This window comes from Acidovorax sp. SUPP3434, from assembly GCF_030159015.1.
GTDB lineage: Bacteria > Pseudomonadota > Gammaproteobacteria > Burkholderiales > Burkholderiaceae_C > Paracidovorax.
The window spans coordinates 393,374-448,413 of the sequence record NZ_BQXL01000003.1; the positions used below are offsets into that span (position 1 = coordinate 393,374).

54 protein-coding genes and 2 tRNA genes (2 of these 56 running past the window's edge) are annotated in these 55,040 nt (G+C 67.5%); 36 read left to right on the forward strand and 20 right to left on the reverse strand.

Going from position 1 to position 55,040, the window contains the following annotated elements; translation table 11 throughout:
• The 4 genes from AVKW3434_RS08190 to AVKW3434_RS08205 all read left to right on the forward strand — a co-directional run.
• Window positions 1-1,067: the 3' portion of an MFS transporter gene (locus AVKW3434_RS08190; RefSeq protein ID WP_284405442.1), read on the forward strand. Its footprint begins 469 nt before the window's first position; only the last 1,067 of its 1,536 coding nucleotides appear in the window; its start codon lies off the left edge, out of view; it ends in the stop codon at window positions 1,065-1,067.
• 23 nt (window positions 1,068-1,090) lie between these two features.
• Window positions 1,091-1,507, forward strand: a complete 417-nt coding sequence (locus AVKW3434_RS08195; RefSeq protein WP_284405443.1) for a group II truncated hemoglobin — start codon at window positions 1,091-1,093, stop codon at window positions 1,505-1,507.
• Between the two features lie 119 nt (window positions 1,508-1,626).
• Window positions 1,627-2,100 carry a RidA family protein gene (locus tag AVKW3434_RS08200; RefSeq protein ID WP_284393513.1) on the forward strand — a complete coding sequence of 158 codons (474 nt, stop codon included), beginning with the start codon at window positions 1,627-1,629 and terminating at the stop codon, window positions 2,098-2,100.
• Between the two features lie 131 nt (window positions 2,101-2,231).
• Window positions 2,232-4,298, forward strand: coding sequence for a bifunctional 2',3'-cyclic-nucleotide 2'-phosphodiesterase/3'-nucleotidase (locus tag AVKW3434_RS08205; protein ID WP_284405444.1), 2,067 nt, complete (start codon window positions 2,232-2,234; stop codon window positions 4,296-4,298).
• 101 nt (window positions 4,299-4,399) lie between these two features.
• Here the strand turns inward: AVKW3434_RS08205 and AVKW3434_RS08210 are convergent, their stop codons facing one another.
• The 3 genes from AVKW3434_RS08210 to AVKW3434_RS08220 all read right to left on the reverse strand — a co-directional run bounded on the left by AVKW3434_RS08210 (window position 4,400) and on the right by AVKW3434_RS08220 (window position 6,176).
• Entirely contained in the window at window positions 4,400-4,873 is a 474-nt protein-coding gene (locus AVKW3434_RS08210) for a YopT-type cysteine protease domain-containing protein (protein ID WP_284405545.1), read from the reverse strand.
• Window positions 4,874-5,296, reverse strand: coding sequence for a hypothetical protein (locus AVKW3434_RS08215; RefSeq protein ID WP_284405445.1), 423 nt, complete (start codon window positions 5,294-5,296; stop codon window positions 4,874-4,876).
• Window positions 5,297-5,525: 229 nt separating this feature from the next.
• Entirely contained in the window at window positions 5,526-6,176 is a 651-nt protein-coding gene (locus tag AVKW3434_RS08220; RefSeq protein ID WP_284405446.1) for a PepSY domain-containing protein, read from the reverse strand.
• A 123-nt stretch (window positions 6,177-6,299) separates the two neighbouring features.
• Here AVKW3434_RS08220 and AVKW3434_RS08225 point away from each other — a divergent pair, with 123 nt between their 5' ends.
• From AVKW3434_RS08225 to AVKW3434_RS08235, 3 genes are read left to right on the forward strand one after another with little or no spacing between them, the layout of a single operon-like run.
• Complete coding sequence (locus AVKW3434_RS08225) at window positions 6,300-7,031, forward strand: PepSY domain-containing protein (RefSeq protein ID WP_284405447.1); 732 nt, start codon at window positions 6,300-6,302, stop codon at window positions 7,029-7,031.
• On the forward strand, window positions 7,031-7,705 hold the full coding sequence (locus AVKW3434_RS08230; protein ID WP_284405448.1) for a response regulator transcription factor: 675 nt from the start codon (window positions 7,031-7,033) through the stop codon (window positions 7,703-7,705). Before AVKW3434_RS08225 ends, AVKW3434_RS08230 begins: the two co-directional genes overlap by 1 nt.
• A gap of 20 nt (window positions 7,706-7,725) precedes the next feature.
• Complete coding sequence (locus AVKW3434_RS08235; RefSeq protein ID WP_284405449.1) at window positions 7,726-9,234, forward strand: sensor histidine kinase; 1,509 nt, start codon at window positions 7,726-7,728, stop codon at window positions 9,232-9,234.
• Window positions 9,235-9,286: 52 nt separating this feature from the next.
• Here the strand turns inward: AVKW3434_RS08235 and AVKW3434_RS08240 are convergent, their stop codons facing one another.
• Both AVKW3434_RS08240 and AVKW3434_RS08245 read right to left on the reverse strand, forming a co-directional pair.
• Window positions 9,287-9,934: a Smr/MutS family protein gene (locus AVKW3434_RS08240; protein ID WP_284393529.1), complete on the reverse strand. Its 648-nt coding sequence runs from the start codon at window positions 9,932-9,934 to the stop codon at window positions 9,287-9,289.
• Between the two features lie 183 nt (window positions 9,935-10,117).
• Complete coding sequence (locus tag AVKW3434_RS08245; RefSeq protein ID WP_284405450.1) at window positions 10,118-11,329, reverse strand: esterase-like activity of phytase family protein; 1,212 nt, start codon at window positions 11,327-11,329, stop codon at window positions 10,118-10,120.
• Between the two features lie 190 nt (window positions 11,330-11,519).
• On the opposite strand from AVKW3434_RS08245, the gene AVKW3434_RS08250 reads away from it, so the two are divergent.
• The gene (locus tag AVKW3434_RS08250) at window positions 11,520-12,026 is read left to right on the forward strand and encodes a hypothetical protein (RefSeq protein WP_284405451.1); all 507 of its coding nucleotides are present in this window, start codon (window positions 11,520-11,522) and stop codon (window positions 12,024-12,026) included.
• Here the strand turns inward: AVKW3434_RS08250 and AVKW3434_RS08255 are convergent.
• The 4 genes from AVKW3434_RS08255 to radC form a co-directional block, all read right to left on the reverse strand.
• A complete protein-coding gene (locus AVKW3434_RS08255) occupies window positions 11,992-12,627 on the reverse strand; it encodes a hypothetical protein (protein WP_284405452.1) in 636 nt (211 codons plus the stop codon). The two genes, AVKW3434_RS08250 and AVKW3434_RS08255, sit on opposite strands and share 35 nt — an antisense overlap.
• Window positions 12,628-12,710: 83 nt before the next feature.
• Window positions 12,711-13,265, reverse strand: a complete 555-nt coding sequence (locus AVKW3434_RS08260) for a hypothetical protein (protein ID WP_349816833.1) — start codon at window positions 13,263-13,265, stop codon at window positions 12,711-12,713.
• Window positions 13,238-14,173 carry a hypothetical protein gene (locus AVKW3434_RS08265; RefSeq protein WP_284405453.1) on the reverse strand — a complete coding sequence of 312 codons (936 nt, stop codon included), beginning with the start codon at window positions 14,171-14,173 and terminating at the stop codon, window positions 13,238-13,240. Before AVKW3434_RS08265 ends, AVKW3434_RS08260 begins: the two co-directional genes overlap by 28 nt.
• Window positions 14,174-14,354: 181 nt before the next feature.
• Window positions 14,355-15,068: a RadC family protein gene (gene radC / locus AVKW3434_RS08270; protein WP_284405454.1), complete on the reverse strand. Its 714-nt coding sequence runs from the start codon at window positions 15,066-15,068 to the stop codon at window positions 14,355-14,357.
• 94 nt (window positions 15,069-15,162) lie between these two features.
• On the opposite strand from radC, the gene AVKW3434_RS08275 reads away from it, so the two are divergent.
• The 3 genes from AVKW3434_RS08275 to AVKW3434_RS08285 all read left to right on the forward strand — a co-directional run bounded on the left by AVKW3434_RS08275 (window position 15,163) and on the right by AVKW3434_RS08285 (window position 18,221).
• Window positions 15,163-15,651, forward strand: a complete 489-nt coding sequence (locus AVKW3434_RS08275) for an FKBP-type peptidyl-prolyl cis-trans isomerase (RefSeq protein ID WP_284405455.1) — start codon at window positions 15,163-15,165, stop codon at window positions 15,649-15,651.
• A gap of 4 nt (window positions 15,652-15,655) precedes the next feature.
• A complete protein-coding gene (gene ispH, locus AVKW3434_RS08280; protein ID WP_284405456.1) occupies window positions 15,656-16,651 on the forward strand; it encodes a 4-hydroxy-3-methylbut-2-enyl diphosphate reductase in 996 nt (331 codons plus the stop codon).
• Window positions 16,652-16,898: 247 nt separating this feature from the next.
• Entirely contained in the window at window positions 16,899-18,221 is a 1,323-nt protein-coding gene (locus AVKW3434_RS08285) for a hemolysin family protein (protein ID WP_272567714.1), read from the forward strand.
• A 156-nt stretch (window positions 18,222-18,377) separates the two neighbouring features.
• Here the strand turns inward: AVKW3434_RS08285 and AVKW3434_RS08290 are convergent, their stop codons facing one another.
• The gene (locus AVKW3434_RS08290) at window positions 18,378-19,052 is read right to left on the reverse strand and encodes a CBS domain-containing protein (RefSeq protein ID WP_284405547.1); all 675 of its coding nucleotides are present in this window, start codon (window positions 19,050-19,052) and stop codon (window positions 18,378-18,380) included.
• 287 nt (window positions 19,053-19,339) lie between these two features.
• Here AVKW3434_RS08290 and AVKW3434_RS08295 point away from each other — a divergent pair, with 287 nt between their 5' ends.
• Complete coding sequence (locus tag AVKW3434_RS08295; RefSeq protein ID WP_284393553.1) at window positions 19,340-20,284, forward strand: threonine/serine dehydratase; 945 nt, start codon at window positions 19,340-19,342, stop codon at window positions 20,282-20,284.
• A 30-nt stretch (window positions 20,285-20,314) separates the two neighbouring features.
• Here AVKW3434_RS08295 and AVKW3434_RS08300 read toward each other — a convergent pair whose 3' ends face one another.
• Window positions 20,315-20,743, reverse strand: coding sequence for a VOC family protein (locus tag AVKW3434_RS08300; RefSeq protein WP_284405457.1), 429 nt, complete (start codon window positions 20,741-20,743; stop codon window positions 20,315-20,317).
• A gap of 88 nt (window positions 20,744-20,831) precedes the next feature.
• On the opposite strand from AVKW3434_RS08300, the gene serS reads away from it, so the two are divergent.
• The 6 genes from serS (at window position 20,832) to AVKW3434_RS08330 (ending at window position 26,282) form a co-directional block, all read left to right on the forward strand.
• Complete coding sequence (serS, locus tag AVKW3434_RS08305) at window positions 20,832-22,142, forward strand: serine--tRNA ligase (RefSeq protein WP_284405458.1); 1,311 nt, start codon at window positions 20,832-20,834, stop codon at window positions 22,140-22,142.
• A gap of 57 nt (window positions 22,143-22,199) precedes the next feature.
• A complete protein-coding gene (locus AVKW3434_RS08310; protein ID WP_284405459.1) occupies window positions 22,200-22,760 on the forward strand; it encodes a class I SAM-dependent methyltransferase in 561 nt (186 codons plus the stop codon).
• A 122-nt stretch (window positions 22,761-22,882) separates the two neighbouring features.
• A complete protein-coding gene (locus AVKW3434_RS08315; RefSeq protein ID WP_284405548.1) occupies window positions 22,883-23,395 on the forward strand; it encodes a DUF1993 domain-containing protein in 513 nt (170 codons plus the stop codon).
• A 50-nt stretch (window positions 23,396-23,445) separates the two neighbouring features.
• Window positions 23,446-23,535, forward strand: a tRNA-Ser gene (locus AVKW3434_RS08320).
• Window positions 23,536-23,974: 439 nt separating this feature from the next.
• The gene (locus AVKW3434_RS08325; RefSeq protein ID WP_284405460.1) at window positions 23,975-25,405 is read left to right on the forward strand and encodes a flavin-containing monooxygenase; all 1,431 of its coding nucleotides are present in this window, start codon (window positions 23,975-23,977) and stop codon (window positions 25,403-25,405) included.
• Window positions 25,398-26,282 carry an SDR family NAD(P)-dependent oxidoreductase gene (locus tag AVKW3434_RS08330; RefSeq protein ID WP_284405461.1) on the forward strand — a complete coding sequence of 295 codons (885 nt, stop codon included), beginning with the start codon at window positions 25,398-25,400 and terminating at the stop codon, window positions 26,280-26,282. The genes AVKW3434_RS08325 and AVKW3434_RS08330 overlap by 8 nt, the downstream gene beginning before the upstream one ends.
• Here the strand turns inward: AVKW3434_RS08330 and AVKW3434_RS08335 are convergent, their stop codons facing one another.
• The 3 genes from AVKW3434_RS08335 to AVKW3434_RS08345 form a co-directional block, all read right to left on the reverse strand.
• Window positions 26,283-26,852: an RNA 2'-phosphotransferase gene (locus AVKW3434_RS08335; RefSeq protein ID WP_284405462.1), complete on the reverse strand. Its 570-nt coding sequence runs from the start codon at window positions 26,850-26,852 to the stop codon at window positions 26,283-26,285.
• Between the two features lie 38 nt (window positions 26,853-26,890).
• On the reverse strand, window positions 26,891-28,195 hold the full coding sequence (locus tag AVKW3434_RS08340; protein WP_284405463.1) for a tryptophan--tRNA ligase: 1,305 nt from the start codon (window positions 28,193-28,195) through the stop codon (window positions 26,891-26,893).
• Between the two features lie 86 nt (window positions 28,196-28,281).
• Complete coding sequence (locus tag AVKW3434_RS08345) at window positions 28,282-28,950, reverse strand: site-2 protease family protein (RefSeq protein WP_272565547.1); 669 nt, start codon at window positions 28,948-28,950, stop codon at window positions 28,282-28,284.
• A gap of 184 nt (window positions 28,951-29,134) precedes the next feature.
• Between AVKW3434_RS08345 and AVKW3434_RS08350 the strand changes: the two genes are divergently transcribed.
• Window positions 29,135-30,400, forward strand: coding sequence for a methyl-accepting chemotaxis protein (locus AVKW3434_RS08350; RefSeq protein WP_284405464.1), 1,266 nt, complete (start codon window positions 29,135-29,137; stop codon window positions 30,398-30,400).
• Window positions 30,401-30,452: 52 nt separating this feature from the next.
• On the opposite strand, the gene AVKW3434_RS08355 is transcribed toward AVKW3434_RS08350, so the two are convergent.
• Window positions 30,453-31,088, reverse strand: coding sequence for an L-threonylcarbamoyladenylate synthase (locus tag AVKW3434_RS08355; protein ID WP_272565544.1), 636 nt, complete (start codon window positions 31,086-31,088; stop codon window positions 30,453-30,455).
• 10 nt (window positions 31,089-31,098) lie between these two features.
• Window positions 31,099-31,962, reverse strand: coding sequence for a 3',5'-nucleoside bisphosphate phosphatase (locus AVKW3434_RS08360; RefSeq protein ID WP_284405465.1), 864 nt, complete (start codon window positions 31,960-31,962; stop codon window positions 31,099-31,101).
• Between the two features lie 184 nt (window positions 31,963-32,146).
• Here AVKW3434_RS08360 and AVKW3434_RS08365 point away from each other — a divergent pair, with 184 nt between their 5' ends.
• Entirely contained in the window at window positions 32,147-34,021 is a 1,875-nt protein-coding gene (locus AVKW3434_RS08365) for a methyl-accepting chemotaxis protein (protein ID WP_284405466.1), read from the forward strand.
• Window positions 34,022-34,224: 203 nt separating this feature from the next.
• Here the strand turns inward: AVKW3434_RS08365 and recJ are convergent, their stop codons facing one another.
• Entirely contained in the window at window positions 34,225-35,940 is a 1,716-nt protein-coding gene (recJ, locus tag AVKW3434_RS08370) for a single-stranded-DNA-specific exonuclease RecJ (RefSeq protein ID WP_284405467.1), read from the reverse strand.
• Window positions 35,937-36,908: a phosphoglycerate mutase gene (locus AVKW3434_RS08375; protein ID WP_284405468.1), complete on the reverse strand. Its 972-nt coding sequence runs from the start codon at window positions 36,906-36,908 to the stop codon at window positions 35,937-35,939. The genes recJ and AVKW3434_RS08375 overlap by 4 nt, the downstream gene beginning before the upstream one ends.
• 82 nt (window positions 36,909-36,990) lie before the next feature.
• Between AVKW3434_RS08375 and AVKW3434_RS08380 the strand changes: the two genes are divergently transcribed.
• From AVKW3434_RS08380 to pdxA, 3 genes are all read left to right on the forward strand, one after another.
• A complete protein-coding gene (locus AVKW3434_RS08380; RefSeq protein WP_284393696.1) occupies window positions 36,991-38,244 on the forward strand; it encodes a lipoprotein-releasing ABC transporter permease subunit in 1,254 nt (417 codons plus the stop codon).
• Complete coding sequence (lolD, locus tag AVKW3434_RS08385) at window positions 38,237-38,965, forward strand: lipoprotein-releasing ABC transporter ATP-binding protein LolD (RefSeq protein WP_284405469.1); 729 nt, start codon at window positions 38,237-38,239, stop codon at window positions 38,963-38,965. The genes AVKW3434_RS08380 and lolD overlap by 8 nt, the downstream gene beginning before the upstream one ends.
• Window positions 38,966-39,046: 81 nt before the next feature.
• Complete coding sequence (gene pdxA / locus AVKW3434_RS08390; RefSeq protein WP_284405470.1) at window positions 39,047-40,108, forward strand: 4-hydroxythreonine-4-phosphate dehydrogenase PdxA; 1,062 nt, start codon at window positions 39,047-39,049, stop codon at window positions 40,106-40,108.
• Between the two features lie 55 nt (window positions 40,109-40,163).
• Here pdxA and mscL read toward each other — a convergent pair whose 3' ends face one another.
• Window positions 40,164-40,592 carry a large conductance mechanosensitive channel protein MscL gene (gene mscL / locus AVKW3434_RS08395; protein ID WP_284393702.1) on the reverse strand — a complete coding sequence of 143 codons (429 nt, stop codon included), beginning with the start codon at window positions 40,590-40,592 and terminating at the stop codon, window positions 40,164-40,166.
• Window positions 40,593-40,728: 136 nt separating this feature from the next.
• Between mscL and petA the strand changes: the two genes are divergently transcribed.
• The 6 genes from petA (at window position 40,729) to AVKW3434_RS08425 (ending at window position 44,934) form a co-directional block, all read left to right on the forward strand.
• Window positions 40,729-41,328, forward strand: a complete 600-nt coding sequence (gene petA, locus AVKW3434_RS08400) for a ubiquinol-cytochrome c reductase iron-sulfur subunit (RefSeq protein WP_272565535.1) — start codon at window positions 40,729-40,731, stop codon at window positions 41,326-41,328.
• A gap of 11 nt (window positions 41,329-41,339) precedes the next feature.
• Window positions 41,340-42,755: a cytochrome b gene (locus AVKW3434_RS08405; protein ID WP_284405471.1), complete on the forward strand. Its 1,416-nt coding sequence runs from the start codon at window positions 41,340-41,342 to the stop codon at window positions 42,753-42,755.
• 20 nt (window positions 42,756-42,775) lie between these two features.
• Window positions 42,776-43,531, forward strand: a complete 756-nt coding sequence (locus tag AVKW3434_RS08410) for a cytochrome c1 (protein ID WP_272565533.1) — start codon at window positions 42,776-42,778, stop codon at window positions 43,529-43,531.
• 99 nt (window positions 43,532-43,630) lie between these two features.
• Window positions 43,631-44,242 carry a glutathione S-transferase N-terminal domain-containing protein gene (locus AVKW3434_RS08415; RefSeq protein ID WP_272565532.1) on the forward strand — a complete coding sequence of 204 codons (612 nt, stop codon included), beginning with the start codon at window positions 43,631-43,633 and terminating at the stop codon, window positions 44,240-44,242.
• 33 nt (window positions 44,243-44,275) lie between these two features.
• A complete protein-coding gene (locus AVKW3434_RS08420; protein WP_284393917.1) occupies window positions 44,276-44,809 on the forward strand; it encodes a ClpXP protease specificity-enhancing factor in 534 nt (177 codons plus the stop codon).
• Between the two features lie 49 nt (window positions 44,810-44,858).
• Window positions 44,859-44,934, forward strand: a tRNA-Thr gene (locus AVKW3434_RS08425).
• Window positions 44,935-44,982: 48 nt separating this feature from the next.
• Here the strand turns inward: AVKW3434_RS08425 and AVKW3434_RS08430 are convergent.
• Window positions 44,983-45,282, reverse strand: a complete 300-nt coding sequence (locus AVKW3434_RS08430) for a hypothetical protein (RefSeq protein ID WP_272565530.1) — start codon at window positions 45,280-45,282, stop codon at window positions 44,983-44,985.
• A gap of 4 nt (window positions 45,283-45,286) precedes the next feature.
• Here AVKW3434_RS08430 and AVKW3434_RS08435 point away from each other — a divergent pair, with 4 nt between their 5' ends.
• From AVKW3434_RS08435 to AVKW3434_RS08465, 7 genes are all read left to right on the forward strand, one after another.
• Entirely contained in the window at window positions 45,287-46,294 is a 1,008-nt protein-coding gene (locus AVKW3434_RS08435) for a M23 family metallopeptidase (RefSeq protein ID WP_284405549.1), read from the forward strand.
• Between the two features lie 135 nt (window positions 46,295-46,429).
• On the forward strand, window positions 46,430-49,195 hold the full coding sequence (secA, locus tag AVKW3434_RS08440) for a preprotein translocase subunit SecA (RefSeq protein WP_284405472.1): 2,766 nt from the start codon (window positions 46,430-46,432) through the stop codon (window positions 49,193-49,195).
• Between the two features lie 152 nt (window positions 49,196-49,347).
• A complete protein-coding gene (locus tag AVKW3434_RS08445) occupies window positions 49,348-51,075 on the forward strand; it encodes an ABC transporter permease (RefSeq protein ID WP_284393708.1) in 1,728 nt (575 codons plus the stop codon).
• A 17-nt stretch (window positions 51,076-51,092) separates the two neighbouring features.
• On the forward strand, window positions 51,093-52,430 hold the full coding sequence (locus AVKW3434_RS08450; protein WP_284405473.1) for an ABC transporter ATP-binding protein: 1,338 nt from the start codon (window positions 51,093-51,095) through the stop codon (window positions 52,428-52,430).
• 62 nt (window positions 52,431-52,492) lie between these two features.
• Window positions 52,493-53,722: a bifunctional glutamate N-acetyltransferase/amino-acid acetyltransferase ArgJ gene (gene argJ, locus AVKW3434_RS08455; protein ID WP_284405474.1), complete on the forward strand. Its 1,230-nt coding sequence runs from the start codon at window positions 52,493-52,495 to the stop codon at window positions 53,720-53,722.
• 22 nt (window positions 53,723-53,744) lie between these two features.
• Window positions 53,745-54,617: an ATP-binding protein gene (locus AVKW3434_RS08460; protein WP_284405475.1), complete on the forward strand. Its 873-nt coding sequence runs from the start codon at window positions 53,745-53,747 to the stop codon at window positions 54,615-54,617.
• Window positions 54,610-55,040, forward strand: the 5' portion of a protein-coding gene (locus AVKW3434_RS08465) for an NUDIX domain-containing protein (RefSeq protein ID WP_284405476.1). Its footprint extends 25 nt past the window's final position; 431 of the gene's 456 nt are visible here — the first part of the coding sequence; it begins with the start codon at window positions 54,610-54,612; its stop codon lies beyond the right edge, outside the window. The genes AVKW3434_RS08460 and AVKW3434_RS08465 overlap by 8 nt, the downstream gene beginning before the upstream one ends.

Here is a 55,040-nt window from a genome sequence, read left to right on the forward strand (position 1 = left end):
CCTTCGGGCCGCTGCTGGCCGGGTGGCTGCTGGGGCACGGCGGCTGGCGGGCCGTGGCGCTCAGCGTGGCCGGGGTGGCGCTGGCCGCGGGCGCGGCCGGTGCGCGGTTCCTGCAGGATTCGCGCGACCCGGGCGCGGCCGGCGTGGACTGGCCGGGCGCGGTCCGCTTCACGGCGGCACTGGCCCTGCTGACGCTGGGCGTGCTGCAGGCCCCCGAGAGCGGCTGGGCCAGCCTGCCCGTGGTGGCGGCGCTGGCGGGCGCTGCGGCCATGGCGACGGCCTTCGTGCGCACCGAGCGCCGCGTTCGGCACCCCATGCTGGACCTGTCGCTGTTCCGCTACCCGCGCTTCGTGGGCGTGCAACTGCTGGCGGCGGCGCCGGCCTATGCCTATGTGGTGCTGCTGGTGCTGCTGCCGGTGCGCTTCATCGGCATCGAGGGCCTGAGCGCGATGGCGGCAGGGCAGCTGATGCTGGCGCTGTCGGCGGCCATGCTGTGCGTGCCCCTGATGGCGGGGTGGCTTGCGCGATGGTGGTCGGCGGCGGCGTTGTCCTCCGGGGGCCTCGCCGTGTGCGCGGTGGGGTTGTGGTGGCTGAGCGATTGCGCGCCGAGCTCGCCGGCGGCGGTGCTGGCCGGGCCCCTGCTGCTGATCGGCGTGGGCATCGGCCTGCCGTGGGGGTTGATGGACGGGCTGGCCGTGAGCGTGGTGCCGCCCGAGCGCGCGGGCATGGCCACCGGCCTCTTCAACACCGTTCGCGTGGCCGGCGAGGGACTCGCGCTGGCCCTGGTAGGCGCCGGGCTGGTGGCGCTGCTGGCCCTGCAGTGGCCGCAGGTGCCGGGGGGCGATGCGGCGCGCGCCGCCCAATCCCTCGTGGCGGGGGACCTGTCCCGCGCCCGGGCGCTGCTGCCCCAGCTGTCGCAGGCCGAACTGCTGCAGGGCTACGGCCACGCCTTCGCCGCCTTGCTGCGCGTGCTGGCCGGGGTGACCGTGTTCACGGCGGTGGCGGTGTTCGCCTGCCTGCGGGCGGGCGGCGCACGCGAGGCGGCGCTTTCTACAATCGAGGGCTAGCCGTCTTCCCCCCGCCCGCCTCCATGTCCACACCCGAATCCCCGCCCGCGCCCGCCCCGGCCACCACGCCTTTCGAATGGATCGGCGGCGAAGAGAAAGTCCGCGCGCTGGTGGACCGCTTCTACGACCTCATGGACCTGGAGCCCGGCTATGCCGAACTGCGCGCCGCGCACGGCAGCACCCTGGCGGACGCGCGCGACAAGCTGTTCTGGTTCCTGTGCGGCTGGCTTGGCGGGCCGGACCACTACCAGAGCCGCTTCGGCCACCCGCGCCTGCGCGCGCGGCACATGCCCTTCTCGATCGGCATCAAGGAACGCGACCAGTGGGTCGCGTGCATGGACCAGGCCATGGGCGAGACCGGTGTGCCCGCTGAGCTGCGCACCCGGCTGCGCGAGAGCTTCATGGGCACGGCCGACTGGATGCGCAACCGCGGCGGATGACGCGGCACCCCATGGATCGTTTGCTATTAATTTAATAGCGATATGCCCTAGTACTCATTGTGCTGGAGGCACTTTTTGTTTCAACTCCCTCCACCGTCCCACACCCGAGGAAATATTCCATGTCCTGCGATGCACGGTTCGAAGAACAGGCGCTGGCCCTGGGCCACCGTTTCGATGGCGAGATCAAGATCGGCGGCAACTACGTGCCGCTGGTGCGCGACGGCCGGCAGATCTACCTGAGCGGCCAGATCCCGCGCGTGGGCGACACCGTGGTGGTCACCGGCGCCGTGGGCGCGCAGGTGCCGCTGGAGCGCGCGCAGCACGCCGCCCAGGTGTGCGTGATGCGCGCACTGGCGCTGCTGCAGCGCAGCCTGGGCACGCTGGACGCGGTGCGCGCCGTGCCGCGCATCACGGTGTACGTGCAGTCCGCGCCCGGCTTCACGCAGCAAAGCGAGGTGGCCGATGCGGCCTCGCAGGTGCTCTTTCACGTGCTGGGCCCGGTGGCCGGGGCGCACACGCGCACCTCGGTCGGCGTTCTGCAGTTGCCCAAGAACGCCTCGGTGGAGGTGGACCTGATCGCGTCGGCGGACTGACGGCGCGCAGGCCGACGGTGCGCAGGGCCCGGGCGGGTCGGTGACTGCGGGCGGGCGGGCCACGGCCGCGTCACGCCAGTGTCAAACGGGTTCGTGACACTCTCGCCTTTACCCACCACCCAGGCCATTGCATGCTGGACACCCTCCCACGCCAAGACCTCTCGCCGGCCACCCGCCGGACCGCCCTCATCGCATTCACCGTGATCGCTGCCGCCAGCCTGCTGGCCGCCTGCGGCGGCAGCGACAACGACGGCAACAACAACGCCGGCGCCACCGCCACGCTGGCCGTGCTGGAGACCACCGACCTGCACTTCAACGTGCGCAGCTACGACTACTTCAAGCTCGCCGAAGACAAGAGCTATGGATTCGAGCGCACCGCCACGCTGGTGCGCCAGGCGCGCAAGGAGTTCGCCAACACGCTGCTGGTCGACAACGGCGACACCATCCAGGGCACGGCGCTGGCCGACTACGAGGCCGTGGTCAAGGCCATTCCCTGCACCCAGCAGCTGTCCATGTACAAGGCCATGGGCGCTTTGGGCTTCGATGCCGGCACGCTGGGCAACCACGAGTTCAACTACGGCCTGCCGTTCCTCAACCAGGTGCTGGGCGGCGGCATGGAAGTCGATGGCGTCGATGCCGCGCAAAAATGCGCCGGCGCCGGTTACCCCGCCGTGCTGGCCAACGTGTACAGCAGCAAGACGAAGAAGCCGCTGGTGCAGCCCTACACCATCCTGGAGCGCACGCTGGTCTCCAAGGGCGCGGACGGCAAAGAGGTCAAGCTGCCCATCAAGGTGGGCGTGATCGGCTTCACCACGCCCGGCATCATGAACTGGGACAAGCGCTACCTCGAAGGCAAGGTCTACACCGAAGGCGCGGTCGAAGCCGCGCAGAAGTACGTGCCCGAGCTGCGCGCCAAGGGCGCCGACGTCGTCGTGGCCCTGCTGCACGGCGGGCTCGATGCGGGCGCCTACTCGGCCACCATGGAGAACCCCGGCCTGTACCTGTCCAAGGTCGCCGGCATCGACGCCATGGTCATGGGCCACCAGCACAGCGTGTTCCCCGACACCGCCGCGACGCCGGCCTATTCGCAAGCCGGCGTGGACAACAAGGCCGGCACCATCAACGGTGTGCCCGCCGTGATGGCCAGCTCGTGGGGCAAGGCGCTGGGCGTGATCCAGCTGGCCCTGCAATGGGACGGCAAGGCCTGGACCGTGAACAAGACCGCCACCAAGAGCGAGCTGCGCAACATCCAGGGCAAGAACGCCTCGGGCGCCACCGTGTACGTCGATGCCGATCCCACCGTCGCCCCCCTGATCGAGACGCAGCACCAGGCCGCCATCGCCTACGTGAAGACGCCCATCGGCAGCACCGACTTCCGCATGAGCACGCTGTTCGCCGACGTGGGCGACCCCGGCGCGATCCAGATCGTGAACCAGGCCCAGCGCGACTACGTGGCCGCCTACGTGGTCGCCAACCTGCCGCAGTACGCGCAGCTGCCCGTGCTGTCGGTGAGTGCGCCGTTCAAGTCGGGCTTCCAGGGCGGGGCCGACTACACCGACGTGGCCACCGGGCCGCTGGCGATCTACAACGCCGCCGACCTGTACCTGTACCCCAACACCGTGTACGCGGTGAAGGTGAACGGCGCCGACATCCAGGGCTGGCTGGAGGCCGCGGCCAAGCGCTTCAACCAGATCGACCCGGCCAAGACCGCCGAGCAGCCGCTCATCAGCACCTTCCCCGGCTACAACTTCGACATGTTCACCACGGCCGACGTGCAGTACGAGATCGACGTGACGCAGCCCACCGGCCGCCGCATCAAGAACCTGACCTACAAGGGCCAGCCCATCAATGCGGCGCAGGAGTTCGTGATCGCCACCAACAACTACCGCGCCACCAGCGGCAAGAGCTTCATCGACAAGCTGGACGGCTCGGGCACCATCTGGGCCTCGCCGGACGCCAACCGCGACGTGGTGATCGACTACATCCGCAAGAACGCCAACGTGACCCGTGCGGCCAACGGCGCGGCCAAGAGCTGGCGCTTCACCAAGGTGGCCACGGCCGGCCCGGTGGTGTTCAGCTCCGGCGCCAACGCGCTGCCCGTGGCCCAGGCCGCGGGCCTGGCCAACGTCACGCTGATGGCGGCGGACGATGGCTCGGGCAAGGGCACGTCCAAGTACCGGTTGGACCTGTCGAAGTGAGGTGCAAGGCGGCGGGTGCTACGCGGCGAATATCCCTGCGAGGTCGCGGGGAGGGGATTCGGTGAAGGCCCGCCCCTTAACTCTTGTCACGAATGTCTCAATCACGCAGATGCTTTTATCAGTCTCAGTTCAGGGACCGGGACTCTTTGCGAGTAAGCGTTGATCACATTGCGAATAGCGTTCGCCACCTCTGATTTCTTCAGTTTGAACTCGCCGTTATTCGGGTCAAAGAGCTTCACGGAACTTCCGGATTGATGGATGGCGATCAAGTGATCGTCCCCATCGGTTCTTCTGATGACGATAACGTGTGACGAATTCTTCTCGCTCAGAGCTGCCGCTATTTCGTTCATGGTGCTGTCTTCCACCGCACTGACGTCAAAAACGGTTTCTCCTCGCAGGGAAATCCCAAAATTATCGAAGGTGGGTTGAAACCGGTCGGTGAACTGCGAAGCTCGGCCACGAACTTCCAGTTCATGTGCACGATAACTTTGCTGCAATGTCGTGATGTTTGTGACCGTGCTGTCCTGCGACAGGAAATTCATTCTGCTGCTTGCATCGCCTGACTTGTTTGAAATCTAATGCAGCCACAAGGCGCTGTAGGGAACGCATGCAGCATTGACAGCCTGCGTGAATGAAACCATGTCCCGACTGCGGCTGCTGGACGCGCCTCCGACATGGGAATCCTGCAGAAACTCCGTCTGCAGTGTAGTCAATCCCTGGCTGTCGAACCCTGCGCGCCTGGAAGCCAGCGTCTGTCGCTCGGTGACCATGGCCTGAATGTTTTTTCTCGGTGGCTGTGTGGTCAGGGCACCATCGCCCAACAGCTGAGGTCGACCCGCCTTCTGGAGGGAGCCAAGCCCCGCAAGAACTGGCGAGCCCTCTTCGCCAGATTTTGATCGTGGTGAGGAATCGGTATTTTTTTGTTCCGCTGCATTGTTGGCCGGTAAATGATGCGTTGCGAATTTGTTGCTTTTATTGGTAATGTGGGCGTTCAACATCTATCGTCCCTGTGTTTGAGTGGCAGAGATCTTGCGTGGAACAGTTTTCCGCAATGGCAGAGGGTGCGAAGCCAGCAATCGATGGGCGAAGTTTCTGAAGATGTGTTTTCCTCTCAACGCTAGAGGCCGCGGGGCGCCAAGCCGAGATCCATGCAGCGACAGGAAGACCGGGCCCCGGCATGCACGCGCATGCCGGGGCTTGGTCGTTTTTCAGAGCGGTGCGGGCGCTTCAGTCGTCCAGCCGTTCGCTGATCACCTTGCCAGTGGTGGGCTCCAGCCGCAGTTCCACGGCCAGGTTGGCCATGTTGGTGGCCTCGGCTTCCCAGTGGCCGTCGTCGTATTCGATGCCGCGCACGCGGGTGTAGCCGACCTGCTCCAGGGCCTGGCGCACCTGGTCGGCGCTCAGCACCGGCTGGTGGTTGACCGTGCCGCCGCTGCGGCCCACCTGGCTCAGCACCTCCAGCGTCACCGGGTGCAGCACGAACTCCACCTTCTCGCCCTGGTTGGCGGACTGGCGCGCCTTGGCTTCCCAGAAGCCGTCGTCCAGTTCCACGTCGTACACGAATTGGTAGCCCTTGGCGCGCAGCGCCTGCGATACCTGATCCACGCTGGGCAGCGTTTTGCCGATGTCGCTCTTGCGCACGGTGGTGAGGCTGCCGTCCGCGTCATTGACCAGCACGTCGACGCGCAGGCCGTCGAGGGCGACCGCGTCGGCAGACCAGTAGCCGTACCGCTTTTGCAGGTCTTGCGGCGCGACGTACTGGTGCTGGGTGATCACGTTGACAGCCTCCTGCGCTGTCAGCGCCCAGGCCATGGAGGGCAGGGCGGATGCGGCGGCGGCAGCGGCGGCGACGGCCAGGGTCATAACGGTCTTTTTCATGGTGCTTTTCCTTTCGGTGTTGCAAGGTGGCGAGAACTGGGAGGCAGTGTGCGCAACCGCTGCTAAACCTTTCGTGAAGCGTCCGTTCATGTGCCGTTTAACGGCGCCGGCAATAATCCCGCGATGAAAAAATGGACTTGGAGCGTGCTTTTGCGTGCCGCCGTCGCGGCGGTGACGCTCGCGTGCGTGCAGGCGCCCGCGGCCGAGCAGGACGCGGCGCGGCGCGGCGTGCTCAACGGCCAGCTCAAGCCCCTGAACAGCATCGTTGCGGACATCAGCCGGCAGTACGCGGGCCGCGTCATCGAGGTGGAAAGCAAGCGCGGGCGCAAGGGCGAGCCGCGCTACGAAATCACCCTCATCGACGCCCGGGGCAACAAGCAGGAAGTGCTGGTGGATGCCGCCACCGGCGCCGTGGTGGCGCAGGAGCGCGACTGGCCCACGCAGCCCGTCCCGCTGGCGCAGATGGCCCGGTACGTCAAGCAACTGGAGCAGCGGTACGGCGCGCGCGTCGTGAACGCCGAGTTCGAGCGCGATGCGCAGGGCAAGGCGGTCTACGAGGTCAAGCTGTCCGACAAGCCCGCCGTGGAGATGAAACTGCTGATGGATGTGAACACGGGCGAGGTCCTGCATCGGCCGGAGGCGGCCGCTGCACCGGCGCCCCTGAAATCCATGGACGTGGTGCTGGAGTCGCTGCGCCCGCGCTTCTCGGGCCTGGTGCTGGAGGTGGAGCTGGAGAGCGACCACCGCCACCGCGCGTACTACAGCGTCGAGCTGCAGCAGCCCAACGGCTTCAAGCTGGAGCTGGAGGTCGATGCCGTGACCCTGGAAGTGACGCGGCGAAAGGCGGGTGACTGATGCGCATCCTGGTCGTGGAAGACGACGTCGCGCTCGCCGCGCAACTGCGCGCCGCCCTGGAGGCCGCGGGCTTTGCCGTGGATGTGGAGCATGACGGCGAAGCCGCCTCCTTCGCCGGCAGCGCCGAGGCCTACAGCGCGGCCGTGCTGGACCTGGGCCTGCCGCGCAAGGATGGCCTGAGTGTGCTGCACGACTGGCGCGGCGCAGGCCGCAACTGGCCGGTGCTGGTGCTCACGGCCCGCAACCGCTGGAGCGACAAGGTCGCGGGCTTCAACGCCGGAGCGGACGACTACCTCACCAAGCCGTTCCTGATGGACGAGGTGGTGCTGCGCCTGCGGGCCATGCTGCGCCGCACGGCCGGGTCGGCCGCCGCCGTGCTGCAGGCCGGGCCGCTCGAATACGACGTGGTGCGGGGCCGCTTCTCGCTGCAGGGCCAGAGCCTGCAGCTCACCGCGCAGGAGCACAAGATCCTGGCCTACTTCATGCACCACCCTGGCAAGCTGCTCACGCGCAGCGACATCGGCGAACACGTTTACGCGCGCGACCTCGACCCGGACTCCAACACCATCGACGTGCTGATCGGCCGCATCCGCCGCAAGCTCGGCGGCGCGCCGCAACTGGTCACCGAACGCGGCCAGGGCTTTCGCCTGCTGCTGCCCGAGGTGCCGGGCTGATGGGCCCGCCAGGCCCGGCAATGGCGCCCGGTGACATCGACCCGCTGCCTGCACCGGACACGCCGCCCGCGCCGCCCACGCCGGCCCCGCCGGCGCGCGGGCTGTCCGCATGGGCGCTGGCACTGGCCCAGTGGCCCATGGCCACGCGCATCGCGTTGCTCGCACTGGTCCCCATGCTGCTGCTGCTGGCCTCCGGGGGCCTGTGGCTGCGCGGGCAGATGCACCAGAGCCTGCTGGGGGGCTTCGAGCAGGTGCTGCGCGAGAAGGCCCAGCGCGTGGGCGTGCGGCTGCAGCAGGGCCCCAGTGGCGAACTGCGCGAAGCCACCGGGGGGGCAGACGAATTCAGCGCCATCTATGCCGGGTGGTACTGGCGCGCGCAGGCGGGTGCCCAGGTGCTGCGTTCGCGCTCGCTGTGGGACATGGACCGCCTGCCTACCGCCCCCGAGCCTGTGCGGGGCTCGGCCTTGCTGCACCTGGCGACCGGGCCGCTGCAGGAGCCGCTGCTGTCGCTGACGCTGCCGATCCCCCTGGGCGAGCCGCCCACCCCGGTGGCGCTCACGGTCTACGGCCCCGCCGCCCAGCTGCAGACCAGCATGCGCCAGATCGACCGCACCCTGGTGGTGGCCGGGCTGGTGCTGATGGTGCTCGCCGGGGGGCTGGCCTGGCTGCAGGTGCGGGTGGGGCTGGCACCGCTTCGGCGCCTCGAAGCGCTGCTGGCCGCCCTGCGCGCGCCGCAGGGCGACGGGCCCGATGTGGCCGCGCACCTGGCCGCGCCCACGGGGCGCGACCTGCAGCCCCTTCAGAACGAGCTGGCCGGCCTGCTGGCGCACAACGCGCACGTCGTGGCCCGCGCCCGCGCCCACGCGGTGGACCTGAACCACGCCCTCAAGAAACCCCTGGCCCTGCTCAGTGCCCAGGCCAGCGCGCACCCCCAGGTGCCCAGCGGCGAGGTGCGCCAGCAGGTCGAGGCGATGGCCCAGCTGGTGGACCGCTACCAGGCCCGCACCTTGAGCGATGCGCTGCATGCCCACCCCGGCGCCGCGGGGCAGGCGGTGGACGTGCGCGACTGCCTGTCGCAGGTCGTGCGGATGATGCAACGCCTGCATGCCGCGCAGGAACTGGACTGGGCGCTGGACGACCGCACCGCGGGCCGCCTGCTGTGGCGCGGCGAGCAGGCCGACCTACAGGAGGTGCTGGGCAACCTGCTGGACAACGCAGGCAAGTGGGCCGCCTCGCGGGTGCGGCTGACCCTGTCGCGGCAGGAGGGCGCCGATCGCCCGGGCCTGCGCCTGGACATCGAAGACGACGGCCCCGGCATGACCGCCGAGCAGTTGCAGGCCGCCGGGCAGCGCGGCGTGCGGTTCGACGAATCCGTGCAGGGCAGCGGGCTGGGCCTGGCCATCGCGAGCCAGATCGCCCAGGCCTACGGCGGGCAGTTGCAACTGGACAAAAGCGAGGCCCTTCGGGGACTGCGCGTGCGGCTGGAGCTGCGGGGGCTGGTGCGGGCGGAGCACCGTCCGGCGGGTTGACGCGGCCGCTGCGGTGGCGGTGGCAGGCAGTGCGCCGTCCGCCCTTCAAAGCTCAATGCCGCTGCACCGGCTGCAGCAGCACCACCAGCGCCCCCGCGCCACCCTCGGCCGGGCGGGCCTGCACGAAGGCCAGCACCTCTTTCTTTTGCACCAGCCAGCTTTGCACGCGGCCTTTCAGCACCGGCGTCTTGCCGGGCGAGCCCAGGCCCTTGCCGTGCACCACGCGCACGCAGCGCAGGCCGGTGCGGTGCGCCAGTCGGATGAACTCGCCCAGGGCCTCGCGGGCCTCGTCGGTGCGCAGGCCGTGCAGGTCCAGCTGCCGCTGGATGCTCCAGTGGCCCGCGCGCAGGCGGCGCGTCACCTCCGGGCCTATGCCGCTGCGGCGGTAGCTCATCTGGTCGTCCACGTCCAGCAAGGTCGTCACGTCGAACTCGTCGCTGATGGACTCCATCAGCACGCGTTCTTCGTCCAGCTCGCGCTGCACGGGCAGCGGCTCCACCGGCTCGGGCAGGTGCCAGCGCCGGTCGTGCTGGCCGCGCAAGGCCTGCACCGGGCCCACCGCGGTCTCGAACAGCATCAGCTCGGCGCGCGCGCGGCGCGCGGCCTCCAGCCGCTCGCGCTGCAGCCGCGCCTCGCGCTCGGCCGCCTCTGCCAGGGCCTGGCGCAGTGGCTGGAGATCCTGGAAGGACTTCACTTTCATGCGCCGGTTGTACCCGAAGTGCGGCCGCCGCCCCGGCATGGGCGGCAGTGCCCCGGGATCGCCACGGGCCATGCCGCGCCGGCGCCGAGGCCGGACCCGTTACACCCACCGATCGTTCGGTGCGGTGCGCTCGCCCCCGCTGTCGCCCGTGTTCACCACGCCGCGCTGGCGGTTCTTTGGCGATCAAGGTACCGATGTCACCGCCGCCGCGCCCCGGTATTCCGCCGCGATGAACTGCGTGGCCTGCGCGGGGTTGAAGTTGTCGTCGCTCACGAACACGATCACCCGCCCGCCCCCGGCCAGCGGCGGGCCCCAGGCCATGCCCTCCAGGTTGTCCAGCGGGCCCGCGCCCAGCTGGTCCAGGTCGGCCACCAGCGTCTTCGGCACGGCGGTGTGGTTGCTGTGCGCGCCCTGGGCATCCAGCGCGTCCAGCGCGAGCGTGTCGCTGCCCGCGCGCGTGTCGATGCGGTACAGCCGCGCGGAAAAGCCCGCCCCCGCGCTGTAGCTGCGCTCCAGCACCAGCAGGTGGTGCGGTCCGTCCGCGAGCACCTCGCTCACCCCGTTCAATTGCGGGCCCCACGGGATGCGCCGGGCGTGCGCCACCGCGTCCGGCACATAGGCGATCTGCCGCAATGGCCGGCCGCTCGCCACGTCCATCGCCGTGATGCGCAGCGGCCCGCCCGGCGCCTCGGGCGTGGGGCGCGGGCCGTCCTGGGCCCAGGCCGTTTCCATGGCCAGCCAGGCCGTGCGGCCGTCCGGCGACAGCGCCAGCCCTTCCAGCGTGGCGTTGGCGCGCGGCCCGCGCCGGAAGTCGGGCACCCGCCCGAACGCCGCGGGCAGGGGCAGTTCGCGCACCCACGCGCCATCGGCCCGGTGTTCACGCCACTGCGGGCCGAAGCCACGCGCGAAGTCGCCCTCGCTGGTCCACAAAAAAGTGTGCCCGCCCGGCAGCCAGCGCACTGCTTCGGCATCGGGCACGTCCACATCGGGCGCGGCGTGCCGCGGCGCAGGGTAGGGCGCGCCACTGGCCTGGCGCAGCGGTGCGGTGCCGGTGATCGCGGGGGTCTCCAGGTGCGTGGCGGTGTAGCGTAGCGTGGCGGTGTAGATGCGCGCGGGCTGCAGGGCCGAGCGGTCGTCGCTGATGAGCAGCCAGCGGTCGTGCGCCGGGTCGTAGTCGATGCCCGAGATGCCGCCGAAGGTCGTGCCCAGCACCTCGGTTCCGGGGGCGATGGCGGCGGTGCCGATCAGGCGCAGCGCGGCCGGCGCGGTGGCTTCCGGCTCAAGGCCCTGCCGCGCGCCCGTGCAGGCCACCACCAGCACGGCCGATCCCGCAAGGCCGGCAACCCACATTCCCCAAGGGCGTTTTCTCGAAGGCTGCAGGCGGGTGTCTGGCATGGCGCGCAGTGTAGGCGGGCCGGGGGCAGGCCCGGCTGCGAGCCCATTCATCGCAGGCACTTGCCGGCAAAAAAGGGCGCCAAAAAACCACCATTTAAAACAGAACATGGTGGTACAGTTATGGCCGGTGTCTGGCTTTGGCTGGGCCCCGGCGAGCCTTTTCCTCCATCCCACAACCGACCCATTGGCCATGAACACCTCCCTTAAAACCTTGTCTCTCCTGCCCACCCTGCTGACCGCCGCCGCGCTGTTGTCCGCGTGCGGCGGGGGCAGCGATTCCCTGGACGAACGCGCAGCGTCGCTCACCGTGACCAATGCCTCGGTCAGCGGCCGGGACGGCTCGTACGGCAACGGGAACATCAACGCCAGCGAGGTCACCAAAATTGCCGCCACCGGCACGGCCCCCGAGCTGTGCAGCTTCACCTTCGACGGCGCCGACCGGGTGGGTGGCGACGGCACCGCCTCCGGCACGGTGCGCTACGCCACCAATGCCGACTCGCTCTACCGGCTGGTCCTGAACGTGCGCGGCCGCGAGTTCGCAACTGCCAGCGGCGACGGCGACGACACCGACGTGCACCACAGCCGCGACTACCTCGAGATCGTCAACAAGCGGCTGACGGCCACGGACGGCACGGGTGACACGCTGCGCGTGACCGGGCTGCTCACCCTGCGTGGAAATCGGCCGGCGGGGTGCTGAGCGGATGCGGCGGTCGCTCGGCCGCAGGTGTGTTCCTTGGCGATCTGGAAGCGCCAGGAGTGACGGCCGAGCGGGCCTGCTCCTTGACCCATTCAATGGTCTGGCCTTTGACGCACCACTGCGTGTCGAGCACCCAGTCGTTGGACCACTTGTTGGGGTTGCCCTGCAGGATGTTGCAGGGGTAGTAGCCCAGGCTGGGCATGAAGAAATGTTGGGCCACCGCCGCGACAGGAACCAGCCACATGACAGCGAAGCCCAAGAGCGAAGCCAGCAACGTGGCGTATTCGAAGGGTTTGACGATGCGTGCGCGCAAAGGTATGGCCCGCATGCATCCCACGACGATGCCCAATATCAGCATCGCGGCCAGGAGCGGTGCTACCAGGGCGCCTGGTGTGATTTGCACCGCTGGTGCACGGTATGCGATGTCCACGACGGTCGAGATCAAAAGTTCCGTCGTCATCCAGTAGCACCCGGCAATCAGTGCAATGAAATAAGGGACGGCCCAGAGCATTGTCCGGCGGACTTTTTTGACATCGAACACCGTCAACTCGGTGGCGCGAACGCTGCGCGTACGTTTTCGGCGTGATCGTGGTTCGAACATGAATCGTTCTCCAGCGCAATCGGTATGCTGGAATGACGCTATTCAATTGATAGCAATAAGACGGAATCGTGCAGTGATGGCCGCTATGGCGTGCTGTGAGGAGCGGCGGCAGTACGCGCTTGCTCGTTCACCCAATCAAGGCTCTTGCCTTTGACGCACCAAGCAGGGTCGCGCACCCAGTCGGAGAACCAAAGAGTGGGGTTGCCCTGCAATTCCGAACATGAGGCGTACCCCAGGCTGGGCATGAAAAACCGTTGGGCGATAGACGTCACTGGGATCAGCACCATCACGATCAAGCTGATCACCACAATGACTGCCAGCAAGTATTCAAATCGCTTGCTGACGCGCTCATCGCAGGGGATCGCGCGCATGGCGCTCAAGACGATCGACATCATGCAGACCAATGAACAAAATGGTGCCAACTGGGCTGCTGGGTAAATCCTGACCACTGGAGCCAGCGCATGAATGCCCTGCAAGACCGGCACGATTCCCCGAATGGCCCCCCAAGCACAACCTATCGCCATTAACAAGAAAAGCGGCGTGCTCCAAAGCATGGTTTTACGGAGTGTTTTAGGGTCCTGCATAGGCTTAGTCGTCTTGGTGTCGATGATCAGTATTTCAGGCAGCTGATACGGCAAAGCCAGCTTTTCATGCCTTGGTCAATGGTTCTGCCGATTTCGACTTTCTTCTGTTCCATAGCGTTTCTCAGGTCGTCGTGCCAAGACTGCGCGGTAGTGTCAACGTAGTAAAACCCCTGGGCGGTCTGCTCCGGCAGCATTTTTATGGCGGCGATTACTTTGCTCTTGATGCCGTATTGGCTATCTACGAGGTTCAACAGATACCCTCCGCCGACAGCAATCAATGCCATAACGCCTAGTGGGAGAACAGCAACTGCTGCAGCGCTTGCTAACCCTGAAGCCAAAGCGTAGGCCACCAGCCCAGCGAGTCCTCCCTTCACCGCTTCCACGCCAATCCCGCCTACCAGGTCATACATGGTCTTCTCATCGTTGAACATGAAGTCCATCACCTCCAAGCCCGTGGAAACAACTACGCCCAGCATGAAGCCGCCTTTGGCGATGCCTTGCAGGCTCTTTATTCCAAGACCCAACTGCAGCATCTTGGGATTCGTCGCCAAGTAGCGCGTGCCCTGAAGCGCACTGCTGCGCCGCGCCGAATAGCCTTTGATGATGATGTACGTGCCTGTTGCCGTGGTCTTGATGTAGGTGCTGATACCCGCCATGCCGATGGCGTTCAGCGTCTTTGTGATGGCAAGCATGTCATTGGCCCCCTGCGCTACGGGCCCGACCCACGGCTCGCTGGCATTCGGGCTGAATTCTTTCTGCCAATACTGCCCGAACGTGGACTGCGACAGCATCTTGCGCAGGTTGAATTCCAGGGCGGCATTGCGCCTGGCCTTGTCCTGCAGGATGCTCATGTACTGGCCCTGGGTCAGCACCAGCACGTCCACCTGGTTCCTGTCCATGGACTGGGCCAGGGTCTGTCCGTAGCCGAGGTTGAAGAACGTGGCCGCGAGTTCTGCGCTCATTCAATCCCCCCTTCGAGATCGCGTTTTTATTGGGGGCGAATGCTAATCGGAAAAAGCGAAAACGTGACTTTCGAGAAATTTAATTGATTAACCAATTGTTAATAAATCGGCGATGCTGCGCGGCGAGGAGGCTGGAGTCGGCAGGCAGGCAGTGACCCCGGCCGCCCAGCCCGCGAGCGCCCTACAGCAGCCCGGATTCGGCCATCGACAGCGCGTTGCCGGGCGCCACGATCACGTGGTCGAGCACGCGCACGTCCACCAGCGCCAGGGCGTTCGTGAGGGTCTTGGTGAGGTTTTCATCCGCGCGGCTGGGCTCCACGCTGCCGCTGGGGTGGTTGTGGGCCAGCACCACGGCGGCGGCGTGGTGGTGCAGTGCGCGGGTAACGACTTCGCGGGGGTACACGCTGGCATGGGTGAGCGTGCCGCGGAACATCTCGTCCAGGGCGATCATGCGGTTCTGGGCGTCCAGGAACATCACGGCAAAGACTTCGTAGCCTTTTTTTGCCAGGTGCAGCTGCAGGTAGTGCTTCACAGCCGTGGGGGACTCGAACGCCTCACGCTCGCTCAGTTGTTCCGCGAGCGCACGCCTTGCCAACTCCAATACGGCCACCAGTTCGGCCCGTTTGGCAGGGCCGAGGCCCTTGATGCGCCGCAGGTCATCGGCGCTGGTGTGCAGCAACCCGCTGATGCCGCTGAAGCCTCCTGTGGGTTTGCCCGTTGCTGAATCCACGGTGGTGGGGGCCAGCAGTTCGCACGCCATCTCCATCACCCCTTTGCCGGCGATGCCCGTGCGCAGGATGATCGCCAGCAGTTCCGCATCCGACAGCGCGGCAGGGCCCCGCTGCAGCAGCCGTTCACGGGGCCGGGCGTCGGCAGGCATGGTTTTCATGAGCATGGTGCGGCAGGTCCGGTAAGGGCGGCGGCATGGCCGCGCGCGGGGCAGGGGATGGGCGGGTTTCTACAATGGCGGCCAGTTTATCGGGACTCTCATGACCACCCTCGCCCCCACCTCCCTCATTGCCTCTCCCGCCGCCGCTCCCACCGTGCAGGCCGGTTCCTTCCTGACCCTGCACTACCGTCTGGCCGGCCCGGCGGGCGACGTGATCAACACCTTCGGCGACAAGCCGGCCACCCTGTCGCTGGGCGCGGGCGAGTTGTCCCCTGCCATGGAGCAGTGCCTGATCGGCCTGCCCGAGGGCACGCGCACCACCTTCACCCTGCCTGCGGGCGAGGCCTTCGGCGACCGCAACCCCGACATGCAGCAGTGGGTGGCGCGCAAGCTGCTGGTCGAGCTGGGCGACCCCGACGAGCGCTACACGGTGGGCGACGTGGTGCAGTTCCCCACGCCGGACGGTCTGGGCAGCTACGCGGGCGTGGTGCTGGCGGTGCGCGAGGACGGCGCGGTGCGCTTCGACTTCAACCACCCGCTGGCGGGGCAGCCGGTCACCTTCGAGGTGCAGCTCATCGGGGTGCTCTGACGCCATGCAAAAACCCCAGGAAATCGTTCTGGCCGAGCCGCGCGGCTTTTGCGCGGGCGTGGATCGCGCGATCGAGATCGTCGAGCGCGCGCTGCAGAAGTTCGGCGCGCCCATCTACGTGCGCCACGAGATCGTGCACAACACGTACGTGGTGAACGACCTCAAGGCCAAGGGCGCGATCTTCATCGAGGACCTGGCCGATGTGCCGCCGGGCTCCACGCTGGTGTTCTCGGCCCACGGCGTGAGCAAGGCGGTGCAGACCGAGGCGGCCGAGCGCGGGTTCAGCGTGTTCGACGCCACCTGCCCGCTGGTGACCAAGGTGCATGTGGAGGTCGCCAAGCTGGCCAAGGAGGGCTACGAGTTCATCATGATCGGCCACAAGGGCCACCCGGAGGTGGAGGGCACCATGGGCCAGCTGGACCACGGCATCCACTTGGTGGAGGACGTGCAGGACGTGGCCCGCGTGCAGCCCGGGCAGACGGCCAAGCTGGCGGTGGTGACGCAGACCACGCTGTCGGTGGACGACGCGGCCGAGATCAGCGCGGCGGTGCGCGCGCGGTTCCCGAGCGTGCGCGAGCCCAAGCAGCAGGACATCTGCTACGCCACGCAGAACCGGCAGGACGCGATCAAGGTGCTGAGCCCGCAGGTGGACCTGGTGATCGTGGTGGGCAGCCCCACCAGCTCCAACAGCAACCGGCTGCGCGAGCTGGCGGCGCGCCTGGGCACGCGGGCCCACATGGTGGACAGCGCCGAGGAGCTGCGTGCCGAATGGTTCGAGGGCGTGGCCCGCGTGGGGCTGACGGCCGGCGCCTCGGCGCCCGAGATTTTGGTGCGCCAGGTGATCGACCGCATCAAGGCGCTGGGCGCCGTGTCGGTGCGCAAGATGGACGGCATCGAGGAGACGGTGAAATTCCCGCTGCCCAAGGGCCTGCGCATCGATGCGGCCACGGGGCTGGCGATCACCGAGCGCACGCCGGAGACGGGCCCCGCAGGGCATTGAAATCGATTGGCCATCGGTTTGCTATTAATTTAATAGCTATATGCCCTAGTAATTATTGCGCTGGAAGCCATTTCGATGCATGGTCTATGGCGCCGGCCGCAGGCCCTGTTCCGGCAGTGACAGGGCGCAAATACCACGCTGGCGCCCCAATGTCCCTACGCGGGCGGCCCTTATGACCCCACGGCGGGTGTGACTTCTTACAATTTGCGGTTGATTCACTCTGAGGGAGCCCATCCGTTCCCTGTCTATGGAAATAGCAATACTGTTCGCCCTCATCCTGCTCAATGGCCTGTTCGCCATGTCGGAACTGGCGCTGGTCACGGCGCGCAAGACCCGGCTCCAGAAGCTGATCGATGAGGGCGATAGCGGCGCGGTCGCTGCCGTCAAGCTGGGCGAAGACCCGACCCGATTCCTCTCCACCATCCAGATCGGCATCACCTCCATCGGTGTGCTGAACGGTATCGTCGGCGAAGCCGCGCTGGCCCAGCCCCTGGGCGAATGGCTGCGCACGCTGGGGCTGGAGGCCAAATACGCCAGCTACCTGGCCACCGGCCTGGTGGTGATGCTCATCACCTACTTCTCCATCGTCGTGGGCGAACTCGTGCCCAAGCGCCTGGGCCAGAGCCATCCGGAAGTCATCGCCCGCCTGGTGGCCCGCCCGATCAACTGGCTGGCCATCGCCACCAAGCCGTTCGTGAAGCTGCTGTCCATGTCCACGCAGGGCCTGCTGCGCCTGCTGGGCGTGAAAGAGAACAACGCCAGTGCGGTGACCGAGGCCGAGATCCACGCGGTGCTGGCCGAAGGCACGAGCGCCGGCGTGATCGAGTCGCACGAGCACCAGATGGTGCGCAACGTGTTCCGCCTGGACGACCGCCAGATCGGCTCGCTGATGGTGCCGCGCGCCGATGTGGCGGTGCTGGACGTGGAGGACTCCTTCGAAGAGAACCTCAAATGCATCGAAGAGTCGGACCACGCGCGCTTTCCCGTGGTGCGGGGCGGCATGGAGAACGTGCTGGGCGTGCTGAACGCCCGCCAGTGGCTGTCGCGCTCGCTGCGCGAGCAGGCGCGCGACCTGGCCACGCAGCCGCTGCAGACGGCGCTGTACGTGCCCGAGACGATCACCGGCATGGAGCTGCTGGACAACTTCCGCCAGTCCGACCTGCACATGGCGTTCGTGATCGACGAGTACGGCGAAGTGCAGGGCATCGTCACGCTGCAGGATTTGATCGAGGCCATCACGGGCGAATTCCACGCCCGCGACCCCGAAACCTCCTGGGCGGTGCAGCGCGAGGACGGCAGCTGGCTGCTGGACGGCCACATCCCCGTGCCCGAACTGAAAGACCGCCTGAACCTGGACGCTGTGCCCGAGGAAGACCGCGGCCGCTACCACACGCTCAGCGGCATGGTGATGCTGCTGACCGGCAAGCTGCCCCGCGTGACCGACACGGTGCAGTGGGAGGGCTGGCAGTTCGAGGTGGTGGACATGGACGGCAAGACCATCGACAAGGTGCTGGCGAGCCCGCTGCCCTCGGTGGAGATCGCCGAACCCGAGGCGATTTCGGCCGAATGATCCGCTGAGCGATTCGCCCAGTGAGGGCGCGGCCCGTGGCGTCAGCTGCGTGCTGCCTCGATTCACCAAGAACCCGCGCGGCTGCAAGGCCCCGCGGGTTTTTTCATGCGCGGTGGCGGTGCTGCGCCGCGGCAGCGGGCGGTGCCGCGGGCCGCTTCAGCTCCAGAGGTCCAGGGGCGGGTCGGCCGCGACGGCGCGAAGGATGTCGGTGCGCGAGATGAAGCCGGTCATGGTGCCGGCCTCGTCGGTCACCGGCAGGCCGGGCAGGCCGGTGTCGAGCAGCACGCCCGCCACGCGGCGCAGTTCGGTGTCGGCGGCCACGGTGGGCACCGGGCTCACCATGATCTCGGAGACGGGCCGGCGCGCCAGGTCGATGGCCGCCTTCACGCTGCCGGGCTCGGGCAGTAGATCGAGCGGCGCCATGTCGGCGCGCAGCAGCAGCCCGACCACGTGGCCCGCGGCGTCGACCACGGGCGCCTGGGCGATGCGGTGCTCCGCCAGCGTGGCCCAGGCGTCGTTCACGCGGATGTCGGGCGGCACGGTGAGGGCGCCCACGGTCATCACGTCTTGCACGCGAGACAGCGGCTGGCGGGGCACCTGCGGGCCCTGCTCGGTCTGCGCGTAGGCGCTCACGGCCTCCTGCGCGCGCAGGTTCACCGGGCCGGGGTCGGGGGCCGGCGAGGGAACGGGGGGGAACGGATCCGCCTCGGGGTCGGCGGAGCGGGTGCGCAGTGCCTGGGGCCGCTGCACCCGCCGCACGGGCGCCACCTGCGCCAGTTGCTCCGGCCCGCCGCGGTACATCTGGCCCGAAGGCCCGAACACATAGAACATCGCCATCTCCTGCCATGCCGCTGCACCGGCGTGCACACCGCCGTGCACGCCGCGATCGGCGGTCCATGGTATCGGCAGAAGCAGGGGCCGCAGAAAGCCGGGGCATGGCGGGGGAGGGCGACGGGCTCCGATGGCCTCACGTGGCGGGTGCGTGGCTGGTGAGTGGTTGGTGCGTGGTGCGCTGCATACACTCGACGGTTTCGTGTGCCGCAAGCCCGTTGCCCGTCGTTCTTCGTGCGGGGCCGTGCGGGCACGGTCTTTCTTTTCGATTCGCCAAAGGCCCCCTCATGATCGATCGCTCCGCCATCTCCACTGCACACCAGCGCCTGGCCGCACAGGCCGGCTTTCTTCGTACCACCCCGCTGCTGCAGTTGAGCGGCAGCGCGCTGGGCGTGGACTGCGCGCAGGTGTGGCTCAAGCTGGAGCATTTGCAGGTGGGCGGCAGCTTCAAGGCCCGGGGCATGCTGTACCGCATGCTGGCCAACCCTGTGCCCGAGAGCGGCGTGATCATCGCCTCGGGCGGTAACGCGGGCATTGCCACGGCGGCCGCGGCGCGCGCGCTGGGCGTGCGCTGCGAGGTGTTCGTGCCCGAGATTTCGCCGGAGGCCAAGCGCGCCCGGCTGCGGGCCCTGGGCGCCGAAGTGGTGGTGACCGGCGCCGCGTACTCCGAAGCGCTGCAGGCCTGCCTGGCGCGCCAGCAGGCCACCGGCGCGCTGCTCAACCATGCGTACGACCAGCCCGAAGTCGTGGCCGGTGCCGGCACGCTGGCGCTGGAGATGGAAAGCCAGGCGGGCGGCCGATTGCCCGACAGCGTGCTGGTGAGCGTGGGTGGCGGCGGGCTGATCGCCGGCGTGGCCGCGTGGTGCGACAGCCGCGCGCACGTGGTGGCGCTGGAGCCCGAGCGCGCGCCCACGCTGCACAGCGCCCGCGCGGCGGGCCGGCCGGTGGATGTGGAGGTGGGTGGCGTGGCCGCCGATTCGTTGGGCGCCCGCCGCATCGGCGACATCGCCTGGGAGGTGTCGCAGCGCCATGTGCATGCCGCGCTGCTGCTGCCCGACGAAGCCATCCGCAGCGCGCAGCAATGGCTGTGGCGGGAGTTGAAGCTGGCGGTCGAGCCGGCGGCGGCGCTGGGCCTGGCCGCGCTGCAAAGCGGCGCCTACCGCCCGCGCGCCGACGAGACGGTCGGCCTGATCCTGTGCGGGGCCAATTTCGATCCCGCCACGCTGGCCTGAGCGGCGCCGTGCTGGGGCGCGCCTTGGCCTTCAGGCGGGCGGCTGCGCCCCGTCGCAGTTGACCATCCAGCCCACGCCGAACTTGTCCACCAGCGTGCCGAAGTGCGCGCCCCAGAACGTGACGGTGAAGGGCATGCCCACGTGCCCGCCCACGGCCAGGCTGTGGAAGATGCGCTCGCCGCGTTCGGCGCTGCCGGGGCAGTTGACCGACATCGAAAAGCCCGCGTGGCCCGCGAACGGCTGGCCCGGCATGCGGTCGCTGGCCATGAACCGGTGGCCGCCGGGCACTTCCAGGGTGGCATGCATGATCTTGTTGCGCCAGTGCGCGGGAAGCTGCTTTTCCAGCGGCGAGCCCTCGTAGCGGTGCACGGCGGTGAGGCGCCCTTCCAGGCACTGGGCGTAGAAATCCAGCGCTTGCTCGCAGTTGCCGTCGAAGAAAAGGTACGGTTCGATGTGCATGGAGTCCTCCCTGGGGCAGTGCGGTCCATCCTAAAACGGAAACTCCGGCACGCCAACCCGGTAAGACGCCCTACTAAAATCGCGGCCTATGCTAGACATCCTCCTTCTTCGAAAAGACCTCGACTCCGCCATCGCCCGGCTGGAGACCCGCAAAAAACCCCAGGCCTTCCTGGATGTCGAGGCCTTTCAGTCCCTGGAGTCCGAGCGCAAGACCTTGCAGACCCGCACCGAGGAACTGCAGGCGCGCCGCAACACGCTGTCCAAGCAGATCGGCCAGCTCAAGGCCAAGGGCGAGAACGCTGATGCGGTCATGGCCGAAGTGGGCTCGCTCAAGTCGGAACTCGAAACCTCGGCCGCCCGGCTGGAGCAGTTGCAGGGCGAACTGCACGCACTGCTGCTGGCCGTGCCCAACCTGCCGCACGAGAGCGTGCCCGTGGGTGCGGACGAAGCCGGCAACGTCGAAGTGCGCCGCTGGGGCACGCCGCGCGCCTTCGACTTCGCGGCCAAGGACCATGTGGACGTGGGCACGCCGCTGGGGCTGGACTTCGACATGGGCGTCAAGCTGTCGGGCTCGCGCTTCACCGTGATGAAGGGCCCCATCGCCCGGCTGCACCGTGCGCTGTCGCAGTTCATGCTCGACGTGCAGACCCAGGAGCACGGCTACACCGAGTGCTATGTGCCCTATGCCGTCAATGCCGATTCGCTGCGCGGCACCGGGCAGTTGCCGAAATTCGAGGGCGACCTCTTCGCGGCCAAGAAGGGCGGCCAGGACGGCGAGCCCGTGCCCGACCATGCGGCCCTGTACCTCATTCCCACCAGCGAAGTGCCGCTGACCAACTTCGTGCGCGACGTGGTCGTGCCCGAGTCGGACCTGCCCATTCGGCTCACGGCGCACACGCCATGTTTTCGCTCCGAGGCCGGTAGCTACGGCCGCGACACGCGCGGCATGATCCGCCAGCACCAGTTCGACAAGGTCGAAATGGTGCAGATCGTGCACCCCGACAAGAGCTATGAAGCCCTGGAAGCCATGACGGGCCACGCCGAAGCCGTGCTGCAGAAGCTGGGGCTGCCTTACCGCGTGATGAGCCTGTGCACGGGCGACATGGGCTTCAGCGCCGCCAAGACCTACGACCTGGAAGTGTGGCTGCCTGCGCAGAACACCTACCGCGAGATCAGCTCGGTGAGCAACTGCGAGGCGTTCCAGTCCCGCCGCCTGCAAGCCCGCTTCAAGAACGCGCAAGGCAAGAACGAGCTGCTGCACACGCTCAATGGCTCGGGCCTGGCCGTAGGCCGAACCCTGGTGGCGGTGCTGGAGAACTACCAGCAGGCCGATGGCAGCGTGGAGATTCCGCCAGCGTTGCGCCCCTACCTGGGCGGGCTCGCTTCCCTGGCCGCATAGGCCGCGGGCCCGGGCCGCGCAGAATGGCTTTTTTTACGATGTATAGGTAATCAGGCCATGAAGCTCAACGTCGGCTGCGGTCGCAATACCCTCGCAGGGTGGCTGAACCTGGACAGCCAGGCGTTGCCCGGCGTGGACATCGTCGCGGACCTGGACGCCTGCGCGGCCACGCCCTTGCCGCTGGCGGACGGGAGTGTGGAAGAGTTTCTGCTGTCGCATGTCCTGGAGCACATCCCGAAGGTGCTGCCCATGATGCAGGAACTGCACCGCGTGGCCCGGCACGACGCGCGCATGGTCATCCGCGTGCCCCATGGCGCCAGCGACGATGCCTTCGAAGACCCGACTCACGTGCGCCAGTTGTTCCACGGGTCCTTCGGGTATTTCTCCCAGCCCTACTACTGGCGCGCGGATTACGGATACCGCGGCGACTGGATCACCGACTGCGTCGAGCTGACCGTGGCGCAGCGGCTCCGCGGATTGACCCATGAACAGATCTGGGAATGCATCCAGAGCCAGCGCAACGTGGTGGTCGAGATGGTGGCCCATCTGCGCGCGGTGAAACCGGCTCGCATGCCGTTGCGCGATTTGCAGAACGTGCCGCAGATCGTCCTGGTCTGAAGCACCATCGGACTGGGTCTTTCAGGGGTTTTCCCGCTCCGATCGTGCAGCAGCAGCCCATTGCTGGTGTACTTGCGATCCGCCGCCGTTCTGCCGGCCCTCTTTTCAAGGATCGACCCGCGATGACCTCTTTCATGTACAGCGCCAGCGTGCCCGTTTTCAAGCAGATGCTCGGCTCGCTGGGGGATGTAGTCTCCAAGACCGAAGCCCACGCGACCGCACGCAAGATCGACCCGGACGCTTTGCTGCAGGCCCGGCTGTTTCCCGACATGTTTCCGCTGGCGCGGCAGGTGCTGGTCGCGTGCGACTTCGCCAAGGGCATTGCCGCCAGGCTGGCCGGCGTGGAGGTGCCATCGCTGCCCGATGCAGAACGGCCGGGTTTCGCTGACCTGCGCACCCGGATCGACACCGTGCTGGCGTTCATCGAAGGCCTGCCCACCGAGGCTTTCGACGAGGCCGCTGCCCGCCAGATCATTCTGCAGCCCGGCACGCCGCGCGAAAAGCAGTTTGCTGGCCAGCATTACCTGCTGCACTACGGCCTGCCGCAGTTTTTCTTCCACGTGAATGCCACGTACGCGATTGCACGGCACAACGGGGTGGAACTGGGCAAACGCGATTACATGGGGAAGTATTGAGTCGGTCGGGAGGCTGAAACTTCCTGCTAGAATCCCGGCTTCGACACACAGGAGAGGTGGCAGAGTGGTCGAATGTACCTGACTCGAAATCAGGCGTAGTGGCAACACTACCGTGGGTTCGAATCCCACCCTCTCCGCCATAAATAAGCCTAAGTAGTTGATCTACTTAGGCTTTTTTTCGCGCTCGCAGGTTGCTCAAACACTTGGCACCCGCTCGAAGGCCACCGGAAGAGTCTGCGCTGTCCTGGGGTGCTCATGTCCCTGGTCGATCCACGCGGCTCTGTGACCTGCAAAAACATTGGCAACGCTATCGTTGTTTGGGCGGAGCGGCGCGACCGTTGCAATGACCATCGAAGAGGCACTCGGCGGTTCCTTGACAAGGATGTCCTCCAGCGACATGACCTGCATCGACTCCACTGCTCGGCAGCTCTCCAGCCAACTTGCGCCCTGACAAGGGATTCCCCCGAGAAGGCATGGCCGATACGGCCCCCCTCCTGGCCGGATCCGCCCCACGTGCCCTGACTCCTTCTTCCTAAAGTGGCTCCTGCCATCCAGGTATCCAAAGAAGGAATTGAGCGCATGACGAATCTCTCGCAATCGAAGCTGGCCGACCGTTCGGCCGCTGTGTGTGTCATCGGTGCGGGCCCCGGCGGGCTGAGCGCTGCGCGGGCCCTGAAGATGCAGGGGCTGGACTATGACCAGTTCGAACGCCACAGCGACCTGGGCGGCCTGTGGGATACGACGAATCCCGGCTCGCCCGTCTATGCGTCGACCCATTTCATTTCATCGCGCGATCTGTCGGGTTTCATCGGCTATCCCATGCCGCGCGACTACCCCGACTATCCGTCGCACCGGCAGATCCTGGCCTACCTGCGCAGCTTTGCCGATGCGTTCGGCCTGCGAGAAAAAATCCAGTTCAACACCGGCGTGCAACGCATACGGAAAGACAGCGCTTCGCGCTGGGTGGTGGAGTTGGCGGACGGCACGCACCGACTCTACGGTGCCGTGGTCTGTGCCACCGGGGTGAACTGGGACCCCAGCATGCCGAGCTTCGAGGGCGCCTTCCAGGGCGAGGTGCGCCATGCGGCGACCTTCAAGCACGGGGACGAGTTCCGGGGGCGGCGTGTGCTGGTCGTGGGGGCGGGCAATTCGGGCGCCGATATCGCGTGCGAAGCGGCCGCGCATGCCCAGCGTGCCTTCATCAGCGTGCGCCGCGGCTACCACTTCATCCCCAAGCATCTGATGGGCGTGCCCGTCGACCAGATCGCGGAGGCGGGGCCGCATCTGCCGATGTGGCTGGCCCGCCCGCTCTTCAGTGGCCTGCTGAGGCTCATTCAGGGCGATCTCACGCGCCTGGGTCTGCCGAAGCCCGACCACCGCCTTTTCGAGAGCCATCCGCTTCTCAATTCGCAGTTGCTGCACCACCTGCAGCACGGAAACATCGCCATCAAGCCCGACATCGCACGGCTGGATGGCGGGCACGTGGTGTTCAAGGACGGCTCCCGGGAAGAGATCGACCTGGTGCTCTGCGCGACTGGCTACCGGTGGAGCTGTTCCTACGCCACCGAGTTCTTCACCTGGACGGCAGGGCGGCCGCAGATCTACCTGTCGATGTTCAACCGCAGCCACCGCAACCTTTTCGGCATCGGCTATCTGGAAACCAACTCCAGTGCCTACAAGCTGTTCGACACGCAGGCGCACATGATCGCCTGCTACCTGAAGGCGCAGCGGACGGCACCGGAGAGCGCACAACGGTTCGACGATGCCATCCGCAAGGACGAGCCCGATCTGTCGGGCGGTATCCGATTCGTTCAGTCGCCCCGGCATGCCGTCTATATCGACGCGCATGCCTTCAAGGCCTATCTGCGCAAGTTGCGCAGGCGCATGGGCTGGGGAGAACTCAGCGAGACCATGTACGACGCTCTCAGGGTCAAGGCCAGCCCCGTGCGCCACAGCGGCCGCAACGGGCTCGCCGCTGCGCCGCAGCCGGGCGAGGTAGCGCATGGCTGAGCGCAAGCCTTTCGCCGGCGGGGTTGCCTTGGTGACCGGCGGCGCCGGTGGATTGGGGCGGGCGATCAGCGCGCGGCTGATCCAGCGAGGCATGCACTGCCTGCTGGTCGATATCGACCCGCAGGCGCTGGACCGGGCCGTTCAGGCGCTGGGTCCGCTGGCCATGGCGCACGTTGCCGATCTGACCGACCCGACGGCCCGGCAGCTTCTGGTGCAACAGGTGCAGGCCCGGTGGGGCCGGCTGGACCTGCTGGTGAACAACGCGGGCATGGTGGGCACGACCCCGTTCGAGCAGCGCGGCCAGGATTCCATCCGCAACGAGCTGGAGTTGAACCTGATGGCGCCGCTGCTGCTCACCCACAGCCTGCTGCCGTTGCTCCAGTGCACGGGCAACGGCCGGGTGGTGAGCATCGTGTCGCTCGGCGGCATGTTTCCGTTGCCGGAGTCCACCGTGTATTCCGCAAGCAAGTTCGGGCTGCGTGGCGCCATGCTGTGCCTGGGGCTGGACGGCGCGCGGCTCGGGGTGCGGTTTTCCATCGTGAACCCTTCGGCCACCGAGACCCCGATGCTGATGCGCGAAGCGATCCACGGGGGCAACAAGCTGCAGTTCATGGACCCGCCCCAGATGCCCGACGAGGTGGCGCTGCAGGTGATGCGCTGCCTGGACCAGCCTTGCCTGGAGCGCTTCGTGCGGCCTGCCGAGTCCTGGACGGTGCGGCTGGCGATGTTGCTCCCCAATTGCCTGGTGCGGGCGCTGCCCCTGTTCCAGCGCAGGGCCGAGCAGGGCCACCAGCGGTACCTGGATTCGCTGGTCGCGCGTGGGCTCGTGCGCCAGGAGGAGGGCGTGTGGGTATGCGTTGCCGATGCCCGCCGCTGATCAGCGTTGGCCGCGGTTTGCCGGCGCGAAGTCAATGAAGTCGACCGGCACATTCGCCGTGAGCCAGACACCATTGTCTGCTTGATAGAACCGGTGCCCTTGGCCGTGCATGGTGGCTGCTGCGATGGACAGCACCACGGGTTGCCCGTATCGCTGCCCCACGCTGGTCGAGGTCTGCGCATCCTCTGAAAGATGCACATGGTGCCGCGAACCCGGCAGCAATCCTTGCTGGCGGATCGACTCCAGAAACCGGGTCGCAGTGCCGTGGTACAGAACAGCGGGCGGCGTCTTTTCCTCCATGCGGATCGACACGGTAGGGGTGGAGTGCCCTTGCACCGCCCGGATGCTGGAGCCATCTTCCGAAATCGAAAACCGCTTTTTGTCGCTGGTGATGACGACCTGCTCGATCAATGCACGGTCCAGCGCGCGACCGTGCAGGGCCGCCGCCGCGATCAATGCGTCGATGGAGGCCCAGCCCTCGCGATCCAGGGTCAGCCCGATGGATTGGGGCTCATGGCGCAGAACGTAGCTGAGAAACTTGCTGGTTTCGGCGAGTGGCTTGGTGCTCATGGAAAACGCTTGGGCTGCTTATCCGGCCTGGCGGCGCGTCACTCCGCCGCTGCGGCGATCAATGCCTGCAGGGCCTCGTCCACTTCGCGGTCCTCGACCCCCTGCTGCGGCACCAAGCAGGCTGTCAGCGCCTGCAGTGCTCCCGCTTCCTTCTGCAGCCGTGCAATGGCCTGCCCCGCATCGCGCGGCGCATCGAAGCCAGTGCTTTGCAGCAGCACCCGGCCATCCGCGGCGACCAGCTTGAAGTAGAACTTGCCGTCCGCCTCCCGGTACTGCTTGAACGACGGCAGCGCCGCCTTGGCGGGCTTGGCCTGTGCCGGCGCCGCCACTGCGGCGGTGCGCAGGCTGCGCAGCCCCACGGCACCGCGCAGGTCGCGCATGAACGGCGTGGCGATGGCCCGTGCGCGTTCGGCGCCGGCCAGCAGGGTGTCCTCGATCTGCGAGGGGTCGGCCATCAGCGCTTCGTAGCGCGCGCGCATGGGGGCGATGACCTGGTCCACGCGTTCGAACAGCACCTGCTTGGCGTCGCCCCAGGCGATGCCTTCGGCGTATTGCCGGCGCAGCGCGGCGGTTTCCGCCTCGGTGGCGAAGGCCTGGTAGATCTGGAACAGGGCCGAGCCCTCGGTGTCCTTGGGTTCGCCGGGTGCGCGCGAGTCGGTCAGGATGCCGCCGATGAGCTTGCGCAGTTGTTCGCGCGACGAGAACAGCGGGATGGTGTTGTCGTAGCTCTTGCTCATCTTGCGGCCGTCGAGGCCCGGCAGGGTGGCCACGTGCTCGTCGATGGCGGCCTCGGGCAGCACGAAGCGCTCGCCGTATAGGTGGTTGAAGCTGGCCGCCATGTCGCGCGCCATCTCGATGTGCTGCACCTGGTCGCGGCCCACGGGCACCTTGTGGGCCTTGAACAGCAGAATGTCGGCGCCCATGAGCACGGGGTACATGAACAGGCCGGCGGTCACCCCGTCATCGGCCTCGCGGCCGGCCGCGGTGTTCTTGTCCTGCGACGCCTTGTAGGCATGGGCACGGTTGAGCACGCCCTTGCCGGTCACGCAGCTCAGCAGCCAGTTGAGTTCGGGGATTTCCGGAATGTCGGACTGGCGGTAGAAGGTGACGTGCTCGGGGTTCAGCCCGGCGGCGAGCCAGCTGGCCGCGATCTCCAGCGTGGACCGCTGGATGCGCAACGGGTCCTCGCATTTGATGAGCGCGTGGTAGTCGGCCAGAAAGTAAAAGCTCTGCACGCCGGGCTGCAGGCTGGCCGCGACGGAGGGGCGGATGGACCCGACGAAGTTGCCCAGGTGCGGCGTGCCCGTGGTGGTGATGCCGGTGAGAAAGCGCGTGGTGGTCATGAAAGCAAGATCCGCAGAAAAACAAAGGACAAGAGAACCGCAGCCGCGGGCCCGTCGGCACCGCAGCGTTCAGGTGCGGGCGCCGATCAGCGCAGCATCGCCATCAGGGGCGTCAGCAGCAGGTTGATGGCCGAGTAGCCCAGCGACATGAGCGGGCGCAGCCAGACCGCACCCACCACGCCGGCCACGACCAGGGCCAGCACGATGAAGAAGCCGTAGGGCTCGATGCGCGACACCATTTGCGCCTGCTTCCAGGGCAGCAGGCCGACCAGGATGCGCCCACCGTCCAGCGGCGGCAGCGGAAACAGGTTGAAGGCCCACATGACGAGGTTGACCAGCATGCCGGCGCGCGCCATCTCCAGGAAAAAGCGCTCCTGCACGCCGAAGCCGACCAACGCGATGAGGAACACCGCCCACAGGATGGCCTGGAAGAAATTGGAGGCCGGCCCCGCCAGTGCGACCCAGATCATGTCGCGCTTGGGGTTGCGCAGGTTGCCGAAATTCACCGGCACCGGCTTGGCGTAGCCGAAGAGAAATGCCCCCGACGTGGCGAAGTACAGCAGCAGCGGCATGAGGATGGTGCCGACCGGGTCGATGTGCTTGAGCGGGTTGAGCGTGATGCGGCCCATCATGAACGCGGTCTGGTCGCCGAAGTGGCGCGCGGCGTAGCCGTGGGCGGCTTCGTGCACCGTGATCGCGAAGAGCACCGGCAGTGCATAGATGAGAACGGTTTGGATGAGGTTGGAGAAGTCCACGGGGCGATTGTCTCAGACGCCGGCATGGGGCCTTTCCTGCGGCATAAGCGCAACTACGGAGGGCGCCCGGCGCGATCGTTGATAGCATGGCACGGCATGTTGCAAAACGTAGCCTGTGCACACTGCCGGGCGCCGGTCGCTGCCTGCGATAACGACATACAACAGGCATAGGAGACAGTCGATCATGGGCTTGGACAGGCTGAAGATTGGTACGCGGCTGGTGCTGGCGTTCGGGGCGCTCGCGGCGCTGATGGCGCTGCTGGTGGTCGTGGGGCTCACCGACATCGGGCGGGCGCAGGCGTCGCACCGCGCGGCGTTGCAACTGGCGGGCGGCCTGGCCGACGCGCAGCGAATGCCGCTGGTGCAGGCCGTTCAGGCGGCGCAAGGGCAACTGGACGACGTGCGGGTATGGCTGCTGGTGCTGGGCGGGCTGGTTTTCGCGGTGGCCATTGCCGCGTTCTTGCTGCTGCGCCAGGGCATCGTGAGCCCTCTGGCCCAGGCCATCGTCATCGCCGAAACCGTGGCGGCGGGCGACCTGAGCAAGGAGTTCAGCTCCGACCTGCAAGGCGATTTCGGGCGGCTGCTCGGGGCGCTGGGCACGATGGAAGACACCTTGACCGAGCTGGTCTCGCGCATCAAGCAGTCCACCGATGCGATCACGCTGTGCGCGGGTGACATCGATTCGGGCAATTCCGATCTGTCGCGCCGCACGCAGGAGCAGGTGTCCTCCCTGACCGAGACGGCCGCGAGCATGGCGCAGCTCACCTCCACCGTGCGCCAGAACGCCGACCGGGCGCGCTCCGCCAGCGGGCTGGCCGTGGCCGCCTCCGCCACGGCCGAGCGCGGCGGCGCGGTGGTGGGCGAGGTGGTGCAGACCATGCAGGCCATCAGCGGCAGCTCGCACAAGATCGTGGACATCATCCAGGTGATCGAGGGCATCGCCTTCCAGACCAACATCCTGGCGCTCAACGCCGCCGTGGAAGCCGCCCGCGCGGGCGAGCAGGGCCGGGGCTTCGCCGTGGTGGCCTCCGAGGTGCGCAGCCTGGCCCAGCGCAGCGCCGTGGCGGCGCGCGAGATCCGCACGCTGATCCAGGAGTCCGTGCAGCAGGTGCAGAACGGCACCGGCCTGGTCGGCCAGGCGGGCAAGACGATGCAGGAGATCGTGCACGACGTGGGGCAGGTCACTGCCCTGCTGGGTGAGATTTCGCACGCCCTGCACGAGCAGAGCGACGGCATCGCCCATGTGAACCAGGCGGTCGCGCACATGGATGGCGCCACGCAGCAGAATGCGGCGATGGTGGAGGCGGCGGCGCGGGCCGCGTCGGTGCTGTCGGAACGCGCGAACGACCTGCAGCGTGCCGTGGGCGCGTTCAAGCTGGACGATGACGAGGCACCCGCCCTGGGCTCGCCTGGCCATCACGGCCCGTCCAATCTGCGCCTGCCGGGCTGAGGGCAGGGGCGGCGCGTCGGAGCGCGTCAGTGCCGCGTCAGCGCTGCATCCATCAGAGGCCCAGCGCCTGCAGGCTGCCGCGGCCCTCGCGCACCACCCGCGGTTCGCCGCCGTCGTACATGTCGGTCAGGTCCACCACGGTGGTGGGTTCCAGCGGGCAGGCGCCCGCATCGACGACGGCGTCGATCTGGTGCTCGTAGCGCTCGCGGATCTCGCGCGGGTCGTTCAACGGCAGGGTTTCGCCCGGCGCGATGAAGGTGGTGGCCAGAAGCGGCGCGCCGTGCAGTTCCAGCAGCAGTTGCAGGCCCTTGCGGTCCGGCACGCGCAGGCCGATGGTCTTGCGCTGCGGATGGCTCACGCGGCGGGGCACTTCCTTGGTGGCGTCCAGGATGAAGGTGTAGGGCCCGGGCGTCGCCAGCTTGAGCAGGCGGTACTGCCGGTTGTCTACGCGGGCGTAGTTGGCCAGCTCCGACAGGTCGCGGCACAGCAGGGTGAGGTGGTGCTTTTCGTCCACCTGCCGGATGCGGCGCAGGCGGTCCACGGCCGCCTTGTCGTCCAGCTGGCACACCAGGGCGTAGCTGGAGTCGGTGGGCACGGCCAGCACTGCGCCTTGCTTGAGCAGCGCGGCGCCCTGCTTGAGCAGCCGGGGTTGCGGGTTGTCAGGGTGGACTTCGAAATACTGGGCCAAGGGAAGGTCCTCAGGCGGCGGTGTGGATGCGGTCTGCCAACAGGTCCCACACGGGAGTCAATGCGCCGGGCAGCGAGGGCAGGGCGCCCAGGTCGGTGTGCGATTCGTCCGGGCTGTGGAAGTCGCTGCCGCGCGATGCGGCGAGCTTGAATTCGGTGGCCATGGCGGCATACACCCCGTATTCGGGCACGGAATGGCTGCCGGTCACCACCTCCACCCCACGGCCGCCATGCTGGATGAATTCGGTGAAGAGCGCGTACTCGGCATTCGCGCTGAACTTGTAGCGGGCCGGATGGGCGATGACGGCCATGCCGCCGGCCTCGCAGATCCAGCGCACCGCATCGCCGAGCGCGGCCCAGCGGTGCGGCACGTAGCCGGGCTTGCCTTCGGTGAGGTATTTGCGGAACACCTCGGAGGTGTCGCGGCACACGCCGGTTTCCACCAGAAAGCGCGCGAAATGGGTGCGGGAGATGAGCTCCGGATTGCCCACATAGCGCAGGGCGCCCTCGTAGGCACCGCGGATGCCCGCCTGGGCCAGCTGGCGGGACATTTCCATCGCGCGCTCGCCGCGCCCCCCACGGGTGGCGGCCAGGCCCTGGCTGAGCTGCCGGTCGTCCGGATCGAACCCCAGGCCGACGATGTGCACCGTGGTGTCGGCGAAGGTGACCGAGATCTCCACACCAGTGAGGTAGGGCAGGCCGTGCGATGCGGCGGCGGCCATGGCGCGGTGCTGGCCACCGATCTCGTCGTGGTCCGTCAGGGCCCACAGCTGCACGCCGTTGGCATGCGCCCGGGCGGCCAGTTCCTCGGGCGTGAGCGTGCCGTCGGAAACCACGGAGTGGCAGTGCAGGTCGGCGTTGAGAAGGATGGACACGGATCGATTCTAGGGCGCTGGCCCTCCCGTGTGTCGCAATCTCGCACCAGGTATGGAAAACCCGGCTGACGCCCATCGGCGCAACCACTGAAAATGTAAGCAAAAGTGCACGGCGGTAACGCTCCACGCGTTGCATCGTCTGCCGTGCGCTTTTTTGCGCTTCTTCACCTTCGCCCATTTCCCGATGAACTTCCAGAACCTTTCCGTTGGCCGCAAGCTGTGGCTCATCATCCTCGGCCTCATGGGCAGCATGCTGTTGCTGGTCTATGCCCTCGTGAACTACACGGCCCGCGTGGATGCCGAAACCACCGCCCTGGTCCAGGCCAACGAGGACCGCATCTCGCTGGCCTTGCGCTGGAAGGGCATGACGCAGCTGGCCGTGGAGCGCGTGGTGGTGAGCGCGGTCACCACCGACGAGGTGCTGAGCACCCGCATGAAGGCGCTGGTCAAGAACGACATCGCCGCCATCACCGAGATCCAGAAGAAGATCATCGCGCAGGCCGTGGCGCCCGAGGAAAAGGCCCAGCTCGAACGCGTCTCCGCCGAGCGCACCGCCGTGCTCAAGATCACCGCCCAGGCCCAGGAAGGCCGTGGGGACATCGACGCCACCCGCAAGCTCGTGGACGACACTTTGCTGCCTGCCGTCGCCAAATACATCCAGACCCAGGAGACCTTCGTCGAGCAGCAGGAGGGCCAGCGCGAAGCGGCCAAGGCCGAGGGCCGGCGCCAGCGGGAAAAGGCGCACTGGATCGGCGCGGCGATTGCTGCCCTGGTGATGTTGCTGGGCGTGTTCCTGGCGTACCTCACGGTGCATTCGATCACCCAGCCGCTGGACCGCGCCGTGGGCCTGGCCGACGCCATCGCCGAGGGCGATCTGACCGTCGACGTGCAGGACGCGCGCAAGGATGAGCTGGGCCACCTGCTTCGCTCGCTGTCCGCCATGGCGGCGCGCCTGCGCGGGGTGGTGGCCGAGGTGCGCTCGGGCGTGGAGTCGGTGTCCTCCGCCTCCACCGAGATCGCCACCGGCAACCAGGACCTGTCCGCCCGCACCGAACAGACCGCCGCCAACCTCGAGGAGACGGCGGCCAGCATGGAAGAGCTGACCGCCACCGTCACCCAGTCCGCCGACACCGCGCGCCAGGCCAACCAGCTCGCGTCCACGGCGGCGCAGGTGGCCGGGCGGGGCGGCGAAGTGGTGGGCCAGGTGGTGACCAGCATGCAGCAGATCACCGACAGCTCGCGCAAGATCAGCGACATCATCGGCGTGATCGACGGCATCGCCTTCCAGACCAACATCCTGGCGCTGAACGCTGCCGTGGAGGCTGCCCGGGCCGGCGAGCAGGGCCGGGGCTTCGCGGTGGTGGCGTCGGAGGTGCGCAGCCTGGCGCAGCGCTCGGCCGAGGCGGCCAAGGAGATCAAGCTGCTCATCGACACCTCCGTGCGCAACGTGGAGTCGGGCTCGCAGCAGGTGGCGCAGGCCGGCCAGACCATGGAGGAGATCGTCGGCAGCGTGCAGCGCGTGTCCGACCTGATCGGCGAGATCACCGCGTCGTCCACCGAGCAGCGCGACGGCATCGCCCAGGTCAACCAGGCCGTGAGCAACCTGGACCAGATGACCCAGCAGAACGCCGCGCTGGTGGAGCAGTCCAGCGCCGCCGCCACGGCGATGCGCGACCAGGCGCAGCGGCTGTCGCAGGTGGTGTCGGTGTTCAACGTGGGGGCGGTGGCCGTGGCGAGGGCGCCGATCCCGGCCCCCGCACGGCCTGCCGCGCCGCGCCCGGCGCCTGCCGTTGCGCTGAACCGCTCGGCCGCAGCGCCGGCACGCGTCCCGGCAGCCGCTGCTCCGGCAGCGCTCGCCGCGCCGGTTCCCCGCGCTGGCGCGGCGGCGCCCGCCAAACCTGCCAAACCCGCTGCGGCGGCCGCGCCCCGGGCGCCTTCGGCCAAGGCACCCGCCGCAGCACCCGCAGCCGCGCCCCGCGCCGCCAGCGCCGCCGCAACGCCGCGCCCGGCCGCGGCGCGGTCGGCGTCCGGCTCCGAGGACGACTGGGAAACGTTCTGAAAAACCGGGACGCCGGGAGCGGGCCAAGCCAAGCGCAGGCCCCGGCGCCCGGCACCTGGGCGCTCAACGCGGCAGGGGCTGTTTGCTATGAAATCAGTAGCTAATCAGGCAATCAATCCGCCGGCGTGAGGCCTGTTTCCCCATGAATGGGCCCCGGCAGCGCCCGGGCCCGCCGGGCCGCACGATGGCCCGGCGCGGCCCCTTCAAAGCTGCGCGCCTTCCACCAGAAACTGCACCCGCCGCTCGCCCTTCCACTCGTTCACGTCCAGCCGGAACGCCAGCAGCACGCGCGAGGGCAACTGCTCGGTGTGGCCGAACCAGATGCCGTCCACCGGCTGGCCCTGGTGCAGCAGCTTGAGCGACAGGTGGTGCTTGTTCTCGCCCACCAGGCGCTGCGACAGCACCTCGACCTCTTCGCTGAACGTGGGGGGGGCGAAGCCCTGGCCCCAGACCTCGCGGTGCAGGGTGTCCACCATGTCCGCGCGGCAGTATTCGAGGGCCAGGGGGCCGTCGGTGTCGAGCCGGCGGGTGAGCGTGGCGGCGTCCAGCCACTCCTGCGCCACAAGGGCGAAGGCGCGCTCGAAGGTGGCGAAGTGTTCCTCGGCCACCGTGCAGCCGGCTGCCATGGCATGGCCGCCGAACTTGAGCAGCGTGCCCGGGTGGCGCTTGGCCACGAGGTCGAGCGCATCGCGCAGGTGAAAGCCTGGAATGGACCGCCCCGAGCCCTTGAGTTCGTGCCCCTTGCCCGGCGCGGCGCTGGCGGCGAAGACGAAGGTCGGGCGGTGCAGCTTGTCCTTGATGCGCGAGGCGACGATGCCCACCACGCCTTCGTGGAAGTCGGGGTCGAACACGCTGATGGCCGGTGGGGGCTCGGTGCCTTCCTCGAACAGGCTCTCGGCCATGAGCAGCGCCTGCTCGCGCATGCCGCCCTCGATCTCGCGGCGCTCGCGGTTGATGGCATCCAGCGTGCGGGCGAGTTCGGCGGCGCGGCCGGGGTCGTCCGTCAGCAGGCATTCGATGCCCAGCGTCATGTCCGCCAGGCGCCCCGCGGCATTGATGCGCGGCCCCAGGGCGAAGCCGAAGTCGAACGTGGTCGCCACGGGCGCCTTGCGGCCCGCGGCGTCGAACAGCGCGGCGATGCCCGCCGGCATGGCGCCCGCCCGGATGCGGCGCAGGCCCTGCGCCACCAGGCGGCGGTTGTTGCTATCAAGGCGCACCACGTCGGCCACGGTGCCCAGCGCGACGAGCGGCAGCAGCGGCTCCAGCTTGGGCTGGCTGGCCTTGTCGAACACGCCGCGTTCGCGCAGCTCGGCGCGCAGCGCCATCAGCACGTAGAACATGACGCCCACGCCGGCGATGGATTTGCTCTCGAAGCCGCAGCCGGGCTGGTTGGGGTTGACCATGGCATCGGCCAGCGGCAGCGCGGGGCCGGGCAGGTGGTGGTCGGTGACGAGCACCTGCAGGCCCAGCGCCTTGGCCTCGGCCACGCCGTCCACGCTGGCGATGCCGTTGTCCACGGTGATGAGCATGTCGGCGCCGCGCTCGTGCACGCGGCGGGCAATGCTGGGGGTGAGGCCGTAGCCGTCCGCCACGCGGTCGGGCACCAGGTAGTCCACCTGCCGCGCGCCCAGCAGGCGCAGGCCGCGCACGGCGACGGCGCAGGCGGTGGCGCCGTCGCAGTCGTAGTCGGCCACCACGATGAGGCGGCGGTCCTGCGCGATGGCGTCGGCCAGCAGCACGGCGGCCTCGCGCGTGCCGCGCAGCGTGTCGGGGGGCAGCAGCCGGGCCAGGCCGTCGTCCAGTTCGTCCTTGCCGCACACGCCGCGGGCGGCGTACAGCCGTGCCAGCAGCGGGTGCACGCCGGCCTGCTCCAGCGCCCAGGCGGCGCGCGGCGGAATGTCTCTTGCTACGATTTTCATAGCAATGTGCCGTAGTCTTTCATGCGCTGGGGCCGGAAAAGGCTTTGAATCCTTTGCACGAATCCGCGCGGTCCCGTCTGCCAGGTGAGCGCGCTGCGCTCGCCGCACAGCGTGAGCCGCGCCGCGCCGCCGGTCGCCACGCGGTCGGCCAGCCGGGCGACCGGGCCGCTGTCCAGCGCCTGCCAGGCGGCGCGCCAGGTGCGCCAGTCCTCGGCCAGGGCGGCATCGCGCAGGGCGGTGGGCATTTCGGGCGGCGGGGCCGCCGGTGCCGCGCCCGGGGCGGCGGGCGGCAGCGACCCGGTGCCATGCACCCAGAAGGAGTTGACCGGCCCCAGGCCCTGCGCCGCGCGCGCGTCGTTGAAGGCATGGGTGTAGAGCAGCATCTGCATCTCGCTTTGCAGGCGGTGCAGCAGGCGGGCCTTTAGCGCATCGGGCATCCAGGCGCGCACGTCGCGCTGGATCACGCGGTCCAGCGAGGCGGTGGCGAGCCCTTCGAACACGGCGCCGCGCGCCAGCCAGCGCGTGGGCTGCTCATAGGCGAGCACGATGCGGTCCTCGGCGAACCAGGGCGCCACGATGTCCAGCAGCGCGCGCGATGCGGCCTCGTCCAGGCGCAGCGCGGCCGGATCGCCGACGGTGACGTGCTCGGTGGTCACGCGCCATTCGCAGGGGGTGACGAAGGCCCAGGCCGTGCCGCCGTCGCCATCGGCACCAGTGACGCCGGTCTGGCGCTGGTGCCAGGCGGCCCAGGGCGCCTGGCGGCTGGTGGCCGGCAAACCCAGGTGGCGGGCCAGGGCGCGCTCGTGGGGGGGGATGAAATCGGTCTCGTCTCCGGGGTCGGTGGCGGGGGGCGGCAGGCGGGCGAGCAGCCGGTCGAGGTGGGGCAGGGCGAGGTCCTGCAAGGCCTGCTGGCATCCGTCCGAGGGGCTGGCCGCGAACGGAATGAGCAAATGGGGGGTGTCCGACATGGGCGTATTGTCCGGGATGCCACAATCGGCGCCGCCCGGTGGCCGACATTTCCAGAGCGGCGGCGGGCCTTCCATCACACCCATGCAAATTCCCTACGAGCTGGCCCTGGGCTGGCGCTACACCCGGGCCGGGCGCGCCACGCGGCGCAACGGCTTCATCTCGTTCATCTCGGGCGTCTCCATGCTGGGCATCGCGCTCGGCGTGGCGGCGCTCATCATCGTGCTCAGCGTGATGAACGGCTTTCAGAAAGAGGTGCGCGACCGCATGCTGAGCGTGGTCTCGCACATCGAGATCTTCGCCCCCCACGGCGCGGCGCTGCCCGACATGCCGCGCACGCTGGCCCAGGCGCGGGCCAACCCCGAGGTTGTGGGCGCGGCGCCGTTCGTGTCCGCGCAGGCGCTGCTGGCGCGCGGCGAGGACATGAAGGGCACGCTGGTTCGCGGCATCGACCCGCTGCGCGAAGGCGATGTGACCGACCTGGCCGCCGCCAACGTCGACGCCCTCAAGGCCCTGGTGCCGGGCGAGTTCCGCGTGGTGCTGGGCAGCGAACTGGCCCGCGCCCTGGGCGTGCGCCTGGGCGACGCGGTCACGCTGATCGCGCCGGGCGGACAGGTCACGCCCGCGGGCGTGGTGCCCCGCCTCAAGCAGATGACGGTGGCGGGCACGTTCAACTCGGGGCATTACGAATACGACTCGGCGCTGGTGCTACTGCACCACGAGGACGCCGAACGCATCTTCCGCCTGGAGGGCCCGACCGGCATCCGCCTCAAGCTCAAGGACCTGCACCGCGCGCCCCAGGTGGCGCAGGAGCTGGCGCACTCGCTCACCGGCGACCTGCTGATCCGCGACTGGACGCAGCAGAACCGCACCTGGTTCGCCGCCGTGCAGCTGGAAAAACGCATGATGTTCATCATCCTCACGCTCATCGTGGCGGTGGCGGCGTTCAACCTCGTGTCCACGCTGGTGATGACCGTGACCGACAAGCGCGCGGACATCGCTATCCTGCGCACCCTGGGCGCGAGCCCGGGCAGCATCATGGGCATCTTCGTGGTGCAGGGCGCGATGGTGGGCGTCATCGGCACGCTGGCCGGCCTGCTGCTGGGCCTGGGGATCGCGGTGAACATCGACGTGATCGTGCCGGCCATCGAGCACGCGCTGAACGCGAGCTTCCTGCCCAAGGACATCTACCTCATCAGCAAGATGCCGAGCGAGCCGCAAAGCAGCGACATCGTGCCCATTGGCATCATTTCCCTGGTGCTGGCCTTCGTGGCCACGCTCTATCCCAGCTGGCGCGCGAGCCGCGTGAACCCCGCGGAGGCCCTGCGCTATGAATGACCTGTCCACGCCCGGCGCCGCCGTGCCCCATGCCGCTCCCGCCGCCCGCGGGCCAGTGGTCCTGCAGGCCCGGGGCCTGACCAAGCGCTTCACCGAAGGCCGCCTGGACGTCACCGTGCTGCAAGGGGTGGACCTGGACGTGCATGCCGGCGAGACGCTCGCCATCGTCGGCGCTTCGGGCTCGGGCAAGAGCACGCTGCTGCACCTGCTGGGCGGGCTGGACGCGCCCACCGCCGGCAGCGTGCAGCTGCAGGGCAAGGCCTTCGACACGCTCTCGGCCGACCGCCAGGGCCAGCTGCGCAACCAGCACCTCGGGTTCATCTACCAGTTCCACCACCTGCTGCCGGAGTTCAGCGCGCAGGACAACGTGGCCATGCCGCTGCGCATCCGCCGCATGCCGTATGCCGACTGCGTGGCGCAGGCGGTCGAGATGCTCACCGCCGTGGGGCTGGGTGGCCGGGTGCAGCACCGGCCGGCCGAGCTGTCCGGCGGCGAGCGCCAGCGCGTGGCGATCGCTCGGGCCCTGGTCACCCGGCCCGCCTGCGTGCTGGCCGACGAGCCCACGGGCAACCTGGACCGGGCCACCGCCGACGGGGTGTTCCAACTGATGCTGCAGCTCGCGCGCGACAAGGGCACGGCGTTCGTGATGGTCACCCACGACGAGTCGCTCGCCGCGCGCTGCGACCGCGTGGTGCGGCTGACCTCGGGCGTGCTGGCGTGAGCCCTGGGCCGTCAATGGGTTTTTAATGCTATTAAATTAATAGCGAAATGCCCTAGAAATATATGCGCTAGAGCCCGATTCATGCCTTCATCCGACTCTTCCCTCGCCTTGCCGCCCCTGGCCATCACCCAGGGCGATCCGGCCGGCATCGGCCCTGAAATCGTGGCCAAGGCGTTCCGCGACGCGCCGGACGACCTGCGCGGCTGCTTCGCTGTCGGCGATCTGGCCACGCTGCGCCGGGCCGCGCAGTGCATCCAGCGGCCCGGCGAGCCATCGCTACCCATGGCCACGCTGGATGCGCCCGCCGACGTGGCCGGCGTGCCGCCGCGCTGCCTGCCGGTGTGGCCCCTGCCGGGGTTGCCGGGGCCGGTGCCCTTCGGGCAGGTGAGCGCTCAGGCCGGCCGGGCGGCGGCCGACTGCGTGGTCTGGGCCGCGCGGGCCGCCCTGCGCAGCGAGATCGCCGCCCTGGTCACCGCGCCGCTGCACAAGGAGGCGTTGAGCGCCGCGGGCGTGGATTTTCCCGGCCACACCGAACTGCTGCAGGCCGAGGCGGCGCGCCATGCCAGCGTGCCGCTGGCCGACATGCCCGTGCGCATGATGCTGGCGAGCGACGAGCTACGCACCGTGCTGGTGAGCATCCATGTCTCGCTGCGCGATGCGATCGCGGCCGTCACGCGCGAGAACGTGCTGGACTCGCTGCGCATCACCCACGAAGCGCTCTCGCGCAGCCTGGGCCGCGCGCCGCGCATCGGCGTGGCGGGGCTCAATCCGCACGCGGGCGAGGGCGGCCTGTTCGGCCGTGAAGAGCTGGAAGTGATCGCCCCGGCCGTCGAGGCCGCGCGCCGCCTGGGCGTGGACGCGCACGGCCCCTACGCCCCGGACACCATCTTCATGCGGGCGCGTCACACGCCGCAGCGCGCGGGCGAGTTCGACGCCGTGCTGGCGATGTACCACGACCAGGGGCTGATCCCGGTCAAGTACCTGGGCGTGGACAAGGGCGTGAACGTGACGCTCGGCCTGCCGCTGGTGCGCACCAGTCCCGACCACGGCACGGCGTTCGACATCGCCGGCCAGGGCATCGCGGATGCCTCCAGCCTGATCGAGGCCGTGCGCATGGCGCGGCGGCTGGCCTCGGCCGCCTGAACGGCCGGGAGGCCGCCCGCGCCGGGTGCTCCGGGCGCGCCGCGCGCCCTGGCTTTCAGCGCTTGAGGCTGTCGCGGATCTCGCGCAGCAGCACGATGTCTTCCGGCGTCGCCACCGGGGCCGGCGCGGGTGCCGGCGCCTGGCGCTTGAGGCGGTTGATCTGCTTGACCATCATGAAGATGATGAAAGCCAGGATCAGGAAGTTGACCGCCACGGTGATGAAGTTGCCGTAGGCCAGCACCGGAACGCCGGCCTTCTTGAGCGCGTCCAGCGTCTGCGGCACGCCGGGCGGCACGGTGCCCAGCACCACGAACAGGTTGGAGAAATCCAGCCGGCCGAAGACCAGCCCCACCACCGGCATGATCAGGTCGCCGACCACCGAATCGACGATCTTGCCGAAGGCGCCGCCGATGATCACGCCGACCGCAAGGTCTACCACATTACCTTTGATCGCGAACTCTTTGAATTCCTTTGCGATGCTCATTTCGCCCCTCCTTGATATAGCTGAAAACCCTCGCAGTATTGCGCAGGTTTAGGGGTGTTAACGCCTAGGAATACCCATTTTCACTCCGCTACAATTCCGCGATTGCCCCACCCAGCGAAGTACAACGAGGACACCCATGAGTGAAACTCCTATCGACTCCAGCAAGCGGACGTGGCTCATCGCCTCTGGCTGCGCTGGTGCCGTGGGCGGCGTAGCAACCGCCGTACCGTTCGTGAGCACGTTCCAGCCTTCCGAGAAGGCCAAGGCGGCAGGCGCCGCGGTCGAAGTCGATATTTCCGATCTCAAGCCGGGCGAGAAAATCACGGTCGAATGGCGCGGCAAGCCCGTGTGGATCATCAAGCGCACGCCCGACCAGCTCGCCGCGCTGCCCTCGCTGGATGCGCAGTTGGCCGACCCGAAATCGGAGCGCAAGCCGAGCGAACTCACCCCCGAATACGCCCGCAACGAGGCACGTTCGATCAAGCCTGAAATCCTCGTGGCCGTGGGCATCTGCACCCACCTGGGCTGCTCGCCTTCGGACAAGTTCGTGCCCGGTGCGCAGCCCTCGCTGCCCGACGACTGGAAGGGCGGCTTCCTGTGCCCCTGCCACGGTTCCACGTTCGACATGGCCGGCCGCGTTTTCAAGAACAAGCCGGCGCCGGACAACCTGGAAGTGCCTCCCCACATGTACCTGTCGGAGACCAAGCTCCTGATCGGTGAAGACAAGAAGGCATGAGGGAACACGACATGGCCCACGAATTCAAGGACATCTCCCCCAACGCCTCCACCGGCGCCAAAGTGACCAACTGGTTCGAGAACCGGTTCCCGACCGCGTTCGACGCCTACCGCGTCCACATGTCGGAGTACTACGCGCCGAAGAACTTCAACTTCTGGTACATCTTCGGCTCGCTGGCCCTGCTGGTGCTGGTGATCCAGATCGTCACCGGCATCTTCCTGGTGATGCACTACAAGCCCGACGCTGCGAAGGCCTTCGAGTCGGTCGAGTACATCATGCGCGACGTGCCGTGGGGTTGGCTCATTCGCTACATGCACTCCACGGGCGCCTCGGCGTTCTTCGTGGTGGTGTACCTGCACATGTTCCGCGGGCTGCTCTACGGCTCGTACCGCAAGCCGCGCGAACTGGTCTGGATTTTCGGCTGCGCCATCTTCCTCGCGCTGATGGCCGAGGCCTTCATGGGCTACCTGCTGCCCTGGGGCCAGATGTCGTACTGGGGCGCCCAGGTGATCGTGAACCTGTTCGCGGCCATTCCCTTCATCGGTCCCGACCTCGCGCTGCTGATCCGCGGCGACTACGTGGTGGGCGATGCCACGCTGAACCGCTTCTTCAGCTTCCACGTGATCGCCGTGCCGCTGGTGCTGCTGGGCCTGGTGGTGGCGCATCTGCTGGCGCTGCACGACGTGGGCTCCAACAACCCCGACGGCGTGGAGATCAAGGGTCCCAACGCCCCCCGCGACGACAAGGGCCACCCGCTGGATGGCATCCCGTTCCACCCCTACTACACGGTGCATGACATCTTCGGGGTCTGCGTGTTCCTGTTCATCTTCTCGGCCGTGGTGTTCTTCGCGCCCGAGTTCGGTGGCTACTTCCTCGAGTACAACAACTTCATCCCGGCCGATCCGCTCAAGACGCCCGCGCACATCGCGCCCGTTTGGTACTTCACGCCGTTCTATTCCATGCTGCGCGCCATCACCAGCGAGATGATGTACGCCCTCATCGCGTGCGTGGTGCTGGCCGCCGGCTTCGGCGTGGTCAAGGGCCGCCTGCCGGTTTTCATCAAGGTGGCGATCGTGGCCATCGCGGCAGCGGCCATCGCCCTCATGCTGTCGATCGACGCCAAGTTCTGGGGCGTGGTCGTGATGGGCGGCGCCGTCATCATCCTGTTCTTCCTGCCCTGGCTGGACATGAGCCCGGTCAAGTCGATCCGCTACCGTCCGGGCTGGCACAAGTACCTGTACGGCATCTTCGTGATCAACTTCGTCGCACTGGCCTATCTGGGCGTGCAGCCACCTTCGCCGCTGGGCGAGCGTGTCTCGCAGGTCGGCACGCTGTTCTATTTCGGTTTTTTCCTGCTCATGCCCTGGTGGAGCCGGCTCGGCGAGCCCAAGCCCGTGCCGGACCGCGTGATCTTCAAGGCGCATTGAGCAGGCAGGAGACCCATCCCATGAAAAAAATCATCCTCACGCTGATCGCGGCCCTGGGCATCGCCACGGGCGCGCAGGCTGCCGAAGGCGGCATCGCCTGGGACAAGGCCCCGGTCCAGACCAACGACACGGCCTCGCTGCAGAACGGCGCCAAACTGTTCGTCAACTACTGCCTGAGCTGCCACTCGGCCGCGTTCATGCGGTTCAACCGCCTGAAGGACATCGGCCTCACCGACCAGCAGATCAAGGACAACCTGCTGTTCACCACCGAAAAGGTGGGCGAGACCATGAAGTCCACCATCGATCCGCGCCAGGCCAAGGACTGGTTCGGCGCCAATCCACCCGACCTCACGGTGATCGCCCGCTCGCGCGCCGGCCATGGCGGAACGGGGGCGGATTACCTCTATACCTTCCTGCGCACTTTCTACCGCGACGAGACCAAGGCCACGGGATGGAATAATCTCGCCTTCCCGAGTGTCGGCATGCCGCACGTGCTCTGGCAATTGCAGGGCGACCGGCGCCCCGTGTTCGAACAGCAGGAGAGCCATGGCCACAAGACGGAGGTCTTCAAGGGCTGGACGCAGGTGAGTCCGGGCACAATGAGCCCCCTCCAATACGACCAGGCCGTGGGTGATCTCGTCAATTACCTGCAATGGATGGGCGAGCCGGCGCAAAATACCCGGTTGCGCGTCGGCGTCTGGGTTTTGATTTTCCTCGGTGTGTTCACGGTGATTGCCTGGAGGCTCAACGCAGCTTTCTGGAAAGACATCAAGTAACCGCACCAACCGCCTGCGGCGCCAGACCTGGCGCTGCCCAGGTTTTCAGAGTGGACGCATCCTGCGCCCACTCTTTTTGATTTTTAGGAGCCTCTCACCATGATGGTGCTTTATTCGGGTACGACCTGTCCCTTCTCCCATCGCTGCCGTTTCGTTCTGTTCGAGAAGGGAATGGACTTCGAGATCCGCGATGTGGACCTGTACAACAAGCCCGAAGACATCAGCGTGATGAACCCCTACGGACAGGTGCCGATCCTGGTCGAGCGCGACCTGATCCTGTACGAGTCGAACATCATCAACGAATACATCGACGAGCGCTTCCCGCATCCGCAACTGATGCCCGGCGACCCGGTGGACCGCGCCCGCGTGCGCCTGTTCCTGCTGAACTTCGAGAAGGAACTGTTCGTTCACGTGAACATTCTCGAATCGCGTGCCACCAAGGGCAACGAGAAGGCGCTGGAAAAAGCCCGCGCCCACATCCGCGACCGCCTCACGCAACTGGCGCCCGTGTTCCTCAAGAACAAGTACATGCTGGGCGAGAATTTCTCGATGCTGGACGTGGCCATCGCGCCGCTGCTCTGGCGCCTGGATTACTACGGCATCGACCTGAGCAAGAACGCCGCGCCGCTGCTCAAGTATGCTGAGCGCATCTTCTCGCGTCCTGCGTACATCGAAGCGCTGACGCCTTCCGAAAAAGTCATGCGCAAGTGATTGCGCAATCCTTCCTTCCCGCACGCCACCATGATGAACGCCCAGGATTCCACCTCCACTCGCCCCTATCTCATCCGGGCCTTGTATGAGTGGTGCACCGACAACGGGCTCACGCCCTACGTTGCCGTGCGGGTGGACGACTCGGTGCAGGTGCCGCGCGAGTATGTGAAGGATGGCGAGATCGTGCTCAACATCAGCTACGACGCGACCAGTGCGCTGCAGCTGGGCAACGATTTCATCGAGTTCAAGGCGCGCTTCGGCGGCAAGCCACGTGACATCATGGTCCCTGTGGGCCGTGTGATCGCCATCTACGCGCGCGAGAATGGCCAGGGCATGGCCTTTCCGCCGCCGGTGGACGTGCTGGAGCCGAGCGAAGGGGGCGTGCTGTCTTCCTCGGTCCTCAGCACGGCCACCTCCGCGCCCGCGGAGTCCGAGCCTTCGACGGGCTCGGATGATCGCGTGGTGCAACTGGTGTCCACCGATTCGCCTCCGGACGACGGTGGTGCGCCGCCCCGGCCGACGTCGCCGGGCGCCGGTGGCCGGCCCTCGCTCAAGCGCGTCAAATAGCGTTGCCATGCGGCTGCGGCGCATTTCGCGCGGCTAGAATGCAGCCTTCGCCGATTTAGCTCAGTTGGTAGAGCACCCGCCTTGTAAGCGGTAGGTCGTCAGTTCGATTCCGACAATCGGCACCATCTTTCCCTCTTTTCGTCTCCCCTTTGCCATGCCTTCCCTTGCGGGCTTCAGGTTTGGATTTTGAGGCGAATGGAGTTAACCTCCCACCCCCGAGTGCGCAAATGCGCCTGCAAGGCAGGCAGCAACTGACGCACCTTGGCCGCCGCTGCGTTGCTGCGCACCAGCAGGCACCATGTCGGGCCTTCGATCGGCCCTGCCTGAATGGCGGGCCGCAAAGTGGGTGGAATCAATGGCTCGATGGCCTTGAGCCGCTCCGTGGATTCGCGCGTCAGTGCCGCCAGCTTGGCCAATGTGGGGGATTCCTCCGTGGCTTGAAGCAGGGTGACGGCTTGGTGACGGCGGTTCATGGCAATGCGCCGCGCGGCGCGGAGAAATGTAGTGCACTTGATTATCACGGACGCCCGGCTGGCGCGAAGCCGGGCCATACACCTGACAGGGACACGGCTCATGGCGGCGGGCTTGCTGGTCTCGTTCACCATCATGCTGGTCGCGGCCATGCTCTACCACTGGGTCTTTCTCAAGGGCGCGCGCGAAGGCTGGCCCATCGTCGGGTCGCTGGTCAAGCTGGTGGCCAAGGACGAAATGGAAGAGCGCGACCGCTTCATGCGCGCCAACCTCGACGCCATGGCGCGCAAGGTCGGCGAGATGCAGGCGCGCGTTATGCAGCTGGAGTCGCTGGGCGAGCGGGTGCTGGGGCTGGCGGGCATGCCGGCGTCGGAACTGTCGCGGCCGCCGGGGCAGGGCGGTGCGCTGGTGTCGGGCCACCCCATGGACATGCAGGAGCTGGAGCGCACGCTGGACGACTTGGCCCAGCTCACGGACCGCCGGGTGGACCTGATGACCGTGGTGGAATCGCGGCTGTTCGACCAGCACATCCGAAAGCACATGGTGCCGACGCAGGCGCCGGTGCTGGGCAAGCTTCCCGGCTCGGCGTTCGGCTGGCGCATCGATCCCATCACGGGCCACTCCGCCCTGCACACGGGATTGGACTTCCAGGCGGACACGGGCACGCCCATCCTCGCGGCGGCTGGAGGCGTGGTGGTCGCGCAGGAGTACCACCCCGCCTACGGAAACATGATCGAGGTGGACCACGGCAACCAGCTGGTCACCCGCTATGCACATGCCTCCAAAACGATGGTCAAGCGCGGCGACCTCGTGCGCCGCGGCCAGAAGATCGCCGAGGTCGGCACGACGGGCCGCTCCACCGGTCCCCACCTGCATTTCGAAGTGCTGGTGCAGGGCGTTCCGCAGGATCCGCAAAAATTCCTGATGGCCGGAGCCCAGGCGCCCTCCACCCGCGTGGCCAGTGCCGGACCGGCCCAAAAGGCCGATGGCCAGCCCGTCACCCCGCGCAGGTAAAATCTGCGGTCCGGACCTGCCGACCCGGGTTGCGCAACTTGCAACCCGAGAACGCAGCCCCACCTGAACTCACTTCTTCTTTAGGGATTCTGGTCGCGCCGTACGCCCTCGGGCACGCGGCGCGGTCCTGCTCGCATGGCCACCAATTTCCTCACCAAATTATTCGGCAGCCGCAATGACCGGCTCCTCAAGCAATACCGCAAGACGGTGGCCCGCATCAATGCGATGGAGCCCGACTACGAAAAGCTGAGTGACGAGGCGCTGCGCGCCAAGACCGCCGAGTTCAAGGAACGCGTCTCCAAAGGCGAATCGCTGGACGATCTGCTGCCAGAGGCTTTTGCCGTGGTGCGTGAAGGCTCCAAGCGCATCATGAAAATGCGCCACTTCGACGTCCAATTGCTGGGCGGCATGGCGCTGCATTACGGCAAGATTTCGGAAATGCGTACCGGCGAAGGCAAGACGCTGACCGCCACGCTGCCGGTCTACCTGAATGCGCTGTCCGGCGACGGTGTGCACGTGGTGACGGTCAACGACTACCTCGCCAATCGCGATGCCCAGTGGATGGGGCGCCTGTACAACTTCCTGGGCCTGACCGTCGGCATCAACCTGCCGCAGGCCCCGCGCGAGGAAAAGCAGGCCGCCTACCAGGCCGACATCACCTACGGCACCAACAACGAGTACGGCTTCGACTACCTGCGCGACAACATGGTGTACGAGTCGCGCGACCGGGTGCAGCGCGGGCTGAACTTCGCCATCGTCGATGAGGTGGACTCGATCCTGATCGACGAGGCGCGCACGCCGCTCATCATCAGCGGCCAGGCCGAAGACCACACGGCGATGTACATCGCCATGAACGAGGTGGTGCCGTTGCTGGTGCGCCAAGAGGGCGAGGCCGATCCGCGCACCGGCGAGGGCGTCACCAAGCCGGGCGATTTCACGCTCGACGAGAAGACGCACCAGGTGTTCCTGACCGAGCAGGGCCATGAAACCGCCGAGCGCGTTCTTGCCAGCCGCGGCTTGATCGCCGAAGGCGCCTCGCTCTACGACCCGGCCAACATCACGCTCATGCACCACCTGTATGCGGCGCTGCGGGCCAACCACCTCTACCACCGCGACCAGCACTACGTGGTGCAGGAAGGCGAGATCGTCATCGTGGACGAGTTCACCGGCCGCCTCATGTCGGGCCGCCGCTGGAGCGAAGGCCTGCACCAGGCCGTCGAGGCCAAGGAAGGCGTGGGCATCCAGGCCGAGAACCAGACGCTGGCGTCCATCACGTTCCAGAACTATTTCCGGCTGTACAAGAAGCTGGCGGGCATGACCGGAACGGCCGACACCGAGGCCTATGAATTCCAGGAAATCTACGGCCTGGAAACCGTGGTGATTCCTCCGAACCGCCCGAGCAAGCGCAACGACCAGCTGGACCGCGTGTACAAGACCACGCGCGAAAAGTACGAAGCGGCGATCAAGGACATCCGCGAGTGCCATGAGCGCGGCCAGCCCGTTCTGGTAGGCACCACGTCGATCGAGAACTCCGAAATCATCGACCAGTTGCTGCAAAAGGAAAACCTGCCCCACCAGGTGCTGAACGCCAAGCAGCATGCCCGCGAGGCCGACATCGTGGCCCAGGCCGGCCGTGCCGGCATGATCACGATCGCGACCAACATGGCAGGCCGCGGCACCGACATCGTGCTGGGCGGCAACATCGAAAAGGCGCTGGCCGCCATCGAGAGCGACGAGTCCCTTGATGAAGCGACCAAGGAAAGCCGCGTGGCCGAGGTGCGCGCGCAGTGGACGCGCGACCACGAAAAGATCAAGGAACTGGGTGGCCTGCGCATCATTGCGACCGAGCGCCACGAGTCCCGCCGCATCGACAACCAGTTGCGTGGCCGCTCGGGCCGCCAGGGCGACCCTGGCTCTTCGCGGTTCTACCTGAGCCTGGACGATTCGCTGATGCGCATCTTCGCCGGCGACCGCGTGAAGGCGATCATGGACCGCCTCAAGATGCCCGATGGCGAGGCCATCGAGGCGGGCATCGTCACGCGCAGCATCGAGTCGGCGCAGCGCAAGGTCGAGGCGCGCAACTTCGATGTCCGCAAGCAACTGCTGGAATACGACGACGTTTCCAACGACCAGCGCAAGGTGATCTACCAGCAGCGCAACGAGATCCTGGACGCGACCGACCTGTCCGGCCTGATCGCCAACATGCAGGAAGACTGTCTGACCGATCTGGTGCGCCAGTACGTGCCGGCCGAATCGGTCGAAGAGCAGTGGGACCTGCAGGCGCTCGAGAAGTCGCTGGCCGAGGATTGGCAGATCCAGCTGCCGCTGAAGCAGGAAGTGGACAGCGCGCACGCCATCACCGACGACGAGATCCTGGAAAAGGTGCTCACCGCGGGCAAGGCCGCCTTCCAGGCCAAGCTGGAGCTGGTGGGCCAGGAGAATTTCAACCAGTTCGAACGCGCGGTGCTGCTGCAGAGCTTCGACTCCAACTGGCGTGACCACCTGGCGGCCCTCGACTACCTGCGCCAGGGCATCCACCTGCGTGGCTACGCGCAAAAGCAGCCCAAGCAGGAATACAAGCGCGAGGCGTTCGAGCTGTTCCGCCAGCTCATCGACCAGGTCAAGAACGAAGTCACCAAGATCCTGATGACGGTGCAGGTGCAGTCGCCTGCGCAGCTGGACGAGGCTGCCGAGGCCCTGGAGAGCCGTGCCGAGAAGATCGCCAACGTGACCTACACCGCCCCCACCGAAACCGGTGAGGTGGAGGTCCGCTCCGAGGCGGCCATGGGCGCCATGGAGGCCGGTGCGCTCGCGGGCGAAGTGCCCCGTGTCGGCCGCAACGACCCATGCCCTTGCGGCAGCGGCAAGAAGTACAAGAGCTGCCACGGCCGCCTGGACTGACCATGCGGCACCGCCCTGATCGCAGGGCGGGATACCCGTGCCTCGGGCGCGCAGGGATGGGGTGCGGTGGGCCGCGGCAGTGGTGGCTTCGTCTTCGGCTTGTCACGGGCCGCTGCTAGGCTGTTTCGCGTCACAGGGAGAAGGGCGCAAGGATGATCGACAAGCGGTTTTTCCCGCGGCAGGTGGTTCAGGCCACCGGCAACCGATGGGATTGGGCCCTGCTACCCCTGGTGCTGGCCGTGCTTTTCGCGCTGGCCTGGGGCGGCTCGCAGATGGCACGGCCCTACCAGGTGGGCGACGTGCTGCCGCTGTCGCTCGATCCGTGGATGCTGCCGTATTACCTGCTGCGCACCACGCTGCGCATGTTCATCGCGCTGGGCGCATCGCTGGTGTTTGCCTGCCTCTTCGCGGCGCTGGCGGCCAAGTACCGCACGGCGGAGCGGGTGATGGTGCCGCTCTTGGACATCCTGCAGTCCATTCCGATCCTGGGCTTCCTGTCGATCACGGTGACGGGGTTCATCGCGCTGTTCCCGGGCAACCTCTTCGGCGTCGAGTGCGCGGCGATCTTCGCCATCTTCACCTCGCAGGCCTGGAACATGGCTTTCAGCCTGTACCAGTCCATGCGCACGGTGCCGGCCGAACTGCGCGAAGCCGCCGCGGTGTTCCAGCTGTCGGGCTGGCAGCGCTTCTGGCGGCTGGAGCTGCCCTTCGCCATGCCAGGGTTGCTGTGGAACATGATGATGTCCATGTCCGGCGGCTGGTTCTTCGTGGTGGCGTCGGAGGCGATCTCGGTATCGCACCAGGACATCAAGCTGCCGGGCGTGGGCTCGTACATCGCCCTGGCCATCGAGGCACGCGACCTGGGCGCGATCGGCTGGGCGATCGTGGGCATGCTGGTGGGCATCGTGCTGTACGACCAGCTGTTCTTTCGCCCGCTCATCGCCTGGGCCGACAAGTTCCGATTCGAGGAGGGCGGCAGCGAAGCCCAGCCGACCTCCTGGCTGCTGTCCTGGATGCGCCGCACGTCGCAGCTCAAGCGGGTGGTGGCGCTGTTCGTGGTGCCGCTGGAATGGTCGCTCACGCGGTTGCGCCGTCGTCATGACGGCACCTCGATCCGGGCGCGTCCTTCAGTGCCCCATCCCGCCCTGACGCGCGCGGGCGATGCCTTGCTGGCCGCAGCCGTGATGCTGGCGGTGATCTGGCTCGTGCGCTTCATCCACAGCGAGGTGGGCTGGCACGAGGTGGGCCATGTCTTCGTGCTCGGCACGTACACGCTGGTGCGCGTGGTCGTGCTGATCCTGCTGGCGGCAGTGGTCTGGGTGCCGGTGGGCGTCTGGATCGGCATGAATCCGCGCTGGGCGGGCCGACTGCAGGCCGTGGCGCAGTTTCTGGCGGCCTTTCCGGCGAACCTGATGTTCCCGCTGGCCGTGGTGCTGATCGTGCGCTGGCACCTCGATCCGAACCTCTGGCTGGCGCCGCTGATGGTGCTGGGCACGCAGTGGTATCTGCTCTTCAACGTGATCGCCGGGGCTTCCAGCGTGCCGTCGGAGTTGCGTTATGCCGCACAGAACCTGGGGCTGTCGGGCTGGCTGCGCTGGAAGCGCTACCTGCTGCCGGCGGTGTTTCCCAGCTTCGTCACCGGTGCGATCACGGCCAGCGGCGGCTCGTGGAACGCGAGCATCGTGGCCGAGTACGTGACCTGGGGCGACACCACGCTGCAGGCCGATGGCCTGGGCAGCTACATCGCCCACATGACGGCGATCGGCGACTTTCCCCGCATCGCGCTGGGCATCGGCGTGATGTGTGTCTTCGTCATGGGCATGAACCATTTCGTGTGGCGGCGCCTCTACGCGATGGCCGAAAACCGCATGCACTCCTGACGCCTGGAACCGAACCCATGGAAACCTCTCCCATGTCCCCCATCGCCGAGCTGGCCCAGGTGGGCAAGTCTTTTCGCTCCAGCGACGGCACCGCGCGTTCGGTGCTGGAGGGGGTCGATCTCGTGCTGCAGGAGGGCGAGATCGTCGCGCTGCTCGGGCAGTCGGGGTCGGGCAAGTCCACGCTGCTGCGCATCCTGGCGGGCCTGGTTCCGGTGGATGCCGGCGATGTTCGCTACCGGGGCCAGCCGCTGTACGGCCCGGCGCGCGGCATCGCCATGGTGTTCCAGTCGTTCGCGCTCTTTCCGTGGCTCACGGTGCAGCAGAACGTGGAGCTGGGCCTGGAAGCCCGGGGGGTGGCCCCCGCTGAACGATCACGGCGGGCCGCCGCCGCCATCGAGCTGATCGGGCTGTCCGGGTTCGAGGGCGCGTTGCCGCGCGAGCTGTCGGGCGGCATGCGCCAGCGCGTGGGCATTGCGCGCGCGCTGGTGGTGGAGCCCGAAGTGCTGCTGATGGACGAGGCCTTTTCGGCCCTCGATGTGCTGACGGGCGAACGGCTGCGCGACGACATTCTGGAGCTGTGGGGCAGCGGCAGCATGCCCACGCGCGCCATGCTCATCGTGTCGCACAACATCGAGGAGGCCGTGCTCATGGCCGACCGGGTGCTGATTTTCGCCAGCAACCCGGGCCGCGTGCGGGCCGAACTGCCGATCCAGCTGCCTCGCCCGCGCCACCCCGACAGCCCCGAGGTGCGGGCCCTCATCGACGAGGTCTACGGGCTCATGACGGCGCGCCAGCCGGGCACGGGCCGCCCGGCCGCCGAGCCGTCTCGCAGGCCCCTGGCCGACCAGTTGCCGGCCGCCGACGTCGGTCGGATGGAGGGGCTGCTCGAGCGGCTGTCCGAGGCGCCTTTCGACGGCCGGGCCGACCTGCCGCGCATGGCCGAAGACGCGGAACTGGCCGACGACGAACTGCTGGTTCTGGCCCAGGCGCTCGCTCTGCTGGGGTTTGCGCAGCTGGCCGACGGCGACCTGCACCTGACCGCGCTGGGCCAGCGCTACGTGCAGGCGCCCAACACCGTGCGGCAGACCCTGTTCGGCCAGCAACTGCTCGCGCATGTTCCGCTGGCGGCCCACATGCGGCACAGCCTGGAGCAAGACCCTGCGGGCGAGCTGCCGGAAAAGCCGTTCCTGCGCCTGCTGCACGAAAGCCTGGACGAGGCCCAGGCCGAACAGGTGCTGCGCACGGTCATCGAATGGGGCCGCTATGGCGAAGTGTTCGAATACGATTTCCACACCGGACTGATCCACCTGCCCGATGGCGATGCCAGCCAGGCCGCGCCAAAAGCCACGCCCTAGAATCGGCAGCTTTCGCCGTTGACCTTCCTTCTTCTTTCCCTTACCCGCCGAGACCCACTGCCATGCCCGTGAACCTGATTGCGCCGAATCCCGCTGACCTGCATCCCGTGCCCGGCGTGCGCCTGGGCGTGGCCATGGCCGGGGTGCGCAAGGCCAATCGCCGCGACCTCACGGTGCTGCTGATCGACGAAGGCGCGACCGTGGCCGGCGTGTTCACGCAGAACCGCTTCTGCGCGGCCCCCGTGCAGGTCTGCCGCGAGCACCTGGCGGGCGGCCAGGCCATCCGCGCCATCGTGGTCAATACCGGCAATGCCAATGCGGGCACGGGCGCCGAGGGGCTGGCGCGCGCACGGTCCACCTGCCAGGCTGCGGCCGGCTTGCTGGGCCTGTCGCCTTCGCAGGTGCTGCCGTTTTCCACCGGGGTGATCATGGAGCCGCTGCCCGTCGACCGCATCGAAGCCGGCCTGCCCGCTGCCATCGCGGACGCGCAGCCCGGCCATTGGGCGCAGGCGGCCGAAGGCATCATGACCACCGATACGCTGCCCAAGGCCTTCAGCCGGCAGGTGCAGATCGGCGGCGCCACCGTGACGGTGACGGGCATCAGCAAGGGCGCGGGCATGATCCGCCCCAACATGGCCACCATGCTGGGCTTTCTGGCCACGGATGCGCGCATCGAACCCGCACTGCTGCAGCCGCTGCTGCGCGAACTGGCCGACCGCTCGTTCAACCGGGTGACGATCGACGGCGACACCTCCACCAACGATTCGTTCGTGGCCATCGCCACCCAGCAGGCCGCGCATGCGCCCATCGTGTCGCTGGACAGCGCCGAGGGCCAAGCGCTCAAGGCTGCGATGCTGGACGTCGCGCAGAAGCTGGCACAGGCCATCGTGCGCGATGGCGAGGGCGCCACGAAGTTCATCACCGTCCGCGTCGAGGGCGGGAAGACGGCGGAAGAATGCCAACTGGTGGCGTACGCCATCGCGCATTCGCCGCTCGTCAAGACGGCCTTCTTCGCCAGCGACCCCAACCTGGGCCGCATCCTGGCGGCGGTGGGCTATGCCGGCGTCGCCGATCTCGACCAGACCCTCATCGAGCTGCACCTGGACGATGTGCATGTGGTGACGAAGGGCGGGCGCAACCCCAGCTACCGCGAGGAAGACGGCCAGCGCGTGATGAAGCAAAGCGAGATCACCGTGCGCGTGGGCCTGGGCCGTGGCGATGCCTCGGAAACGGTGTGGACCTGCGATTTCAGCCACGAGTACGTGACGATCAACGCCGACTACCGTTCCTGAATCCGGGCCCCCTGCAGCGCTTATGACCGCCACCTTCGAACACCTGATGCTCCGTGCGGAGCAATTGATCTCCCGCATCGAATCGGTGCTGCCCCAGGCCCTGACCGCGCCGGACTGGTCCCGTGCCATCGCTTGGCGCTATCGCAAGCGCAGCGGCGGCCACGGTGCGCTGGAGCCCGTGCGCCACGTGGGGGGCATGCGTCTGGACGATCTGAAGGAAATCGACGCCCAGAAAGAAAAGATCCAGCGCAACACCCAGCAGTTCGTGGAAGGCCGGCCGGCCAACAACGTGCTGCTGACGGGCGCCCGCGGGACGGGCAAGTCCTCCCTCATCAAGGCGTGCCTCAATACCTACGCCCCCCGGGGGCTGCGCCTGATCGAGGTGGACAAGGCCGATCTGACGGACCTGCCCGACATCGTGGAGATCGTGGCGGATCGGCCCGAGAAATTCATCGTCTACTGCGATGACCTGAGCTTTGAAGAGGGCGAGCCGGGGTACAAGGCGCTGAAGTCGATTCTCGACGGATCGGTGGCGGCTTCCACGCCCAACGTGCTGGTGTATGCCACCAGCAACCGCCGCCACCTGCTGCCCGAGTACCACAAGGAGAACCTGTCCTATACCCACACGGAGGATGGCGAGGTGCACCCGGGCGAGGTGGTGGAAGAAAAGATCTCGCTGTCCGAACGGTTCGGCCTGTGGGTCAGCTTCTACCCTTTTAGCCAGGACGAATATCTGGCCATCGTGGCGCAGTGGCTTTCCTTCCTGGGCGTCGCGGATGCGGAGATTGCCGCAGCGCGCCCCCAGGCGCTGGTCTGGGCATTGGAGCGCGGATCGCGCAGCGGCCGGGTCGCCTACCAGTTCGCGCGGGACTATGCGGGGCGCCAGCATGGCTGATCCCGTGGCCCCTGTCGACGCCAGAACGCACACCGACGTGGCGGTCGGCATCCTGCTGCGTGCGGATGGCGCCATGCTGCTGTCCACCCGGCCCGTGGGCAAGCCTTACGCCGGGTACTGGGAGTTCCCTGGCGGCAAGCTGGAGGCCGGGGAGACCGTGGAAGAGGCCTTGCGGCGCGAGTTGATCGAGGAGCTGGGCGTCACCATCGGTGCGGCATCCGTCTGGAAGGTGACGGAGCACGACTATCCCCACGCGCTGGTTCGCTTGCACTGGTGCAAGGTCTGGGAATGGCAGGGCGACTTCGAAATGCGCGAGGGCCAGACCATGGCCTGGCAGCAGTGGCCCCTGCAGGTCTCGCCCGTACTGCCGGGCGCTTATCCCGTACTGGAGTGGCTGGCCCAGGAGCAGGGAGCAACCTTTGA

Bases quoted from the DNA above. Each gene is read 5' to 3' on its own strand.
- AVKW3434_RS08195 (WP_284405443.1), top strand. From the start codon at position 1,091: ATGTCCACACCCGAATCCCCGCCCGCGCCCGCCCCGGCCACCACGCCT.
- AVKW3434_RS08200 (WP_284393513.1), top strand. From the start codon at position 1,627: ATGTCCTGCGATGCACGGTTCGAAGAACAGGCGCTGGCCCTGGGCCAC.
- AVKW3434_RS08205 (WP_284405444.1), top strand. From the start codon at position 2,232: ATGCTGGACACCCTCCCACGCCAAGACCTCTCGCCGGCCACCCGCCGG.
- AVKW3434_RS08215 (WP_284405445.1), bottom strand. From the start codon at position 5,296: ATGTTGAACGCCCACATTACCAATAAAAGCAACAAATTCGCAACGCAT.
- AVKW3434_RS08220 (WP_284405446.1), bottom strand. From the start codon at position 6,176: ATGAAAAAGACCGTTATGACCCTGGCCGTCGCCGCCGCTGCCGCCGCC.
- AVKW3434_RS08225 (WP_284405447.1), top strand. From the start codon at position 6,300: ATGAAAAAATGGACTTGGAGCGTGCTTTTGCGTGCCGCCGTCGCGGCG.
- AVKW3434_RS08230 (WP_284405448.1), top strand. From the start codon at position 7,031: ATGCGCATCCTGGTCGTGGAAGACGACGTCGCGCTCGCCGCGCAACTG.
- AVKW3434_RS08235 (WP_284405449.1), top strand. From the start codon at position 7,726: ATGGCGCCCGGTGACATCGACCCGCTGCCTGCACCGGACACGCCGCCC.
- AVKW3434_RS08240 (WP_284393529.1), bottom strand. From the start codon at position 9,934: ATGAAAGTGAAGTCCTTCCAGGATCTCCAGCCACTGCGCCAGGCCCTG.
- AVKW3434_RS08245 (WP_284405450.1), bottom strand. From the start codon at position 11,329: ATGCCAGACACCCGCCTGCAGCCTTCGAGAAAACGCCCTTGGGGAATG.
- AVKW3434_RS08250 (WP_284405451.1), top strand. From the start codon at position 11,520: ATGAACACCTCCCTTAAAACCTTGTCTCTCCTGCCCACCCTGCTGACC.
- AVKW3434_RS08255 (WP_284405452.1), bottom strand. From the start codon at position 12,627: ATGTTCGAACCACGATCACGCCGAAAACGTACGCGCAGCGTTCGCGCC.
- AVKW3434_RS08265 (WP_284405453.1), bottom strand. From the start codon at position 14,173: ATGAGCGCAGAACTCGCGGCCACGTTCTTCAACCTCGGCTACGGACAG.
- radC (WP_284405454.1), bottom strand. From the start codon at position 15,068: ATGCTCATGAAAACCATGCCTGCCGACGCCCGGCCCCGTGAACGGCTG.
- AVKW3434_RS08275 (WP_284405455.1), top strand. From the start codon at position 15,163: ATGACCACCCTCGCCCCCACCTCCCTCATTGCCTCTCCCGCCGCCGCT.
- ispH (WP_284405456.1), top strand. From the start codon at position 15,656: ATGCAAAAACCCCAGGAAATCGTTCTGGCCGAGCCGCGCGGCTTTTGC.
- AVKW3434_RS08285 (WP_272567714.1), top strand. From the start codon at position 16,899: ATGGAAATAGCAATACTGTTCGCCCTCATCCTGCTCAATGGCCTGTTC.
- AVKW3434_RS08290 (WP_284405547.1), bottom strand. From the start codon at position 19,052: ATGTTCTATGTGTTCGGGCCTTCGGGCCAGATGTACCGCGGCGGGCCG.
- AVKW3434_RS08295 (WP_284393553.1), top strand. From the start codon at position 19,340: ATGATCGATCGCTCCGCCATCTCCACTGCACACCAGCGCCTGGCCGCA.
- AVKW3434_RS08300 (WP_284405457.1), bottom strand. From the start codon at position 20,743: ATGCACATCGAACCGTACCTTTTCTTCGACGGCAACTGCGAGCAAGCG.
- serS (WP_284405458.1), top strand. From the start codon at position 20,832: ATGCTAGACATCCTCCTTCTTCGAAAAGACCTCGACTCCGCCATCGCC.
- AVKW3434_RS08310 (WP_284405459.1), top strand. From the start codon at position 22,200: ATGAAGCTCAACGTCGGCTGCGGTCGCAATACCCTCGCAGGGTGGCTG.
- AVKW3434_RS08315 (WP_284405548.1), top strand. From the start codon at position 22,883: ATGACCTCTTTCATGTACAGCGCCAGCGTGCCCGTTTTCAAGCAGATG.
- AVKW3434_RS08325 (WP_284405460.1), top strand. From the start codon at position 23,975: ATGACGAATCTCTCGCAATCGAAGCTGGCCGACCGTTCGGCCGCTGTG.
- AVKW3434_RS08330 (WP_284405461.1), top strand. From the start codon at position 25,398: ATGGCTGAGCGCAAGCCTTTCGCCGGCGGGGTTGCCTTGGTGACCGGC.
- AVKW3434_RS08335 (WP_284405462.1), bottom strand. From the start codon at position 26,852: ATGAGCACCAAGCCACTCGCCGAAACCAGCAAGTTTCTCAGCTACGTT.
- AVKW3434_RS08340 (WP_284405463.1), bottom strand. From the start codon at position 28,195: ATGACCACCACGCGCTTTCTCACCGGCATCACCACCACGGGCACGCCG.
- AVKW3434_RS08350 (WP_284405464.1), top strand. From the start codon at position 29,135: ATGGGCTTGGACAGGCTGAAGATTGGTACGCGGCTGGTGCTGGCGTTC.
- AVKW3434_RS08365 (WP_284405466.1), top strand. From the start codon at position 32,147: ATGAACTTCCAGAACCTTTCCGTTGGCCGCAAGCTGTGGCTCATCATC.
- recJ (WP_284405467.1), bottom strand. From the start codon at position 35,940: ATGAAAATCGTAGCAAGAGACATTCCGCCGCGCGCCGCCTGGGCGCTG.
- AVKW3434_RS08375 (WP_284405468.1), bottom strand. From the start codon at position 36,908: ATGTCGGACACCCCCCATTTGCTCATTCCGTTCGCGGCCAGCCCCTCG.
- AVKW3434_RS08380 (WP_284393696.1), top strand. From the start codon at position 36,991: ATGCAAATTCCCTACGAGCTGGCCCTGGGCTGGCGCTACACCCGGGCC.
- lolD (WP_284405469.1), top strand. From the start codon at position 38,237: ATGAATGACCTGTCCACGCCCGGCGCCGCCGTGCCCCATGCCGCTCCC.
- pdxA (WP_284405470.1), top strand. From the start codon at position 39,047: ATGCCTTCATCCGACTCTTCCCTCGCCTTGCCGCCCCTGGCCATCACC.
- mscL (WP_284393702.1), bottom strand. From the start codon at position 40,592: ATGAGCATCGCAAAGGAATTCAAAGAGTTCGCGATCAAAGGTAATGTG.
- petA (WP_272565535.1), top strand. From the start codon at position 40,729: ATGAGTGAAACTCCTATCGACTCCAGCAAGCGGACGTGGCTCATCGCC.
- AVKW3434_RS08405 (WP_284405471.1), top strand. From the start codon at position 41,340: ATGGCCCACGAATTCAAGGACATCTCCCCCAACGCCTCCACCGGCGCC.
- AVKW3434_RS08410 (WP_272565533.1), top strand. From the start codon at position 42,776: ATGAAAAAAATCATCCTCACGCTGATCGCGGCCCTGGGCATCGCCACG.
- AVKW3434_RS08415 (WP_272565532.1), top strand. From the start codon at position 43,631: ATGATGGTGCTTTATTCGGGTACGACCTGTCCCTTCTCCCATCGCTGC.
- AVKW3434_RS08420 (WP_284393917.1), top strand. From the start codon at position 44,276: ATGAACGCCCAGGATTCCACCTCCACTCGCCCCTATCTCATCCGGGCC.
- AVKW3434_RS08430 (WP_272565530.1), bottom strand. From the start codon at position 45,282: ATGAACCGCCGTCACCAAGCCGTCACCCTGCTTCAAGCCACGGAGGAA.
- AVKW3434_RS08435 (WP_284405549.1), top strand. From the start codon at position 45,287: ATGCGCCGCGCGGCGCGGAGAAATGTAGTGCACTTGATTATCACGGAC.
- secA (WP_284405472.1), top strand. From the start codon at position 46,430: ATGGCCACCAATTTCCTCACCAAATTATTCGGCAGCCGCAATGACCGG.
- AVKW3434_RS08445 (WP_284393708.1), top strand. From the start codon at position 49,348: ATGATCGACAAGCGGTTTTTCCCGCGGCAGGTGGTTCAGGCCACCGGC.
- AVKW3434_RS08450 (WP_284405473.1), top strand. From the start codon at position 51,093: ATGGAAACCTCTCCCATGTCCCCCATCGCCGAGCTGGCCCAGGTGGGC.
- argJ (WP_284405474.1), top strand. From the start codon at position 52,493: ATGCCCGTGAACCTGATTGCGCCGAATCCCGCTGACCTGCATCCCGTG.
- AVKW3434_RS08460 (WP_284405475.1), top strand. From the start codon at position 53,745: ATGACCGCCACCTTCGAACACCTGATGCTCCGTGCGGAGCAATTGATC.